General features: G+C 48.4%; 71 protein-coding genes and 1 pseudogene (1 of these 72 running past the window's edge). 24 read left to right on the plus strand and 48 right to left on the minus strand.

The annotated features are described in order from the left end of the window. Nucleotides 1-281: 281 nt before the first annotated feature. The 36 genes from J4F31_01090 to J4F31_01265 all read right to left on the minus strand — a co-directional run bounded on the left by J4F31_01090 (nucleotide 282) and on the right by J4F31_01265 (nucleotide 23,182). Complete coding sequence (locus tag J4F31_01090; protein ID MCE2495176.1) at nucleotides 282-1,589, minus strand: citrate (Si)-synthase, eukaryotic; 1,308 nt, start codon at nucleotides 1,587-1,589, stop codon at nucleotides 282-284. Between the two features lie 16 nt (nucleotides 1,590-1,605). Further along, nucleotides 1,606-2,892, minus strand: a complete 1,287-nt coding sequence (eno, locus tag J4F31_01095) for a phosphopyruvate hydratase (protein MCE2495177.1) — start codon at nucleotides 2,890-2,892, stop codon at nucleotides 1,606-1,608. Further along, complete coding sequence (gene carA / locus J4F31_01100) at nucleotides 2,892-4,007, minus strand: glutamine-hydrolyzing carbamoyl-phosphate synthase small subunit (protein ID MCE2495178.1); 1,116 nt, start codon at nucleotides 4,005-4,007, stop codon at nucleotides 2,892-2,894. Before carA ends, eno begins: the two co-directional genes overlap by 1 nt. A 76-nt stretch (nucleotides 4,008-4,083) precedes the next feature. Further along, on the minus strand, nucleotides 4,084-4,686 hold the full coding sequence (gene rplQ / locus J4F31_01105) for a 50S ribosomal protein L17 (GenBank protein ID MCE2495179.1): 603 nt from the start codon (nucleotides 4,684-4,686) through the stop codon (nucleotides 4,084-4,086). Between the two features lie 28 nt (nucleotides 4,687-4,714). Next, nucleotides 4,715-5,707 (minus strand): DNA-directed RNA polymerase subunit alpha, encoded by a 993-nt coding sequence (locus tag J4F31_01110; GenBank protein ID MCE2495180.1) that lies wholly within the window; start codon nucleotides 5,705-5,707, stop codon nucleotides 4,715-4,717. A gap of 25 nt (nucleotides 5,708-5,732) precedes the next feature. Next, nucleotides 5,733-6,341: a 30S ribosomal protein S4 gene (rpsD, locus tag J4F31_01115; GenBank protein ID MCE2495181.1), complete on the minus strand. Its 609-nt coding sequence runs from the start codon at nucleotides 6,339-6,341 to the stop codon at nucleotides 5,733-5,735. Between the two features lie 24 nt (nucleotides 6,342-6,365). Continuing rightward, nucleotides 6,366-6,755, minus strand: a complete 390-nt coding sequence (gene rpsK, locus J4F31_01120) for a 30S ribosomal protein S11 (GenBank protein MCE2495182.1) — start codon at nucleotides 6,753-6,755, stop codon at nucleotides 6,366-6,368. Nucleotides 6,756-6,767: 12 nt separating this feature from the next. Beyond that, a complete protein-coding gene (gene rpsM, locus J4F31_01125; GenBank protein MCE2495183.1) occupies nucleotides 6,768-7,145 on the minus strand; it encodes a 30S ribosomal protein S13 in 378 nt (125 codons plus the stop codon). Between the two features lie 25 nt (nucleotides 7,146-7,170). Continuing rightward, complete coding sequence (ykgO, locus tag J4F31_01130; protein ID MCE2495184.1) at nucleotides 7,171-7,287, minus strand: type B 50S ribosomal protein L36; 117 nt, start codon at nucleotides 7,285-7,287, stop codon at nucleotides 7,171-7,173. Nucleotides 7,288-7,305: 18 nt separating this feature from the next. Continuing rightward, complete coding sequence (infA, locus tag J4F31_01135) at nucleotides 7,306-7,521, minus strand: translation initiation factor IF-1 (GenBank protein MCE2495185.1); 216 nt, start codon at nucleotides 7,519-7,521, stop codon at nucleotides 7,306-7,308. 16 nt (nucleotides 7,522-7,537) lie between these two features. Further along, on the minus strand, nucleotides 7,538-8,878 hold the full coding sequence (secY, locus tag J4F31_01140) for a preprotein translocase subunit SecY (protein MCE2495186.1): 1,341 nt from the start codon (nucleotides 8,876-8,878) through the stop codon (nucleotides 7,538-7,540). A 9-nt stretch (nucleotides 8,879-8,887) separates the two neighbouring features. Then, nucleotides 8,888-9,337 (minus strand): 50S ribosomal protein L15, encoded by a 450-nt coding sequence (gene rplO, locus J4F31_01145; GenBank protein MCE2495187.1) that lies wholly within the window; start codon nucleotides 9,335-9,337, stop codon nucleotides 8,888-8,890. Nucleotides 9,338-9,365: 28 nt separating this feature from the next. Beyond that, nucleotides 9,366-9,542 carry a 50S ribosomal protein L30 gene (gene rpmD / locus J4F31_01150; GenBank protein MCE2495188.1) on the minus strand — a complete coding sequence of 59 codons (177 nt, stop codon included), beginning with the start codon at nucleotides 9,540-9,542 and terminating at the stop codon, nucleotides 9,366-9,368. A 14-nt stretch (nucleotides 9,543-9,556) separates the two neighbouring features. Beyond that, nucleotides 9,557-10,081 carry a 30S ribosomal protein S5 gene (gene rpsE / locus J4F31_01155; protein MCE2495189.1) on the minus strand — a complete coding sequence of 175 codons (525 nt, stop codon included), beginning with the start codon at nucleotides 10,079-10,081 and terminating at the stop codon, nucleotides 9,557-9,559. Nucleotides 10,082-10,088: 7 nt separating this feature from the next. Continuing rightward, a complete protein-coding gene (rplR, locus tag J4F31_01160) occupies nucleotides 10,089-10,442 on the minus strand; it encodes a 50S ribosomal protein L18 (GenBank protein ID MCE2495190.1) in 354 nt (117 codons plus the stop codon). Nucleotides 10,443-10,457: 15 nt separating this feature from the next. Then, nucleotides 10,458-11,006 (minus strand): 50S ribosomal protein L6, encoded by a 549-nt coding sequence (rplF, locus tag J4F31_01165; GenBank protein MCE2495191.1) that lies wholly within the window; start codon nucleotides 11,004-11,006, stop codon nucleotides 10,458-10,460. Nucleotides 11,007-11,026: 20 nt separating this feature from the next. Beyond that, complete coding sequence (rpsH, locus tag J4F31_01170) at nucleotides 11,027-11,425, minus strand: 30S ribosomal protein S8 (protein MCE2495192.1); 399 nt, start codon at nucleotides 11,423-11,425, stop codon at nucleotides 11,027-11,029. Between the two features lie 18 nt (nucleotides 11,426-11,443). Further along, a complete protein-coding gene (gene rpsN, locus J4F31_01175) occupies nucleotides 11,444-11,713 on the minus strand; it encodes a 30S ribosomal protein S14 (protein MCE2495193.1) in 270 nt (89 codons plus the stop codon). Between the two features lie 3 nt (nucleotides 11,714-11,716). After that, nucleotides 11,717-12,265 (minus strand): 50S ribosomal protein L5, encoded by a 549-nt coding sequence (rplE, locus tag J4F31_01180; protein MCE2495194.1) that lies wholly within the window; start codon nucleotides 12,263-12,265, stop codon nucleotides 11,717-11,719. Continuing rightward, complete coding sequence (rplX, locus tag J4F31_01185; protein MCE2495195.1) at nucleotides 12,262-12,582, minus strand: 50S ribosomal protein L24; 321 nt, start codon at nucleotides 12,580-12,582, stop codon at nucleotides 12,262-12,264. Before rplX ends, rplE begins: the two co-directional genes overlap by 4 nt. Before the next feature lie 11 nt (nucleotides 12,583-12,593). Then, the gene (rplN, locus tag J4F31_01190) at nucleotides 12,594-12,962 is read right to left on the minus strand and encodes a 50S ribosomal protein L14 (GenBank protein MCE2495196.1); all 369 of its coding nucleotides are present in this window, start codon (nucleotides 12,960-12,962) and stop codon (nucleotides 12,594-12,596) included. Continuing rightward, nucleotides 12,962-13,225 (minus strand): 30S ribosomal protein S17, encoded by a 264-nt coding sequence (gene rpsQ / locus J4F31_01195; protein MCE2495197.1) that lies wholly within the window; start codon nucleotides 13,223-13,225, stop codon nucleotides 12,962-12,964. Before rpsQ ends, rplN begins: the two co-directional genes overlap by 1 nt. 9 nt (nucleotides 13,226-13,234) lie before the next feature. Then, complete coding sequence (gene rpmC, locus J4F31_01200) at nucleotides 13,235-13,438, minus strand: 50S ribosomal protein L29 (GenBank protein MCE2495198.1); 204 nt, start codon at nucleotides 13,436-13,438, stop codon at nucleotides 13,235-13,237. Between the two features lie 10 nt (nucleotides 13,439-13,448). Further along, nucleotides 13,449-13,871: a 50S ribosomal protein L16 gene (gene rplP / locus J4F31_01205; GenBank protein MCE2495199.1), complete on the minus strand. Its 423-nt coding sequence runs from the start codon at nucleotides 13,869-13,871 to the stop codon at nucleotides 13,449-13,451. Nucleotides 13,872-13,896: 25 nt separating this feature from the next. Beyond that, a complete protein-coding gene (gene rpsC / locus J4F31_01210; protein MCE2495200.1) occupies nucleotides 13,897-14,625 on the minus strand; it encodes a 30S ribosomal protein S3 in 729 nt (242 codons plus the stop codon). A 6-nt stretch (nucleotides 14,626-14,631) separates the two neighbouring features. Next, nucleotides 14,632-15,039, minus strand: coding sequence for a 50S ribosomal protein L22 (gene rplV / locus J4F31_01215; protein ID MCE2495201.1), 408 nt, complete (start codon nucleotides 15,037-15,039; stop codon nucleotides 14,632-14,634). Between the two features lie 27 nt (nucleotides 15,040-15,066). Beyond that, entirely contained in the window at nucleotides 15,067-15,348 is a 282-nt protein-coding gene (gene rpsS, locus J4F31_01220; protein ID MCE2495202.1) for a 30S ribosomal protein S19, read from the minus strand. A gap of 3 nt (nucleotides 15,349-15,351) precedes the next feature. Beyond that, on the minus strand, nucleotides 15,352-16,176 hold the full coding sequence (rplB, locus tag J4F31_01225) for a 50S ribosomal protein L2 (GenBank protein MCE2495203.1): 825 nt from the start codon (nucleotides 16,174-16,176) through the stop codon (nucleotides 15,352-15,354). 5 nt (nucleotides 16,177-16,181) lie between these two features. Then, complete coding sequence (gene rplW, locus J4F31_01230) at nucleotides 16,182-16,472, minus strand: 50S ribosomal protein L23 (protein ID MCE2495204.1); 291 nt, start codon at nucleotides 16,470-16,472, stop codon at nucleotides 16,182-16,184. A gap of 5 nt (nucleotides 16,473-16,477) precedes the next feature. Next, nucleotides 16,478-17,107 carry a 50S ribosomal protein L4 gene (gene rplD / locus J4F31_01235; protein MCE2495205.1) on the minus strand — a complete coding sequence of 210 codons (630 nt, stop codon included), beginning with the start codon at nucleotides 17,105-17,107 and terminating at the stop codon, nucleotides 16,478-16,480. After that, nucleotides 17,107-17,727 carry a 50S ribosomal protein L3 gene (gene rplC, locus J4F31_01240; GenBank protein MCE2495206.1) on the minus strand — a complete coding sequence of 207 codons (621 nt, stop codon included), beginning with the start codon at nucleotides 17,725-17,727 and terminating at the stop codon, nucleotides 17,107-17,109. The genes rplD and rplC overlap by 1 nt, the downstream gene beginning before the upstream one ends. Before the next feature lie 20 nt (nucleotides 17,728-17,747). After that, nucleotides 17,748-18,053, minus strand: coding sequence for a 30S ribosomal protein S10 (gene rpsJ / locus J4F31_01245; protein MCE2495207.1), 306 nt, complete (start codon nucleotides 18,051-18,053; stop codon nucleotides 17,748-17,750). A 12-nt stretch (nucleotides 18,054-18,065) separates the two neighbouring features. Then, nucleotides 18,066-20,207 carry an elongation factor G gene (gene fusA / locus J4F31_01250; protein ID MCE2495208.1) on the minus strand — a complete coding sequence of 714 codons (2,142 nt, stop codon included), beginning with the start codon at nucleotides 20,205-20,207 and terminating at the stop codon, nucleotides 18,066-18,068. A gap of 26 nt (nucleotides 20,208-20,233) precedes the next feature. Continuing rightward, nucleotides 20,234-20,701, minus strand: a complete 468-nt coding sequence (gene rpsG, locus J4F31_01255) for a 30S ribosomal protein S7 (protein MCE2495209.1) — start codon at nucleotides 20,699-20,701, stop codon at nucleotides 20,234-20,236. Between the two features lie 22 nt (nucleotides 20,702-20,723). After that, nucleotides 20,724-21,098, minus strand: coding sequence for a 30S ribosomal protein S12 (rpsL, locus tag J4F31_01260; GenBank protein MCE2495210.1), 375 nt, complete (start codon nucleotides 21,096-21,098; stop codon nucleotides 20,724-20,726). Nucleotides 21,099-21,286: 188 nt separating this feature from the next. Next, the gene (locus J4F31_01265; protein MCE2495211.1) at nucleotides 21,287-23,182 is read right to left on the minus strand and encodes a gliding motility-associated C-terminal domain-containing protein; all 1,896 of its coding nucleotides are present in this window, start codon (nucleotides 23,180-23,182) and stop codon (nucleotides 21,287-21,289) included. Nucleotides 23,183-23,364: 182 nt separating this feature from the next. Between J4F31_01265 and J4F31_01270 the strand changes: the two genes are divergently transcribed. The 15 genes from J4F31_01270 to rplT all read left to right on the plus strand — a co-directional run bounded on the left by J4F31_01270 (nucleotide 23,365) and on the right by rplT (nucleotide 38,483). After that, complete coding sequence (locus J4F31_01270; GenBank protein ID MCE2495212.1) at nucleotides 23,365-25,719, plus strand: UvrD-helicase domain-containing protein; 2,355 nt, start codon at nucleotides 23,365-23,367, stop codon at nucleotides 25,717-25,719. Next, the gene (locus tag J4F31_01275) at nucleotides 25,720-26,382 is read left to right on the plus strand and encodes a DUF4290 domain-containing protein (GenBank protein MCE2495213.1); all 663 of its coding nucleotides are present in this window, start codon (nucleotides 25,720-25,722) and stop codon (nucleotides 26,380-26,382) included. A 12-nt stretch (nucleotides 26,383-26,394) separates the two neighbouring features. Further along, nucleotides 26,395-27,702, plus strand: coding sequence for a UDP-N-acetylglucosamine 1-carboxyvinyltransferase (murA, locus tag J4F31_01280; GenBank protein ID MCE2495214.1), 1,308 nt, complete (start codon nucleotides 26,395-26,397; stop codon nucleotides 27,700-27,702). 44 nt (nucleotides 27,703-27,746) lie between these two features. Next, nucleotides 27,747-28,262, plus strand: a complete 516-nt coding sequence (locus J4F31_01285) for a TlpA family protein disulfide reductase (GenBank protein ID MCE2495215.1) — start codon at nucleotides 27,747-27,749, stop codon at nucleotides 28,260-28,262. Nucleotides 28,263-28,325: 63 nt separating this feature from the next. Next, complete coding sequence (locus tag J4F31_01290; GenBank protein ID MCE2495216.1) at nucleotides 28,326-28,889, plus strand: nucleotide exchange factor GrpE; 564 nt, start codon at nucleotides 28,326-28,328, stop codon at nucleotides 28,887-28,889. A 6-nt stretch (nucleotides 28,890-28,895) separates the two neighbouring features. Beyond that, nucleotides 28,896-30,023, plus strand: a complete 1,128-nt coding sequence (gene dnaJ, locus J4F31_01295) for a molecular chaperone DnaJ (GenBank protein MCE2495217.1) — start codon at nucleotides 28,896-28,898, stop codon at nucleotides 30,021-30,023. 48 nt (nucleotides 30,024-30,071) lie between these two features. Next, nucleotides 30,072-30,974: an ATP-binding cassette domain-containing protein gene (locus J4F31_01300; GenBank protein MCE2495218.1), complete on the plus strand. Its 903-nt coding sequence runs from the start codon at nucleotides 30,072-30,074 to the stop codon at nucleotides 30,972-30,974. Beyond that, nucleotides 30,971-32,299 carry an ABC transporter permease gene (locus J4F31_01305; protein MCE2495219.1) on the plus strand — a complete coding sequence of 443 codons (1,329 nt, stop codon included), beginning with the start codon at nucleotides 30,971-30,973 and terminating at the stop codon, nucleotides 32,297-32,299. The genes J4F31_01300 and J4F31_01305 overlap by 4 nt, the downstream gene beginning before the upstream one ends. Beyond that, nucleotides 32,296-33,180, plus strand: coding sequence for a mechanosensitive ion channel (locus J4F31_01310; GenBank protein MCE2495220.1), 885 nt, complete (start codon nucleotides 32,296-32,298; stop codon nucleotides 33,178-33,180). Before J4F31_01305 ends, J4F31_01310 begins: the two co-directional genes overlap by 4 nt. Next, nucleotides 33,177-34,106: a hypothetical protein gene (locus J4F31_01315; protein MCE2495221.1), complete on the plus strand. Its 930-nt coding sequence runs from the start codon at nucleotides 33,177-33,179 to the stop codon at nucleotides 34,104-34,106. The genes J4F31_01310 and J4F31_01315 overlap by 4 nt, the downstream gene beginning before the upstream one ends. Continuing rightward, complete coding sequence (locus J4F31_01320; GenBank protein MCE2495222.1) at nucleotides 34,107-35,270, plus strand: sigma-54-dependent Fis family transcriptional regulator; 1,164 nt, start codon at nucleotides 34,107-34,109, stop codon at nucleotides 35,268-35,270. Between the two features lie 38 nt (nucleotides 35,271-35,308). Continuing rightward, complete coding sequence (gene thrS, locus J4F31_01325) at nucleotides 35,309-37,255, plus strand: threonine--tRNA ligase (protein ID MCE2495223.1); 1,947 nt, start codon at nucleotides 35,309-35,311, stop codon at nucleotides 37,253-37,255. 18 nt (nucleotides 37,256-37,273) lie between these two features. Next, nucleotides 37,274-37,828 carry a translation initiation factor IF-3 gene (gene infC / locus J4F31_01330; protein MCE2495224.1) on the plus strand — a complete coding sequence of 185 codons (555 nt, stop codon included), beginning with the start codon at nucleotides 37,274-37,276 and terminating at the stop codon, nucleotides 37,826-37,828. Nucleotides 37,829-37,854: 26 nt separating this feature from the next. After that, a complete protein-coding gene (rpmI, locus tag J4F31_01335) occupies nucleotides 37,855-38,052 on the plus strand; it encodes a 50S ribosomal protein L35 (protein ID MCE2495225.1) in 198 nt (65 codons plus the stop codon). 83 nt (nucleotides 38,053-38,135) lie between these two features. After that, nucleotides 38,136-38,483: a 50S ribosomal protein L20 gene (gene rplT, locus J4F31_01340; GenBank protein MCE2495226.1), complete on the plus strand. Its 348-nt coding sequence runs from the start codon at nucleotides 38,136-38,138 to the stop codon at nucleotides 38,481-38,483. A gap of 59 nt (nucleotides 38,484-38,542) precedes the next feature. Here rplT and J4F31_01345 read toward each other — a convergent pair whose 3' ends face one another. After that, nucleotides 38,543-39,040 (minus strand): hypothetical protein, encoded by a 498-nt coding sequence (locus tag J4F31_01345; GenBank protein ID MCE2495227.1) that lies wholly within the window; start codon nucleotides 39,038-39,040, stop codon nucleotides 38,543-38,545. A 148-nt stretch (nucleotides 39,041-39,188) separates the two neighbouring features. On the opposite strand from J4F31_01345, the gene J4F31_01350 reads away from it, so the two are divergent. Both J4F31_01350 and J4F31_01355 read left to right on the plus strand, forming a co-directional pair. Beyond that, the gene (locus J4F31_01350; GenBank protein MCE2495228.1) at nucleotides 39,189-39,566 is read left to right on the plus strand and encodes a helix-turn-helix transcriptional regulator; all 378 of its coding nucleotides are present in this window, start codon (nucleotides 39,189-39,191) and stop codon (nucleotides 39,564-39,566) included. An 88-nt stretch (nucleotides 39,567-39,654) separates the two neighbouring features. After that, complete coding sequence (locus tag J4F31_01355; protein MCE2495229.1) at nucleotides 39,655-42,072, plus strand: transketolase; 2,418 nt, start codon at nucleotides 39,655-39,657, stop codon at nucleotides 42,070-42,072. On the opposite strand, the gene J4F31_01360 is transcribed toward J4F31_01355, so the two are convergent. Further along, nucleotides 42,069-42,665, minus strand: a complete 597-nt coding sequence (locus J4F31_01360) for a hypothetical protein (protein ID MCE2495230.1) — start codon at nucleotides 42,663-42,665, stop codon at nucleotides 42,069-42,071. The two genes, J4F31_01355 and J4F31_01360, sit on opposite strands and share 4 nt — an antisense overlap. A 68-nt stretch (nucleotides 42,666-42,733) precedes the next feature. On the opposite strand from J4F31_01360, the gene murQ reads away from it, so the two are divergent. After that, a complete protein-coding gene (gene murQ, locus J4F31_01365; GenBank protein MCE2495231.1) occupies nucleotides 42,734-43,549 on the plus strand; it encodes an N-acetylmuramic acid 6-phosphate etherase in 816 nt (271 codons plus the stop codon). After that, the gene (locus J4F31_01370) at nucleotides 43,536-43,766 is read left to right on the plus strand and encodes a hypothetical protein (protein ID MCE2495232.1); all 231 of its coding nucleotides are present in this window, start codon (nucleotides 43,536-43,538) and stop codon (nucleotides 43,764-43,766) included. Before murQ ends, J4F31_01370 begins: the two co-directional genes overlap by 14 nt. On the opposite strand, the gene J4F31_01375 is transcribed toward J4F31_01370, so the two are convergent. Beyond that, nucleotides 43,735-43,890, minus strand: a complete 156-nt coding sequence (locus tag J4F31_01375) for an Arc family DNA-binding protein (GenBank protein MCE2495233.1) — start codon at nucleotides 43,888-43,890, stop codon at nucleotides 43,735-43,737. The two genes, J4F31_01370 and J4F31_01375, sit on opposite strands and share 32 nt — an antisense overlap. 3 nt (nucleotides 43,891-43,893) lie before the next feature. Next, on the minus strand, nucleotides 43,894-44,748 hold the full coding sequence (locus tag J4F31_01380) for an SPFH domain-containing protein (GenBank protein MCE2495234.1): 855 nt from the start codon (nucleotides 44,746-44,748) through the stop codon (nucleotides 43,894-43,896). A gap of 160 nt (nucleotides 44,749-44,908) precedes the next feature. Between J4F31_01380 and J4F31_01385 the strand changes: the two genes are divergently transcribed. Then, the gene (locus J4F31_01385) at nucleotides 44,909-45,595 is read left to right on the plus strand and encodes a YceI family protein (GenBank protein ID MCE2495235.1); all 687 of its coding nucleotides are present in this window, start codon (nucleotides 44,909-44,911) and stop codon (nucleotides 45,593-45,595) included. A gap of 54 nt (nucleotides 45,596-45,649) precedes the next feature. On the opposite strand, the gene J4F31_01390 is transcribed toward J4F31_01385, so the two are convergent. After that, nucleotides 45,650-46,585, minus strand: coding sequence for a TIGR01777 family oxidoreductase (locus tag J4F31_01390; GenBank protein MCE2495236.1), 936 nt, complete (start codon nucleotides 46,583-46,585; stop codon nucleotides 45,650-45,652). Between the two features lie 62 nt (nucleotides 46,586-46,647). Here J4F31_01390 and J4F31_01395 point away from each other — a divergent pair, with 62 nt between their 5' ends. Beyond that, on the plus strand, nucleotides 46,648-47,220 hold the full coding sequence (locus J4F31_01395; protein MCE2495237.1) for a hypothetical protein: 573 nt from the start codon (nucleotides 46,648-46,650) through the stop codon (nucleotides 47,218-47,220). Here the strand turns inward: J4F31_01395 and J4F31_01400 are convergent. From J4F31_01400 to J4F31_01415, 4 genes are read right to left on the minus strand one after another with little or no spacing between them, the layout of a single operon-like run. Then, a complete protein-coding gene (locus J4F31_01400) occupies nucleotides 47,217-47,666 on the minus strand; it encodes an NUDIX domain-containing protein (protein ID MCE2495238.1) in 450 nt (149 codons plus the stop codon). The genes J4F31_01395 and J4F31_01400 overlap by 4 nt on opposite strands. Continuing rightward, nucleotides 47,663-48,337, minus strand: coding sequence for a tRNA (5-methylaminomethyl-2-thiouridine)(34)-methyltransferase MnmD (mnmD, locus tag J4F31_01405; GenBank protein ID MCE2495239.1), 675 nt, complete (start codon nucleotides 48,335-48,337; stop codon nucleotides 47,663-47,665). The genes J4F31_01400 and mnmD overlap by 4 nt, the downstream gene beginning before the upstream one ends. Then, entirely contained in the window at nucleotides 48,334-48,795 is a 462-nt protein-coding gene (locus J4F31_01410; GenBank protein MCE2495240.1) for a hypothetical protein, read from the minus strand. The genes mnmD and J4F31_01410 overlap by 4 nt, the downstream gene beginning before the upstream one ends. Before the next feature lie 4 nt (nucleotides 48,796-48,799). After that, nucleotides 48,800-49,309, minus strand: coding sequence for a DUF4920 domain-containing protein (locus tag J4F31_01415; GenBank protein ID MCE2495241.1), 510 nt, complete (start codon nucleotides 49,307-49,309; stop codon nucleotides 48,800-48,802). A gap of 72 nt (nucleotides 49,310-49,381) precedes the next feature. Between J4F31_01415 and J4F31_01420 the strand changes: the two genes are divergently transcribed. Further along, nucleotides 49,382-50,446 carry a branched-chain amino acid aminotransferase gene (locus J4F31_01420; protein ID MCE2495242.1) on the plus strand — a complete coding sequence of 355 codons (1,065 nt, stop codon included), beginning with the start codon at nucleotides 49,382-49,384 and terminating at the stop codon, nucleotides 50,444-50,446. Here J4F31_01420 and J4F31_01425 read toward each other — a convergent pair. Both J4F31_01425 and J4F31_01430 read right to left on the minus strand, forming a co-directional pair. Then, nucleotides 50,415-50,855 (minus strand): GNAT family N-acetyltransferase, encoded by a 441-nt coding sequence (locus J4F31_01425; protein MCE2495243.1) that lies wholly within the window; start codon nucleotides 50,853-50,855, stop codon nucleotides 50,415-50,417. The two genes, J4F31_01420 and J4F31_01425, sit on opposite strands and share 32 nt — an antisense overlap. Beyond that, on the minus strand, nucleotides 50,852-51,238 hold the full coding sequence (locus J4F31_01430; GenBank protein MCE2495244.1) for a nucleoside triphosphate pyrophosphohydrolase family protein: 387 nt from the start codon (nucleotides 51,236-51,238) through the stop codon (nucleotides 50,852-50,854). The genes J4F31_01425 and J4F31_01430 overlap by 4 nt, the downstream gene beginning before the upstream one ends. Nucleotides 51,239-51,312: 74 nt before the next feature. Between J4F31_01430 and J4F31_01435 the strand changes: the two genes are divergently transcribed. Next, nucleotides 51,313-51,495 (plus strand): hypothetical protein, encoded by a 183-nt coding sequence (locus J4F31_01435; GenBank protein ID MCE2495245.1) that lies wholly within the window; start codon nucleotides 51,313-51,315, stop codon nucleotides 51,493-51,495. Continuing rightward, nucleotides 51,496-52,772, plus strand: a pseudogene (locus J4F31_01440) (acetyl-CoA hydrolase/transferase family protein). Nucleotides 52,773-52,941: 169 nt separating this feature from the next. On the opposite strand, the gene J4F31_01445 reads toward J4F31_01440, so the two are convergent. Beyond that, nucleotides 52,942-53,738: the 3' portion of a PDZ domain-containing protein gene (locus J4F31_01445; protein ID MCE2495246.1), read on the minus strand. The gene runs 367 nt beyond the window's last position; only the last 797 of its 1,164 coding nucleotides appear in the window; its start codon lies off the right edge, out of view; the stop codon is at nucleotides 52,942-52,944.

The following is a 53,738-nucleotide window of genomic DNA, read 5'->3' on the forward strand; positions in this document are numbered from 1 at the left end:
ATCGCCGCCAAAGCAACACGCGCTTTGAAATCGGCACTGAATTTTCTGCGTTTTCCACTCATAACTTGGCCTAATGTAAGTACTTTTAAATTTAACCTAGCAAGTGGTTTAAATGTCGGGGAGTGTTACACATCGCTTACCAAACCCCACATCAGCTCGTACACCAGCCATTAAAGTCTCGAATATCAACAACTCTAATGACCTCTTTCTAATCCTCAATAAATATAAAAGCCCCACCGAAGTGAGGCTTTGTGCATCGGGCCGTAGGCCCATATAAATAATTATTTGCCGAAGCGTTCGATGAGCAATTCTGTCGTTGTGGATCCCGGGCGTTCGATGGGCATTCCCATTGCGCGGTCCCAAATGAGGTTCGTGAGAACTCCGAGAGAACGCGATACGCCGAAGAGCACGGTATAGAAATCGTACTGTGTGAGGCCGTAATGCATGAGCAATTGTCCGCTGTGTGCATCGACGTTCGGCCAAGGGTTTTTCACCTTTCCGAGTGAGCTCAAGATATCGGGGACCACTTGGTAGATGCGGTCGACCACGAGGAAGAGTTCGTCGTGTGGCATGTATTCCTGAGCGAATTCGCGCTGAGCGATGTATCGTGGGTCGGTTTTACGAAGTACTGCGTGTCCGAATCCTGGGATTACTTTTCCGTCGTTCAGGGTTTTCTTCACGTAGTTTTCGATCTGCTCCTTACTTGGGAGTCCGCCACCGAGTTCATCGCGCATAGCGAGGATCCAGCGGATCACCTCTTGATTTGCGAGTCCGTGAAGTGGTCCGGCCAATCCGTTCATTCCGGCCGCAAAGCTCAAGTAAGCATCGCTGAGAGCGCTTCCGACGAGGTGAGTGGTATGTGCTGATACGTTACCGCCTTCGTGATCGCTGTGGATGGTCATATAGAGGCGCATCAGCTCTTTGAACTCGTCGTTGTCGAATCCGAGCATGTGGGCGAAGTTACCGGCCCAATCAAGTTTTGAATCCGGCTCGATATGATCGCCATTGTGGTACATGCGGCGGTAGATGTACGCAGCCAATCGAGGCAAGCGCGCGATCAGGTTCATCGCATCTTCATAAGTTGGATCCCAATAGTCCTTTTTATTGATCCCGTTGCGGTAGGCCTTGGCGAATTCGCTTTCGGTTCGCAGCGCCATGATTCCAGCAACGAATTGAGTCATTGGATGCGTGTGCATAGGCAGGGCATCAATGATCTTGAATACGTGTGGAGGCACGATACTGCGACGCGCCCAGTTATTACTTACGCGACGAACGATATCGTCGTCGGGCAGCTCACCTGTAAGCATGAGGAAGAAAACTCCTTCTGGAAGAGGCTGGCGCCCTTCGGGCGGATATGTAGGGAGTTTTTCTTTTAGTTCAGGGATGCTATAGCCGCGGAAGCGAATTCCTTCTTCGGGGTCGAGTTTGGAGGTTTCGCAAATGAGGGCGGGCATACCGCGCATACCGCTGTATAGTTGAGACACCTTGATCTCGCCCAAAACTTCATCTCCGTGGTCTTTGAGGAAATCCCTCGCGGTGATGACGGCGGGCTCGATGATGCCCTCGAACTTTTCTTTTATTCTGTCCATAGGATATATGCTGATATTATTTGTACTTGAATTGATTTCCTGGGTAGATAGCCGTGTCGCCCAACATCTCTTCGATGCGGATTAACTGGTTGTACTTGGCCATACGATCAGAGCGCGATGCAGATCCCGTTTTGATTTGTCCCGTATTGAGAGCTACTGCAAGGTCAGCGATCGTGGTGTCCTCCGTTTCTCCCGAGCGGTGGCTCATCACTGAGGTATAACCATTTTTGTGTGCCAATTGTACTGCGTCGATGGTTTCTGTCAAACTACCTATTTGGTTTACTTTGATCAAGATGGAATTTCCAACATTGTTCTCGATTCCCCTACCGAGGCGATCGACATTGGTAACGAACAAATCGTCTCCAACCAATTGAACTCGATCACCGATAGCAGTGGTGAGCTTTTTCCATCCTTCCCAGTCATCTTCAAAAAGACCATCTTCGATTGATGCGATCGGGTATTTATCGGTCCATTCTTTCCAATAGCTAACCATTTCATCGGCCGTAAGTTTATCACCGGTTGATTGATGGAAATGGTAGACCTTTTCGTCCTCGAGATAGAACTCACTCGCTGCGGCATCCATTGCTATGTACATGTCTTCACCTGGACGGTATCCGGCGGTTTCAATAGCTTGAAGTACCGTTTCGATAGCCTCTTGGTTCGATTCTAGGTTTGGAGCAAAGCCACCTTCGTCACCCACGTTCGTACTCATTCCCTTGTCGTGAAGGACTTTCTTGAGGTTGTGGAAGACTTCTGTACCCATGCGCAGTCCTTCGGAAAACGAGCTGGCTCCAATGGGCATTACCATGAATTCCTGGAAGTCGATGCTATTGTCGGCATGCGACCCGCCGTTCAGGATGTTCATCATTGGAATGGGCAGCGTTCGTGCGCTGATTCCGCCTACGTAGTTGAATAGTGGAAGTCGGGCACTTTGAGCAGCTGCTTTAGCCGCTGCCAAGGAAACCGCCAAAATGGCGTTTGCTCCCGATTTGGCTTTATTGGGGGTTCCGTCCAGATCGATCATTGCCTGATCGAGTTCGGCTTGCTCGAAAACCGAAAAGCCTACGATCTCCGGAGCAATGCTTTCATTGATATTGAGAACGGCTTTTGAGACGCCTTTCCCCATGTACCTCGTTTTATCACCGTCACGCAATTCTACGGCCTCGTGTTTACCTGTGGACGCCCCTGAAGGAACGGCAGCCCTCCCGAACGAATCATCGTCGGTGAGTAAGTCTACTTCCACGGTCGGGTTACCTCGGCTATCGAGGATTTGGCGTGCATGAATAGCGGTGATCAATGACATTAGGCTGGTGTTTTTGCGTTTGTTAGCAATTCGAGGAAGTTGTCAAACAAATATCGTGAATCGTGCGGACCGGGCGAAGCTTCGGGGTGATATTGAACCGAAAAACAACGGTTATTTTTCATCCTGATTCCAGCCACGGTATCGTCATTCAGATGGATGTGAGTCATCTCCAATTCGGGATGATTTTCGACATCTTCTTTACGTACAACAAAACCGTGATTTTGAGAGGTGATCTCCCCTTTCACCGTGAGTAGGTTCTTTACTGGGTGATTTATTCCGCGGTGGCCATTGTGCATTTTGAACGTCTGAACTCCGTTGGCACGGCAAATGAGCTGGTGGCCGAGGCAAATCCCGAAGACTGGTCTGCCGTCGTTAAGAACGGATTTCACTTGTTCAACCACGCCGTTCATAGCAGATGGGTCTCCTGGACCGTTCGAGAGGAAGAATCCGTCCGGATTCCAGGAACTCATTTCGTCATAGGACGTTGAACTTGGAAACACCTTCATATACACCCCTCTCTCAGCGAGACAGCGCAAAATGTTTTTCTTGACTCCAACATCTAGGACGGCAACTTTGAAATCGGCATTTTCATCTCCAATGAAATACGGTTCATCAGTAGTCACTTTACTCGAAAGCTCTAATCCGTCCATTGAGGGTACATCCGATAATTGCGACCTCAGAACATCTAGGTCATCAGTTTCAGATGATATAATCGCATTCATGGCTCCTTTATCTCGGATATGGCGCACGAGAGCACGAGTATCTACGTCGCTGATCGCAACGATTCCATCTTTGGCAAGAAACTCCTCGAGGCTCAGGTCGGATGCCACACGACTTGGGGTGTATGAGAAGTTCTTAACAACTAGTCCCGCGATCTTTACTCCTTCAGATTCAATTTCATCTCTATTTGTACCGTAATTACCAATGTGGACATTTGTAGTAACAATCATTTGCCCATAGTAACTGGGATCAGTAAAAATCTCTTGGTATCCCGTCATTCCGGTATTGAAGCATATTTCACCAGTGGCTGTGCCTCTTTTACCGACCGCCTTACCGTAAAAAACCGTACCATCTTCGAGTAATAGGGTCGCCTTGTCTTTCAGTTTGTATTTCATAGGAGGGTTGGATAAAAAAAAAGGATAAAGCCAAAGCTCTATCCTTTTTCATTATGATTCAAGAAGATGATCACGATTATTCACCGGCTTTATCTTCCTTCTTTTCGTTTTCCTCGACTGATTCTTCGGCTTTCGTTTCAGTTTCAGCATCTGCTTCAGCTACTTCTTCAACTTCCGGAGTTACTTCTTCAGCCGCTTCAACTACCTCTGGAGCTTCAACCTTAGCTTCTGGAGCAGTAGCTTGGTTTTCGCTTGATGATTTCTTGGAACCACCTCGGCGAGAGCGCTTCTTTTTGGTCTCTTTCCCGTTGGTGTACAACTCGTTGTAGTCTACCAACTCAATCAAGCACATTTCGGCGTTATCTCCCAATCGATTACCCGTACGGATGATACGAGTGTATCCTCCTGGACGGTTAGCAACTTTCACAGCAACATCGCGGAATAGCTCAGTTACTGCTTCCTTGTTCTTCAATTGAGCGAAGACCACACGACGTGAATGCGTCGTGTCGGTTTTCGATTTAGTGATGATCGGCTCAATGTATTTCTTAAGCGCCTTGGCCTTGGCCACGGTCGTATAGATTCTTTTGTGCTCGATCAACGAAGATGCCATATTCACCAACATAGCTTTACGGTGTTCAGCCGTGCGGCTCAAGTGGTTGATCTTTTTTCCGTGTCTCATCCTTTCTTAATCTTTCAAGACCGACAAATCAGTCCTTGTTCAATTTGTATTTCGCAACGTCCATTCCGAACTCCAATCCTTTAGATTGAACAAGTTCGTCCAATTCGGTCAAGCTCTTTTTACCGAAGTTTCGGAATTTCATCAAATCACTTTTAGTGTAGGTAACCAACTCTCCAAGTGTTTCCACTTCAGCCGCCTTCAAACAATTCAGCGCACGAACTGAAAGGTCTAAGTCGACCAATTTCGTTTTCAGCAGCTGACGCATGTGCAACGACTCCTCGTCGTATTCTTCTGCACCGGTTGACTCTTCATCTTCGAAAGTGAATTTGTCATCAGAGAAGAGCATAAAGTGCTGGATCAAGATCTTGGCCGCGTCGGTCAAAGCCTCTTTAGGATGCAACGAGCCATCTGTTTCAATCTCGATAAGCAACTTTTCGAAGTCGGTCTTCTGCTCTACACGATAGTTCTCGATGCTGTAGCGCACATTCTTGATCGGAGTGTAGATGCTGTCCATGAAGATCGTTCCTAAAGCCGCATTAGACTTCTTATTCTCTTCAGCAGGAACATAACCACGTCCTTTTTCAATGGTCAATTTCATATCGAGTTTTACGCTCTTGTTCATAGTACAAAGAACCAAGTCGGTATTCAAAACTTGAAAACCAGAGGTGAATTTCTGCAGGTCTCCAGCCGTGAGCGACTCTTGTCCTGAGATGCTTACGTGAACGGTTTCGTTCTCAACGCCATCGATTTGCTTTTTCAAGCGAACTTGCTTCAAGTTCAGGATGATCTCCGTTACGTCATCTACAACACCTTTAATCGTGGAGAACTCATGGTCGACACCTTCGATGCGCACGCTCGTAAAGGCATATCCCTCAAGACTGCTGAGCAATACTCTTCTAAGAGCATTACCGATGGTCAAACCATATCCTGGTTCGAGCGGACGAAATTCAAACTGTCCCTCCAAATCAGTAGAGGTGTTCATGATTACTTTATCTGGCTTCTGAAAGTTGAGGATTGCCATATTCTTGAGCGGATTAAGTCTGTTATTACTTAGAGTACAATTCGACGATCAACTGTTCCTTGATGTTCTCCGGGATTTGTTGACGATCTGGAATAGCAAGGAATTTTCCTTCCATGGTCTCCCCATTCCATTCGATCCATTCGTACTGACCAGCTCTGTTGTCGCGCAAAGAGTCCTCGATAACAACTAGTCCTTTACTCTTTTCACGAACTCCTACTACATCACCTGCACTCAGGGTCATTGAAGGAATGCTAGCGACCTCACCATTCACGAGAATGTGACGGTGCGATACCAACTGGCGTGCTTGACGACGTGAGTTCGCAATACCCATGCGGAAAACCACATTGTCTAAGCGAGCCTCACAAAGTTGGAGCAATACTTCACCAGTTACACCCTTACTACTCGAGGCCTTCTTGAACATGTTCGAGAATTGACGCTCCAATAGACCGTAAGTGTACTTAGCTTTTTGCTTCTCCATTAACTGGATAGCATATTCGCTCTTCTTTCCACGGCGCTTGTTAACACCGTGCTGTCCAGGAGGATAGTTTCTTTTCTCAAAAGAACGATCCGGTCCGAAAATAGCTTCTCCGAAGCGACGAGCGATTTTAGTTTTTGGTCCTCTATATCTTGCCATTACTGATAACTTTCTACGATATGATTATACACGACGACGCTTAGGTGGACGGCAGCCATTGTGTGGCAAAGGCGTAACGTCGATGATCTCGGTAACGTCAATACCGGAATTGTGAAGGGCACGAATAGCGCTCTCTCGTCCATTACCAAGGCCCTTTACGTACACTTTCACCTTTTTCACCCCGGCCTCGCTTGCGCGACCTGCGCAATCTTCTGCAGCAACCTGAGCTGCATACGGAGTATTCTTCTTAGAGCCTCGGAAGCTCATTTTCCCAGCAGACGACCAAGAAATTACTTGGCCAGTCTTATTAGTCAAAGAAATGATGATGTTATTGAAAGAAGCGCTAATATGCGCTTCTCCGATCGCATCGACCTTTACTTTGCTCTTTCTTACTTTTTTAGTCGTCTTCGCCATTAGACCTTATGTTTATTTAGTTGCTTTTTTCTTGTTAGCAACTGTTTTCCGTTTTCCTTTACGTGTTCGGGAGTTGTTTTTGGTACGCTGACCACGCAATGGCAATCCGGCTCGGTGACGGATTCCACGGTTGCATCCGATATCCATAAGGCGCTTGATGTTCGTTTGAACTTCTGAACGAAGTTCTCCTTCTACCTTGTACTCCTCGGAGATGATGTTACGAATACGTGCCAACTCGTCATCAGACCAGTCTTCAACTTTGGTATTGACGTCTACATCTGCTTTCGTCAAAATCTCTTCAGATCGACTCATTCCGATACCGAAAATGTAGGTCAAACCAATTACTCCTCTCTTGTTTCTGGGCAAATCCACCCCTGCAATACGTGCCATAAGCTTGTCTTGTTACAAAATCAGATTAACCCTGACGTTGCTTAAATTTTGGATTTTTCTTGTTGATGACGTACAAACGACCCTTGCGACGGACGATCTTGCAGTCAGCACTTCTCTTTTTCAATGACGCTCTTACTTTCATGCCTTTGCGTTTTTTCTTTTAGTAGCGATACGTAATTCTGGCCTTAGACAAATCATACGGAGACATCTCGAGCTTTACCTTATCTCCCGGAAGCAATTTGATGTAGTGCATTCTCATCTTTCCTGAAATGTGAGCTGTTACTACATGCCCGTTTTCAAGCTCCACGCGAAACATCGCGTTGGATAATGCTTCTACAATTGTTCCGTCTTGTTCGATTGCCGCTTGTTTGGCCATAAATCAGCGTTCAAATTTATATTGATGCTCCTGTTGTTGTTCTTCCTTTCAATCTTCCCGTTTTCATCAAACCATCATAGTGACGGTTCAATAGATACGATTCAATTTGCTGAAGTGTATCGAGTACAACTCCTACCATGATCAGCAGGGATGTTCCTCCGTAGAATTGAGAAAACTGTTGATTAACTCCTGCCTTCATTGCGAATGCCGGTAAAATGGCGATCAACGCCAAGAAAATAGAACCGGGCAACGTAATTCTAGACATCACCGTATCCAAGAAATCAGCTGTAAGTTTTCCCGGTTTCACGCCTGGAATAAATCCACCATTTCTCTTCATATCATCTGCCATCTGGTTCGTATTAACGGTAATGGCAGTATAGAAATAAGTGAAGATGATGATCATCAAGGCAAAGATGAAGTTGTACCAAAAACCTTGAAAATTCGAGAACTCGTTAATGAACCAATTGCTCTCACCACCGGTAAAGCCTGCTAAGGTAATAGGCACGAACATGATGGCTTGGGCGAAAATGATCGGCATTACCCCTGCGGCATTCACCTTCAAGGGCAAATACTGACGAACTCCACCACCGTATTGCTTGTTACCTACAACTTGTTTCGCGTACTGAACCGGAACCCTGCGTACACCTTGCACCAGAGCTACAGAGAACAGGATCACGACCAATAAAATCACGATCTCGACAAGGAGAACGACCAATCCACCACCTGTACTTTCAAGGCGAGATACGAACTCTTGCACAAATGACTTTGGAAGGCTAGCAATGATACCGATCATAATGATCAAGGAGATTCCGTTTCCGATTCCTCGGTCGGTGATCTTCTCTCCCAACCACATTGTAAAGATTGTTCCGGACACGAGGAGTACCATACTGCTGAACCAGAAAGTTCCAGGTCCCAACAAAAATGCCGTTTCAGGCAACTGCGATTGAAGGTTTGCAATGTACCCTGGGGCCTGTGCAGCGGTAATAAGTATGGTCAAGTATCGAGTGATCTGATTGACCTTCCGACGACCGCTCTCTCCTTCCTTTTGCAACTTCTGTAGATAAGGAACAGCCAATCCCATCAACTGTATCACAATGGACGCAGAGATGTAGGGCATGATTCCCAACGCAAGGATCGAAGCCTGCGCGAATGCACCACCAGTAAACAGGTTCAAGAGACCCAAAAGTCCCGATGACGCTTGTTCTTGTAAGGCCTCTAATTGCGCTGGATCGATACCCGGAAGAACTACGTACGATCCTAAACGATACACGAGCAGAAAACCCAATGTAGTTAGGATACGATTCCGGAGTTCCTCGATCTTCCAGATATTGTTGATTGTTTCTATAAACTTCTTCATCCTATAGGTTTAGAGCAAGTTTACAGATCCACCCTTTTCCTCGATCGCACTTTTGGCTGAGGCAGAGACTTTGTGTACGGTAATGTCCAATTTGGCTTCCAACTCACCACGACCTAAGATCTTGATCTTGTCGTTCTTGCTGGCAAATCCATTAGCGATGAAGGTGTCGATATTAATTTCTCCCTTCACTTTTTTGTCGTCAACCAAACGCTGGAGGGTATCCAGGTTAATGGCTACATACTCAACGCGATTAGGATTCTTGAAACCGAATTTTGGAACACGACGTTGAAGTGGCATTTGACCTCCTTCAAAACCGATCTTCTTCGAGTATCCAGAGCGAGATTTCGCTCCTTTGTGCCCACGCCCGGAAGTTCCGCCTTTCTTGCTTCCCTCTCCGCGGCCTACTCGGTTTCCCTTTTTGTTTGATCCTTTCGCAGGTTGCAGATTACTTAAATCCATTTCTATCAATTATTCAGGCAGAGCCTAATTATTCAACAATTTCGATCAAGTGGCTCACCTTTGCGATCATTCCTCGAATTTGAGGAGTATCGTTGTGCTCAACGACTTGATTCATCTTTTTGAAGCCCAATGCGATCATTGTGTCCTTCTGACGCTTGGGACGGTTGATCACGCTTCGTACTTGTTTTACTTTAATTGTAGCCATTTCGAAGATGGTAATTATCCGTTAAATACTTTTTGAACAGAGATTCCACGTTGTGCTGCTACTGCACCTGCATCGCGCAAGTTCAAAAGTGCGTCCATGGTTGCCTTTACAGCGTTGTGTGGATTCGAAGATCCCTTCGACTTCGCCAATACATCATGAACTCCAACGGCCTCAAGAACAGCGCGCATTGCACCTCCAGCGATTACTCCAGTACCATGGGCAGCAGGGCGAATAAAAACGCGAGCGCCACCGAATTTCCCTTCCTGAGCGTGAGGAATGGTTCCTTTAACCAATGGAATGCGAACCAAGTTCTTCTTAGCATCCTCGATTCCTTTGGTGATCGCTTCTGATACTTCTTTCGATTTACCCAAACCGATTCCTACTACTCCGTTTTCATCACCAACTACCACGATGGCAGAGAATCCGAAGGTACGACCCCCTTTGGTCACTTTAGTTACCCGTTGAATCCCAACCAAACGGTCTTTTAGTTCGATTCCGGTTGGCTTAACTCGTTGGACGTTTTTGTACTCTGTTAACATATCTTCCTTAAAATTTTAGACCTCCTTCGCGGGCGCCTTCTGCCAATTCTTTAACACGACCATGATACAGGTAACCATTGCGATCGAAGCTGCACTCCGAAATTCCTTTCTCGGCTGCTTTAAGCGCTACGGACTTACCTACTTCACGAGCTACTTCTTTCTTGGTTCCTTCGGATTTGATCTCCTTTTCCAAAGATGAAGCACTTACGATGGTCTCGCCAGTTAGATCATTGATCAATTGGGCGTAGATCTCTTTGTTGGAACGGAAAACTGACAGTCTAGGACGTTCGTTGTTTCCAGTAACTTTTTTACGGACACGCATTTTAATGCGTTGTCTTCTTTCGGATTTTGTCAATGCCATAATTCTATCCTCCTATTAACCTGCAGCCTTACCTGCTTTACGACGAATATATTCTCCAGTGAAGCGCACTCCTTTTCCTTTGTACGGTTCTGGCTTGCGGAATGAACGAATCTTTGCGGCCACCATTCCCAATAACTGGTTGTCATGAGAACTTAAAAGAACCGTAGGGTTTTGTCCCTTTTCAGACTTCGTTTCAACTTTTACCTCGCCTGGTATCTCAAAAATAATATTGTGACTGTACCCCAAAGAGAGATCCAATTTTTGACCTTGATTACTGGCGCGGTATCCAACTCCAACGAGCTCCAGTGATTTAGTGAAACCATCGGTCACACCTTTTATCATGTTGCTGATCAAAGCGCGATTAGTACCGTGGAGTGCCTTAAGCTGCTTTGATTCATTCTCACGAACCAATTCCAAGGTACCTTCTTCAAGCGTTGCCGTAATTCCGGTAGAGAGTTCAAGGCTCATCTCACCTTTCGGGCCCTTCACACCAACCATTTGGCCATCAATCTTGACCTCAGCTCCTTGTGGAATCTCAATCGGGTTTTTACCAATACGTGACATCCTCTAAGTCTTTTCTTTTATTAATAAACGTAGCAGAGCACTTCTCCACCAACATTCTCTTGACGAGCCATTTTGTTCGTCATAACACCATTCGAAGTTGAGACGATAGCAATTCCCAAGCCATTCAATACGCGTGGCATTTTTTCAGCGTTGCTGTATTGACGAAGACCCGGACGGCTTACGCGCTCAAGTTTCTTGATAGCAGGCATCTTGGTTTTCGCATTGTATTTCAAAGCTATACGCAAAACACCTTGTTTGTTGTCTTCTTCTACTTTGTAGTCGCGGATATAACCTTGTTCTTTAAGAATCTTGGCGATTTCTACCTTGATCTTTGAAGATGGCACATCAACTACTTTGTGTCCAGCCAACATCGCATTTCGCATGCGAGTCAATAAATCTGCAATTGGATCTGTTGTCATTTTTCTAAAGCTCTTTTATTACCAGCTGGCTTTCTTTACTCCAGGAATTAACCCTTGATTCGCCATTTCGCGGAAAGTCACCCTTGAGATTCCGAATTGACGCATATATCCTTTAGGGCGCCATGTTAATTTGCAACGGTTATGAAGACGTACGGGAGATGCGTTCTTTGGCAATTTCTGAAGTGCTTCGTAGTCACCTGCAGCCTTCAAAGCTGCACGCTTTTCCGCGTATTTGTCTACCAGTGCTTGACGTTTGCGCTCACGCGCTTTCATTGATTCCTTGGCCATTGCTTACTTTTTAAAAGGAATTCCAAATTGTTTCAAAAGTGCCTTTGCCTCTGCATCTGTTTCGGCACTCGTTACAAATGTGATATCCATACCGCTGATACGGTTCACTTTATCAATATCGATCTCTGGGAAGATGATCTGCTCGGTGATTCCCAGGTTGTAATTTCCACGACCATCGAAACCCTCATCTACCCCACGGAAGTCACGAATACGTGGCAATGCCGCTACGATAAGGCGCTCCAAGAATTCGTACATTCTCTCTCCACGTAGAGTAACTCGTGCACCGATAGGCATGCCTTTTCTCAACTTGAAGTTACTGATGTCCTTCTTTGACTTAGTCGAAACGGCCTTCTGACCTGCGATCATGGTCATTTCTTCCAATGCCGATTCGATCACTCGCTTATCAGCCACAGCTTCACCAACTCCTTGGCTCAGAACGATCTTCTTCAGTTTAGGTACGCGCATTACATTCGTGTAACCAAACTCTTCGGTCAAAGCAGGAACGATACGCTCCTTGTACTCGGTAGTTAATCTCGGTTTGTAGTCACTCATTTCAATACCTCCCCGGATGTTTTAGAATACCTTTCAATTTTACCTTCATCATTCACGCGACGTCCGATTCGGGTTGGCTCTCCTGATTTAGGATCTAGAACCATCAAATTTGAAATGTGAATGGGTACCTCTTCTTCGGTGATACCACCTTGTGGATTCGCTGCACTCGGCTTAACGTGTTTTGTAACCACGTTCACACCTTCTACGATAGCTCGTGATTTAGCTGGGAATACCTCAAGTACTTTTCCCTGCTCGCCTTTGTACTCTCCAGCGATCACTTGTACACTATCTCCTTTTTTCAAATGAAGCTTGGTCATTTTTTCTCTTTTTATAGTACCTCTGGAGCGAGTGATACGATTTTCATGTATTGCTTGTCTCGCAACTCACGAGCTACTGGTCCAAATACACGAGTACCGCGCATTTCACCTGCTGGGTTCAAAAGAACACAAGCGTTATCGTCAAAACGGATATAAGATCCATCTGGTCGACGTACTTCTTTTTTAGTGCGAACCACTACAGCACGAGAAACCTGACCTTTTTTCACACTTCCTGAAGGAAGCGCATCCTTGATCGTAACGACGACATTGTCACCGACCGATGCATAACGACGCTTCGTACCCCCCAGAACGCGGATCACCAACACTTCCCGTGCTCCTGTGTTATCCGCAACTTTCAGACGTGACTCCTGCTGTAACATTACTTCGCTCTTTCAATAATTTCTAACAAGTGCCAATTCTTGTTCTTGCTCATTGGACGCGTTTCCATAATACGAACCGTATCGCCGATGTTGCAGTCGTTCTGCTCATCGTGAATCATGAACTTAGAAGTCTTCTTCACGAATTTTCCGTACATCGGGTGCCTTACTTTGCGCTCGATCATAACCACAGCCGATTTATCCATCTTATTGCTGGTTACGATACCGATACGCTCTTTCCTTAAATTTCTTGCTGTTGTTTCCATAAAGCCAAATTAATTGGAGGCTTGTTCTGCGTTTCTCTTGGTCAATTCAGTGTTCAAGCGAGCAATGGTCTTTCTCATTTGACGCAATTCCATAGGATTTTCCAATTGAGAAACTGCGTGACTCATCTTAAGCTCTGCCAAACGGTTATTCTCCTCGCCGATACGCTCGATCAATTCGGCTGTCGACATTTCAATGATTACTGATTGTTTCATCTCGGCAATATTATTGTCCAGTATAGTCTCGGCGTACAACAAACTTGGTCGTGATCGGCAGCTTCTGAGCGGCCAAACGGAGTGCCTCTTTCGCCACATCCATTGGAACTCCATCAAGCTCGAACAACATACGGCCCGGCTTTACAACCGCTGCCCAGTATTCTGGCGCTCCTTTACCCTTACCCATTCGAACCTCTGCTGGTTTCTTAGTGATCGGCTTATCGGGAAATACGCGAATCCAAAGCTGTCCTTCACGTTTCATGTAACGTGTAGCTGCAATACGAGCAGCCTCGATCTGACGAGATGTCATCCACGTTTGTTCGAGTGCTTTGATACCAAAAGCTCCGAAGGCCAACTGGTTTCCGCGTTGAGCGTTCCCCTTCATGCGACCCTTCTGTACGCGACGAAATTTGGTTCTTTTCGGCTGTAACATCTTAGTTGCCTTTTATCTTTTCTTCTTACTTCTTTCTTCTTCTTCCTCCAGCTGGACGTCGGCCACCGCCGCCACCTTGAGCTGCTGCTTTACCAGCTTTCTGTCCAAGGACATTCGACAAGTCACGCTTACCGAATACCTCGCCTTTCATGATCCAAACTTTCACACCCAAACGTCCGTAAGTCGTGTGTGCTTCGATCAATGCATAGTCAATATCCGCACGGAATGTGTGCAATGGAGTACGACCATCCTTGAACATCTCAGTACGAGCCATCTCGGAACCATTCAATCGACCACTGATCTGGATTTTGATACCTTCTGCTCCCATTCGCATGGCAGCTGCAATAGCCATTTTAGTTGCACGACGGTAAGAGATACGTCCTTCGATTTGGCGGGCGATACTAGACGCTACCAAATGCGCGTCCAATTCGGGGCGCTTGATCTCGAAGATGTTAATTTGGACTTCCTTTCCGGTAAGTTTCTTCAACTCCTCTTTCAACTTATCAACCTCTTGACCGCCTTTTCCGATAATGATTCCTGGACGAGCAGTTGTGATGGTCACTGTGACCAATTTCAACGTACGCTCGATGATGATTCGAGATACACTAGCTTTAGACAAGCGAGCATACAGGTAGTTGCGAACTTTCTTGTCCTCGGCGAGTTTATCGCCGTAATCCTCTCCGCCGTACCAATTCGACTCCCATCCGCGAATGATACCAAGTCTATTACCTATTGGATTCGTCTTCTGTCCCATCGTATCTTATTCTTCAGTGTTTTTGCGCGTATCCAAAACCATAGTAACGTGGTTAGAACGCTTACGAATTCTATGAGCTCGTCCTTGAGGAGCAGTTTGCAAACGCTTCAACATGCGGGCGCTATCTACATACACTTCCTTGATATACAAACCTGAGTCGACATCAAAGGCCGCATCGAACTTCTGTTCCCAATTCGCGATCGCACTCTGCAAAAGCTTCTCCATACGTTGAGCAGCCTCCTTATTGGAGTACTTCAACATAAACAACGCTTTATCTGCGTTCATTCCGCGAACCATATCAGCGACCAAGCGCATTTTGCGAGGCGAGGTCGGACAATTGCGTAGTTTTGCAAAGGCTACTTCTTTGTTTGCCTCTTTGCGCGCTTCCGCTACGTTGTGTTTTCTTGAACCCATTTCTAATTCTTTTCTCTAATTAGACAATTATCGTTTGCCCTTGTCTTTCTTGTTACCTGCGTGTCCACGGAATGTGCTCGTCAATGCGAACTCACCCAATTTGTGACCAACCATGTTCTCCGTAACATATACTGGAACGAATTGACGTCCGTTGTGCACTGCAATCGTCATTCCGACGAAATCAGGAGTGATCATTGACGCACGAGACCAGGTCTTAATCACACCCTTTTTACCACTTTCTGCTTGTGCCAATACCTTGCGCTCAAGTTTGAAGTGTACGTATGGGCCTTTTTTTAATGATCTTGCCATGACTTATTTCTTTCTACGTTCAATGATATAACGGTTGCTAGCTTTTTTCTTAGCACGGGTTTTGAATCCTTTAGCAGGAACACCGTTGCGCGAGCGTGGGTGACCTCCTGACTGACGGCCTTCGCCACCGCCCATTGGGTGATCGACCGGGTTCATAGCAACACCACGAGTACGTGGACGACGACCTAGCCAGCGCTTACGACCAGCCTTACCCAGACGCTCCAAAGCGTGATCACTGTTCGAAACGACTCCGATAGTCGCCAAACATGTAACGAGGATCATACGGGTTTCGCCAGAAGGCGTTTTCAATACCGCGTAACGCCCTTCACGAGCTGCCAACTGAGCATATGTACCGGCACTACGCGCCATCATACCTCCCTGACCAGGACGCAACTCTATGTTGTGGATAATGGTACCCAATGGAATTTCACTCAAGTACAATGCATTACCTGCATTAACAGGTGCTCCCTTACCAGAGATGACCTCTTGACCAACATTCAAACCGTTAGGAGCTAGGATGTAACGCTTTCCTCCGTCAGCGTACTTAATCAACGCGATACGCGCACTTCGGTTTGGATCATACTCAATAGAAGCGACGACTCCAGGAACGTCAAATTTATCGCGCTTGAAGTCGATAGCTCTGTACCGACGCTTGTGACCACCACCAACGTAGCGCATGGTCATTTTACCCGAATTGTTACGACCACCTGACTTAGACTTTCCCTTGGTCAGTCCTTTTTCAGGTTTATCCGTAGTTACGTTCTCGTAATTGTTCGCGAAACGAAAACGCTGCCCTGGAGTTGTCGGTCTTAATCTCTTTACAGCCATCTCAATTATATATTGCTATAGAAGTCGATCATTTCGCCTTCCGCGACGGACACGATCGCCTTCTTATATGAGTTAGTTTTACCCTCGATCATACCCCCTTTGGTATAACGAGACTTACTCTTTCCATTATAGTTCACCGTGCGCACCTCTGTAACTGACACGCCGTATTTGCTCTCAATAGCTTTCTTGATCTCGACCTTATTAGCACCTCGGGCAACCAAGAAACCGTATTGATTCAGGTCCTCTGCCAGCCCCGTCATTTTTTCCGTAATAATCGGTTTGACCAATACACTCATGATTTCTATTCGCTTAATAAGGTTTCAATCTTTTCAATTGACCCTTCAGTCAAAATCAACTTATTTGCCTCTAAAGTTTTGTAAGTATTTAATTCTGAGGCAGTTACGATTTCAACACCCTGTAAATTTCGGGAGGACAAATGTACGTTTTTATTTGGCTCAGCCAGCACAACTAGTGATTTTTTCGAATCACCACTAACTGCTGAAAGGACTACTGCGAAATCTTTGGTCTTTGGAGAGTCAAAATTGAGATTCTCCAAAACAACGATATTCGAGTCTTTAGCCTTATAGCTCAAAGCCGAGACACGAGCCAAACGCTTCACTTTCTTGTTCAGTTTGAACCCGTAGTTTCGTGGCTGCGGTCCAAAAATTCGACCACCACCGCGGAAGATCGGAGACTTTATACTACCTGCACGGGCAGTACCTGTTCCTTTTTGCTTCTTAATCTTACGGGTACTTCCGGCGATCTCAGCGCGCTCTTTGGCTTTGTGAGTACCCTGACGCTGATTGGCCAAATACTGCTTAACATCCAAATAGATCGCGTGGTCGTTCGGTTCTACTCCGAAGATGGAATCGTTCAGGGTGACTTTGCGCCCTGTGTCTTTTCCGTTTTTATCTAATACTGCTAAATTCATCACTTACGAATGATTAAGTAGGAGTTCTTTGGTCCGGCAACCGAACCTTTAACCACCAACAAATTCTTTTCAGGTACCACTCTTAAAACCTCGAGGTTCTCAATAGTTACCCGTTGGTTTCCTGTTTGACCCGCCATGCGCATTCCTTTGAATACACGTGCCGGATAAGAAGCTGCTCCGATCGAACCGGGAGCACGCTCGCGGTTATGTTGACCGTGAGTACGTTGACCAACTCCACCAAAACCGTGACGCTTTACTACCCCTTGGAAACCCTGACCTTTAGCGTTGCTCGTAACGTGCACGTACTCTCCTGGTTCAAACAAATCCACGGTAACAGTATCTCCCAAGGTCAAATCACGTCCGAAGTCCTTACGGAATTCTACGACTTTGCGCTTTGGAGTGGACTTAGCTTTCTTGAAGTGTCCGGTCAAAGCCTGACCAGTGCTCTTTTCACTGCGCTCGTCAAATCCGAGCTGAACGGTGCTGTAGCCTTCTTTTTCTATGGTCTTCACCTGAGTGACCACGCATGGCCCAGCCTCAATGACCGTACAAGCATGGTTCTTACCCTGCTCGTCAAAAATACTGGTCATTCCGACCTTTTTTCCGATAATTCCTGACATCTGGAATCCCTTTTAAATTATCACACTTTGATCTCCACCTCGACCCCACTCGGCAATTCGAGTTTCATCAAAGCGTCAATCGTTTTAGATGATGAACTATAGATGTCCAACAAGCGCTTGAAAGAACTCAATTGGAACTGCTCACGAGACTTCTTATTCACGTGAGGTGAACGAAGCACAGTGAAAATGCGCTTCTTGGTTGGCAGCGGGATGGGACCATTAACGATCGCACCCGTACTCTTCACCGTCTTTACGATCTTCTCGGCAGACATGTCTACCAAGTTGTGATCGTAGGATTTTAATTTGATTCTAATTTTCTGGCTCATCTTTCGACTATATTAAGCAGTCTGTGCTTTACCTTTAACTTTTGCGATCACTTCTTCGGCCACGTTGTTTGGTGCCGGAGCATAGTGACTAAACTCCATGGTTGAAGTTCCGCGACCCGAAGTGATAGTGCGCAAATCAGTTACGTAACCGAACATTTCAGACAATGGCACATCGGCTTTGATCACCTGTGCACCCGCACGTGAATCCATTCCGGCTACCTGACCACGACGGCGGTTCAAATCACCCACTACATCACCCATGTTCTCTTCAGGGGTAACGACTTCAACCTTCATGATAGGCTCGAGCAGTACAGGAGAAGCTTTTCTGGCAGCCTCGCGGAAGGCCATCTTTGCGGCCAACTCGAACGACAACTGATCCGAATCCACAGGGTGGAACGATCCATCCTTCAAGGTTACTTTCATTGAGTCGATCTCGTACCCCGCCAAAGGACCGTTCTTCATCGAATCTTGGAAACCTTTCTGAACAGATGGGATGAATTCTTTAGGAATATTACCTCCTTTGATCTCATCCACAAACTCCAGTCCTTGCTCTTTCTCGTCCTCAACCGGTCCGAGTGAGATCACGATATCCGCAAATTTACCACGACCACCAGTTTGTTTCTTGTAAACCTCGCGGTGATCCACGGTTGTGGTGATGGTTTCTTTGTACTGTACTTGAGGAGCACCTTGGTTCAATTCAATTTTGAACTCGCGACGCATACGGTCTATAATAATGTCCAAGTGCAACTCACCCATTCCACTGATCACGGTCTGACCCGAATCTTCGTCAGTTGCTACACGGAACGTTGGATCTTCTTCGGCCAATTTAGCCAAGGCCTGACCTATTTTATCTACGTCGGCTTGAGTCTTAGGCTCAACCGCCACTCCGATTACCGGCTCCGGGAAGGTCATTGACTCAAGTACGATAGGTTTTTTCTCGTCGCAAAGGGTATCTCCAGTACGGATATCTTTAAATCCTACACCGGCACCAATATCACCAGCTCCGATCAATTCGATTGGATTCTGCTTATTTGAGTGCATCTGGAACAAACGAGAGATACGCTCTTTCTTGTTCGTGCGTGTGTTGTACACGTAAGATCCCGCTGGAAGCTCACCTGAATACACGCGGAAGAAGCATAGGCGACCAACGAATGGGTCAGTCGCAATCTTAAATGCCAACGCTGAGAATGGATCCTCGGTCGTAGGACGACGCTTCTCCTCTTCATCAGTGTCAGGGTTAGTTCCTGTGATAGCCTCGATCTCAACCGGTGAAGGCAAGTAACGCATTACAGCATCCAATACGGTCTGAACTCCTTTATTTTTAAAGGCAGAACCACAAAGCATTGGAGTGATGGTCATGTCGATGGTCGCCTTGCGGATCGCTTCGATCATTTCCTCTTCGGTAATGCTCTCGGGATCGTCGAAGAACTTCTCCATCAACGCATCGTCGTATTCAGCTACCGCCTCTACGAGTTTCTCGCGCCACTCGGCTAAAGTTTCTTTCAAGTCTTCTGGAATGTCAACTACTTTGTAGGTGCTTCCGAAATTCTCGTCGTCCCAAATAACAGCTTCGTTGCTGATCAAATCAACAACACCCCGGAAGTCAGCTTCTGTACCGATCGGCACCTGAAGTGGAACCGGATTTCCGTGCAAGTGCTCATTTACTTGAGAAATAACGCTAAAGAAATCTGCACCCGAACGGTCCATCTTGTTAACGAATCCGATACGAGGCACTTTGTACTTATCAGCCTGACGCCATACGGTCTCAGACTGTGGCTCAACTCCACCTACTGCGCAGAACAATGCTACGGCACCATCCAATACACGCAGTGAACGCTCTACCTCCACGGTAAAGTCAACGTGTCCCGGGGTGTCGATGATGTTGATCTTGTATTGTTGTGTTTCAGGAACTGGTTGACCTTGCACAGTCGGGAAGTTCCAGAAACAAGTCGTAGCAGCTGAGGTAATGGTGATTCCACGCTCCTGCTCCTGCTCCATCCAGTCCATGGTCGCGGCTCCATCGTGTACCTCACCGATCTTGTGACTAACACCGGTGTAGAACAGAATACGCTCGGTAGTAGTAGTCTTACCGGCGTCGATGTGAGCCATAATCCCAATGTTACGAACGAAACGGAGGTCTTGTTTTTTTGCCATGACGAGTTAAAAGTGTCTGTGTATTATTAGAATCGGAAATGAGAGAATGCCTTGTTGGCCTCGGCCATACGGTGCGTATCTTGACGCTTCTTAACCGCAGCACCTTCTTCCTTGGCCGCAGCCAAGATCTCATTTGCCAAACGCTGAGCCATTGTTTTTTCGTTACGAGCACGGCTGTAGCTGATGAGCCATTTCATAGCCATGCTGATCTTACGATCGGGACGAATCTGCATCGGAATCTGAAAAGTAGCACCACCAACACGACGACTACGCACCTCAACGTGAGGCATTACATTCGTCAACGCTTCTTTCCAAGTCTCTAATCCACTGTTCTCAGACTTAGCATCTAATAAATCCATTGCTTCGTAGAAAATGTCGAAAGCGGTACTTTTTTTACCGTCCAACATCATGTTGTTCACGAAACGCGTTACCATCGGATCCTGGAACTTAGGATCTGGCAGCAGCTCTCTTTTTTTCGATTTTGTTTTTCTCATCTCTATAGACTGTTATCGAAAATTATTTCTTAGGACGCTTAGCACCATATTTTGATCTACGTTGCAAACGACCTTCAACACCAGCTGTATCCAAAGCCCCACGAACGATGTGGTAACGCACACCGGGCAAATCCTTCACACGACCTCCACGCACCAACACAATACTGTGCTCCTGCAGGTTGTGCCCTTCACCCCCGATGTAGGCGTTGACCTCCTTACCATTCGTCAAACGAACACGCGCTACTTTACGCATCGCTGAGTTCGGTTTCTTGGGCGTCGTGGTGTACACACGAGTGCATACTCCTCGGCGTTGTGGACTAGCGTCCAAAGCGGCAGATTTACTTTTCTTTTCAATCTGTTTTCTGCCTTTTCTTACAAGCTGCTGTATCGTTGGCATATACTTACAATTGTGTTCCGATCAGATAAAATACAATACCCCAGTTTTTTAGGGACTGCAAAGGTATGACAAAAAATCTAACTTGCAATAGGTTAGAATGGGAAAATAACTGAGTGTTATGCGCGTATTTTCAAATGGAAAATTTGCGCCTAGCGGCGCGAAGTGCAACTTATTATATAAGGTGTAGTTTAGTCGTTGCGGATCAACGTCAGGTGCCCGCTTTGCTCTATGGCTTTTCCATTGGATCCGACCGCCTTGACCGCGTAGTAGTAAACACCCTCGCTGGCCTTTGAACCGTTCACGGTTCCATCCCATCCCGCTGTCTGATCTTCCCAGTTGGTCCATTCGTATACCGCGTTGCCCCAACGCGTGTAAATGACCCCCGTGAACTGATCGATGTTGGCCGTGCTGTCGTTTGAGGTTACGGCATTGTAATACGGAAAGTTTCCTCCAGGTGAAAATACGTTGGGCATCAACACCCTTGGGTCGCTCGTTACGTCGATCACCAGAGTTGCCGTATCCGTACAACCGGAAAGTGAATCATAGCCGACCATCACAATAGTAAATAGGCCGTTCTCCTCAAAAGTATATGTGGTATCGGGATCAAAGCCCGTATCACCGTTTCCAAAGTCCACGGTGTAGCCATCGGCGCCGGTAGTGAGGTCATTGAAGTTCACCGTCAAAGGAGCCAATCCGCTCATAGGTGTGGCCGTAAAGTCGGCATCGACCGGAAACTCATTTAATATGGTAAAGGTTGCCGTTGTATCACATCCAATACTATCCTGTACATATATGGTATAGTCTCCCGGCGTCAGGTTATCGCGGTCAAGCGATACCGTGCCATCGTCCCAACTGAAGGTCAAAGGTCCGTATCCGCCCGCGAGGGCGAGATCGATAATTCCATTATTCTGATCGCAAAATGCATTTTGAACCTGTTCGTTGAGCACGATGGGCGGTGGCTGGTTGATGTAAACGGTGTCGATCACGGCACAGTCATTCACCTGGTCGTACATTTCGACGTAGTAAGCCCCCGCTTCGAGTCCGTTAAGCGTTGCCGCGGTGGTGATGTTGTTATCGACCTGCAGGGTATTCCCAAAGACATCGAGCCAGGTGACATCCCACTGCCCTCCGTTATTAGGAAGGTTCACCGTTGCTATTCCATCATCGGCTGAATAGCAAGACTCGTCCTGTGTATTGAAGCTAGCACCGACGACTCCGATCTGCACGCGAACCGAGTCCTGAATACCACCGCATACCAAACCCAAGAAGTACGTGGTTGAAGACGTTGGGTTTACGGTAACGGTCAATCCCGTATCCAAGGCGTTCAAGTTCTCATCGTACCAAACGACATTCGCGGCACCGGTTCCATAAAAACGGCGGCCCTCGAATTGAACGGTGTATGGCGTGTTGTTGCGGCCAGCGACGGTGTAGGCCTGGGTTCCCGTTTCGTTGTGAAGCCCGTGAACGGAATTACCTCCGTTCCAGCTGGAGCAAAGGGGCAAGTTCTCGATGTGTGTTTCAATGAGGTTCGAGGTTTCGTAGATCACGATCTGACCTCTGTATATGATTTGTGAACACGAGAACATCGGGATATTATTATAGCTCGCTACGAACTTACGGTTCGGTGCCGTTCCGACCGTTCCATAAGTAATATTACCTCCCGTGGCCGGATTGATATCGACCCAAGGCCCCATGATCGCCGCAAGTGGCTCGTTCGGATTTGGGATGGCTTGGGTAGTCCAAGGCGAGAATCCGCCGCCATTCGTTAAATCGAAGGTGATATAGTTATTCGTTGAAACGACTACCTGGCTGTAGGTTTGTCCGTAGAAGCAAAAATCGAATCCAATATTCACCACCCCCGAATGCTGATCATCCGGTCCATTATATACACCGCTTAATTGAGCTGTCTCCCAAAAGAAGGGAATAATGGAATCGGCATAAGATGTCGATCCACCCCCACCGAGATAGGTCGCTGTTAGAGGAAGCGGGCCTCCTTGACAGAGGAAGGTATCGGCCGGCGCAATGACCTGAGCTTGAAGAGCAGTTGTAAGTACAACCAAGGAGAGGATCAGACGTTTTTTCATGACGAGGGGTTTGCAACGAAAGATAATGAATCCACTTTATTGAACTAGAAAGATAATGAATCCACTTTATTGAGCTAGAAAGATAATGAATCCACTTTATTGAGCTAAACGTTAATAAATGGCGACAGGTTGGCCTCGAGGCAGCTTCGTATTTATTTACTTTTGGCCCAGAAGCAGGATTTATGAGTACGGATTACCTAGCACAATTGAACGAGCCGCAGCGATTAGCGGTTGAACATACAGAAGGGCCGCTGATGATCATCGCCGGTGCAGGATCGGGAAAGACCACAGTTTTGACATACCGGATCGCGCACCTCATGGCCCTCGGAGTTGATCCATTCAACATATTGGCGCTGACATTTACGAACAAGGCCGCACGCGAAATGAAGGATCGTATTCAAAGGATCGTTGGCGGCACCGAGGCGCGAAACCTTTGGATGGGCACCTTTCACTCGGTATTTGCTCGCATACTTCGCGTAGAGGCCGATAAGCTCGGATATCCGAGTAACTTCACCATTTACGACACAGAAGATTCGCGGAAGCTCATCGGAAACATCATCAAAGAGCAGAACCTCGACACCGATCTGTACAAGCCGAAACAGATTCAAGGGCGCATCAGCAGTTTCAAGAACTCCCTCATCACGCCGCAGGCGTATTGGGACATTCCGGAATTGCAAGAGCAGGACAGCGCCTCAAAGCGGCCCGAGACCGGGAAGATCTACGAAATGTATGTCGATCGTTGTTTTAGGGCAGGGGCAATGGACTTCGACGATCTGTTGGTGAAGACCAATGAACTTTTGAACAAGTTCCCCGAGGTGTTGGCCAAGTATCAGCAGCGATTCAAGTACTTGCTGGTCGATGAGTACCAAGATACCAACCACGCTCAGTACCTGATCGTCAAAGCCTTGGCGAGCCGCTACGAGAATATCTGCGTTGTGGGTGACGATGCTCAGTCCATCTATGCTTTTCGAGGAGCGAACATCAAGAACATCTTGAACTTCAATCGCGATTACCCCGATGCCCCTGCGCTGAAGCTCGAACAGAATTATCGGAGTACCAAGATGATCGTTGGCGCAGCGAACTCGGTCATTAAACACAACCCGGACCAACTTCAAAAAGAGGTATGGACTTCGAATAAGGAAGGTAAAAAAATCCGAGTGTACCAAGCCATTTCCGATAATCAGGAAGGTCAATACGTCGCCGGGTCCATCTGGGAGCGGCAAGCTAGAGAAAACCGCAGTCTGGGCGATTTTGCCGTTCTGTACCGAACGAACGCCCAATCGAGGAGTATTGAAGATGCACTTCGGAAGCGGAATATCCCTTATCGCATTTACGGTGGCGTATCCTTTTATCAACGGCGCGAAGTCAAAGACCTGCTCGCCTATTTGCGTCTGACCCTCAATCACAACGACGAAGAGGCTTTTCGCCGAGTGATCAATTACCCCAAACGCGGGATCGGCGATACTACGATGCAACGACTGACCGTTGCAGCCAATAATTTCAAGTGCTCTCTTTGGGATCTATGCGAACGTATCGACGCCTACCCACAAGTAGGGTTGTCTTCGGGTGTGCAGCGAAAGCTGATCAACTTCGCTACCATGATCCAGAGTTTTCGCGCGATGACCGAATCCCACGATGCCTTTGCCCTTGCCCAACATATTGCACAGCAGGCGGGAATACTCAAGGAACCCAACGACGACCAAACCCCTGAAGGCATCAGCAGGGCCGAGAATATTCAGGAGCTTCTCAATAGTATCAAGGAGTTCATCGAAGAAGGCAAGGAGGGGCCCAACGAAACCCGACGCACTGATCTGCCTGCGTTTTTGGAGGAGGTTAGCCTCATCACCGACCAGGACAACGACGACCCGAACGACCACAACAAAGTGAGTCTGATGACCATCCACTTGGCGAAGGGACTCGAGTTTCCGCACGTTTTCATCGTAGGTCTCGAAGAAGATCTTTTTCCAAGTATGATGGCCGTAAACTCGCGCAGCGACCTCGAAGAAGAGCGCCGTCTCTTCTACGTAGCTCTGACACGAGCCGAAACAAGCGCAACCCTCACCTACTCCCTTCAACGCTATCGATGGGGTAAGGTGATCGATAACGAACCGAGTCGATTCCTCGAAGAGATCGAAGACCATTTCCTCGACTGGCTCATTCCCACCGAACGTCGGAATCAGGCCGTACCCGAGAAATACCGAGTGGATTTTGGAGGAGGAAGAGAACGGCGGCCTGCGGCCGGAAATGGAAGTGCGCGGAAAAAACCGGCGACTGAACATCCCAAACCCTTGGGACTAAAATCGAACATGAAACCCATCGGACAAAGTGAACGCAGGTCCGCTCCGTCGACGGGCGGCGGTGATTTCGAATTCGGATTGCAACTCACTCAAGGTATGCGCATTGCTCACGAGCGTTTTGGTGCCGGGGAAGTGGTCCGGTTAGAAGGGAGTGGTCCAAACCAGAAAGCGGTAGTCCATTTCGACCGACACGGCGAAAAGAAGCTCCTGCTCAAGTTCGCTAAGCTAAAGGAACTATAATTGGTTACCTTTGCGAAACAAGTAGATATTACGATGCAGTACAATACGGATAAGGAGATACTGAAGATACCTGAATATGGACGGCATGTTCAGCAAATGGTGGATTACGCGGTAACGATCGAAGACAAAGAAAAGCGACAGAAGGTGGCGCAGGCGATCATAGACGTTATTGGAAATCTGAACCCTCACCTCCGAGACGTACCTGATTTCAAACACAAACTGTGGGATCACTTATTCATTATGAGTGATTTTAAGCTAGATGTCGACTCTCCGTATCCAAAGCCAACGAGAGAATCGTTCGAGGAACGCCCTGATACCGTGGCCTATCCACAGGAGCGAATTCGCTATCGCTACTACGGCAAGTACATCATTAAAATGATTGAAGCCGCCAGCGAAATGAAGGATTTGGAGCATCGCCCTCAGATGGTGAAGCAGTTAGCGAATCATATGAAGAAGAGCTATCTGAACTGGAACAAGGATTCCGTTGAGGACAAAGTGATCCTGAATCACTTGAACGAATTCTCGAATGGTGAGCTCGAGTTGAACGAAGAGCAAGAGTTGGCCGAAACCAAAGATTTGGTAAGCTCAACAGGCAACATCAGCAAACCGCGTACTCAGCGTAAAAAAGGAGGAAAAAAACGAAACTACAAACACCGAAAATAAGATTGCTCATCCATGTCCACCTTCATCATTAATGGCGGTAAACCGCTATCGGGGTCGATTACGCCTCAAGGAGCAAAGAACGAAGCACTTCAGGTCATTTGCGCCGTGTTGCTTACTCCCGAAAAGGTAATCATCAGAAACATCCCGAACATTCGGGATGTGAACAAACTCATCGAATTGTTGGTCGACTTAGGAGTCAAAGTCGAGAAACTGGGGCCTAACGACTATTCGTTCAAGGCCAACGAAGTCAACTTGGCTTATCTCGACTCCCATGCATTCAAACAAAAAGGAGCTGCTCTTCGCGGGTCCATCATGATCGTGGGTCCGTTGCTCACGCGTTTCGGAAAGGGTTATATCCCACGCCCTGGAGGCGACAAGATCGGACTTCGCAGACTTGATACGCATTTCATTGGATTTCAAAACTTGGGAGCCGAGTTCAATTACGACGACACCGCATCGTTTTATCAGGTTACTACTGATCGCTTGAAAGGCACTTATATGTTGCTCGACGAAGCTTCGGTGACCGGTACGGCGAATATCGTTATGGCCGCTACGATGGCCGATGGAGTAACCACGATCTACAATGCGGCTTGCGAACCTTACTTACAGCAGTTGTGTCGCATGCTGGTTTCAATGGGAGCACAGATCGAAGGTATTGGATCCAATTTACTGAAGATCACAGGCGTCGAAGATCTTAAAGGATGTGAACACCGTTGTTTACCCGACATGATCGAAATTGGATCATATATCGGAATGGCGGCCATGACCGAATCGGATCTGACGATCAAGAACGTGGCCTATGAATATCTCGGGGTTATCCCCACGACGTTCCGTCGATTGGGGATCAATCTGGAACGCAAGGGCGACGACATCCACATCGCGCCGCAGGCGCATTACGAAATTGAATCGTTCATCGGCGGTTCTATCATGACGATCGCGGATGCACCGTGGCCGGGTCTTACTCCTGACCTATTGAGTGTGATCCTGGTAACAACTACTCAGGCACGTGGAAGTGTGTTGATCCATCAGAAGATGTTTGAGAGCCGCTTGTTCTTTGTCGATAAGCTGATCGATATGGGAGCGCAGATCATACTTTGCGATCCGCACCGGGCTACCGTGATCGGGCTCGATCGACAAACTCAACTCAAGGCGACCACCATGACCTCCCCCGATATTCGTGCGGGAATTTCCCTGTTGATCGCGGCCCTGAGTGCCGATGGCAGAAGTACTATCCACAATATTGAGCAGATCGACCGCGGTTACGAGAACATTGATGAGCGTTTGAACGCTATTGGTGCAGATATTATACGAATCGACTAATTCTCTTTGCAATCATGAAGACGTTATTGTTTTCAGCGCTGCTTATGGCAGGGCTTGTATTCGCTGTAAACCCGAACTGCAATGCGCAGGAAGTAGGACTGAATATTGGAGACATCGCTCCTGAGATCGAATTGAAGAACCAAGACGGAAAAGTGGTTAAGCTCAGCGATCTCCGGGGTCAATATGTCTTGATCGATTTTTGGGCGAGTTGGTGTGGTCCTTGTCGTCGCGAGAATCCGAACGTCGTGGCTACTTACCAGAAATATCAGAACTACGTATTGAACGGATTTGAAGGTTTTACCGTATACAGCGTGTCGTTGGACGGTACTCCGCGTCAGAGTAATGCGAAGGAATCGTGGCTCAAAGCCATTCAGCAGGATCAATTGGCCTGGCGCTATCATGTGAGTGAGCTTCAGGGGTGGCGTTCGGCCGTGGTATCGCTGTACCGCGTGAATAGTATACCGACCAACTATTTGATCGACGGTAACGGGGTAATCGTTGCCAAGAATCTCCGTGGAGCTGCGCTGATGAACAAGCTGGCACAGATCGCCGGAGAGTGACATTCTGACACAATTTCAAGACTGGTCTGCCTTTTGATTGAAGCGGGGTAAATAGACAGACCGATGGCGAAGAAAAAGAAACACGAAGAACCTGAGAATAACGAAGTACAAGCTCAAGTAGAAGAGCAAGAGGTTCAAGGGTCCGAGGAGGACACATCGGCCCGCGAGGGCCAGAACACCTCTGAGAACGAGGAAGATGAGCTTCAAAAAGCTAAGGATAAGTACCTGCGGTTATTCGCTGAATTCGAGAACTACAAGCGGCGTACAGCCCGTGAACGAATTGAACTGATCGGGCGTTCAACGGAAGAATTGATGACGGCCATACTGCCCGTTCTAGACGATTTCGATCGCGCATTGAAGTCGATGCAAGACGCCAAAGAAGTGAGCGGTTTGGTTGAAGGTGTGGAGCTCATTCACAACAAATTAAAAAAGACTCTGGAGCAAAAAGGGCTGCAGGAAATGGATTCGACCGTTGGTCAGCCGTTGGACACGGATTACCATGAGGCCATTACTCAAATACCGGCACCTGAAGATGATCTCAAAGGGAAGGTAGTCGATGAAGTTGAGAAAGGCTACCTATTGAACGATCGCGTAATTCGCTACGCAAAGGTGGTCGTAGGACAATAAGATAACATGGCGGAGAAGAGAGATTATTACGACGTACTGGGAGTATCGCGGGATGCGGAGGCTACAGAGATCAAGAAGGCCTATCGCAAGCTCGCGCTTAAGTATCACCCGGATAAGAACCCCGACGACAAGGATGCGGAATCGCGCTTTAAGGAAGCTGCCGAGGCCTATGAGGTCTTGAGCAACAGTGAAAAACGCGCGAAATACGACCGTTTTGGCCACGCCGGTATGGGCGGAGGTGGCTTTGGTGGGGGCAGCATGAACATGGACGACATCTTCAGCCAGTTCGGAGATATCTTCGGCGGAGGTGGTTCGCCGTTCGACAGCTTCTTTGGTGGCGGTGGTGGCGGACGCGGTGGCGCACGTGCTCGCCGAGGAAGTAACTTGAGAATTCGCGTAAAAATGACCCTTGAAGAGGTTGCCAACGGAACCACCAAGAAAGTGAAGGTGGCGCGAATGAAGAATACGGGGAAGGTGAGTTACTCGACTTGCCCCACTTGTAATGGAATAGGCCGTGTGAATCGTGTTACAGAGACCATTTTGGGTCGTATGCAAACGGCCTCAACGTGTCCACAATGTGGTGGTGACGGAAAGATCGTGAGCAGCAAAGAGCCCGGTGTCAATGCCGATGGGTTGGAGTGCTTTGAGGAAGTGGTAGAGATCAAAGTTCTGGCCGGAGTAAGCGACGGAATGCAATTGAACGTTCGTGGAAAGGGTAACGCAGGACCCAAAGGGGGACCCGCCGGAGATTTGATCGTGGTAATCGAAGAAATTGCTCACGAGTCGCTACATCGCGAAGGAAGCAACCTTCACTTCGACTTGTACATTAGCCTGTCGGATGCCGTATTGGGGACAAAAGTAGAAGTACCAACGGTTAGCGGTAAAGCTCGAATAAGTCTCCATGCAGGCGTCCAGAGCGGCAAGATCCTACGCCTCAAAGGTAAGGGTTTGCCTAGGGTTGAACACTACGGTAAAGGAGATCTGTTGGTTCATATTAACGTTTGGACCCCTCAGAGTCTCAGCAAAGAAGAACGAGAATTCTTTGAACGGTTCCGTGAAAGTGATCGCGGAAAGCCAAAGCCGAATCAAAACGACAAATCCTTCTTTGATCGAGTAAAGGAAATGTTCTCTTAATGGATATATTAGGGGGCACTTCGGTGACCCTTTTTTTATTTTATAACTATGAGTCTACTCTTAGCAGAGCAAATCGTAAAGGATTACTCAGGGCATCGCGCCCTCGACGACGTTTCCATAGAGGTTCCAAAGGAATCGATCTTTGGATTACTTGGGCCCAATGGAGCAGGTAAAACCAGTCTAATTCGAATCATCAATCAGATCACGGCTCCCGATTCGGGCCGAATCGTGCTCGATGGCACGCCCTTAAAGCCCGAACATATCGAGCAAATCGGTTATTTACCCGAGGAGCGCGGCTTGTACAAGAAAATGAAGGTCGGTGAGCAGGCTCTGTACCTCGCTCGCCTAAAAGGAATGAGCACGTCCGATGCCAAAGCTAAACTGAAAGATTGGTTCAAGCGGATGGACATGATCGATTGGTGGGATAAAAAGGTAGAGGAACTGAGTAAAGGAATGGCTCAAAAAGTACAGTTCATCACTACGGTACTTCACGAACCCAAACTCTTGATCTTCGACGAGCCGTTCAGCGGATTCGACCCCATCAATGCAAACCTGATCAAGGACGAAATTATGCGGTTGCGTGAGCGGGGTTCTACCGTTATATTCTCCACCCACCGGATGGAGAGCGTTGAAGAAATGTGCGATCATATCGCACTGATCAACAAGTCGAAAAAGATACTCGATGGAAAGCTCAGCAAGATCAAAGAAGACTATAAAAACGGGATCTTCAAGGTAGAGTTCCATCGCGGGACATTGCCCACTGAATTGTCTGCCGACATGGTAGTATTGGAGCAAGATTCGAGCAGCACTCGCATTCAACTTACCAATGGTGCGTCTTCGAACGATCTGCTGCAGAAGCTTTTACCAAGCATTCAGATCGACCACTTCTCGGAGGTGGTTCCGACCGTTAATGACATCTTTATCAGAACCGTTCAAAATGCCGCGTCATGAATAGAACCGGATTGATCATTCAGCGCGAATACCTATCACGCGTTCGCAAAAAGTCTTTCGTCGTAATGACTTTGCTCGGCCCTATTCTCATGGCCTCTTTGTTCATCGTTCCTGTTCTGATCGCTGAAAGCGGTTCGCCGCAGCAGGAAATGTTGGTCTTGGACGAGACGGACTTGTTCACGGGTTATTTGGCTGATAATGACGAGGTACGATACACCTACCTAGACGAAATGGACCTGGACCAGGCGAAAACACAGCTCAAGGAAAATGAAGCTTATGGCCTCCTTTATATTCCTTGCGGGCAGCATTGTGATCTCAACTACATCGAGAAGTCAATTCAGATCTACTCGGAAAAGACCATCGGTATCGATTTAAAGTACGGGATCAAGCGGCAACTAGAGCGTGAGATCGAAAACTTGAAATTGCGACGCGACAGCGTTGATTTGGCAAAGATCGAAGCGGCGAAAACCTCGATCACCATTAGCACTATCAGTTTAGAAGGTGAAAAAGAAGAAGAGAATTTCAGTGAGGCGACCACAGCGGTCGGCTTCATCATGGCGTTCTTGATCTATATGTTCATCTTCCTGTACGGAGCTCAGGTGATGCGCGGAGTGATCGAGGAGAAATCGAGCCGAATCGTCGAAGTGATCATCAGCTCGGTACGCCCCTTTCAGCTCATGCTTGGAAAGATCGTCGGGGTAGCCATGGTCGGTTTGACTCAATTCTTGCTGTGGGTCATCCTCACCTTCGCGATCGTAACCGTGGCACAGCTGGCATTCTTTGGCGACACCTATAGCAGTACGGAGATCGCCAGTCAAATGAGCGGTTCCGAAGTGGAAGCCGCTATGCAAGCGGCACAAAACGAAGCCATTCCTAAGATCATGAAGGTGATCGACAGCATTAATTTTCCTTTGATCATCGGTTGTTTCATATTCTATTTCCTGGGTGGATACCTTCTGTACGGTGCGCTTTTTGCGGCCATTGGTTCAGCAGTGGATAACGAAAGTGACACACAGCAATTCATGCTACCTGTTACGATACCGCTCATACTTGCCATCATAGTAGCTCAAACGACCATCACAAACCCGGAAAGTCCGATCGCCTTTTGGTTCTCGATCATACCCTTCACCTCGCCCATCATTATGATGGTACGCGTAGCAATGGGAGTGCCGACGATGGATCTCGTCATTTCAATGATCTTGTTGGTACTCGGCTTCTTGGGTACGGTATGGGTAGCAGCCAAGATCTACAGAACGGGAATATTGATGTACGGTAAAAAAGTTTCGTACGGCGAAATACTGAAGTGGATTAAATTCAAAGGATGACCTTGAACGAGTTCTTTACGAAGGTCAAAGAGACGTTGGAATTCCCGCTGATCGAGACCAAGCATTTCGAACTCACTCTGTGGGGCATACTCGCTATAGTTCTCATTATCGTAGCCGCCAGGGCCATACTCTGGTTGATCAAGAAGTTTCTGAACCGCCGGCTTACGAACAATGCGATCGACAAAGGCAGTAAGTACGCCTACTATCAGGTCGTCAAGTACATCGTTTATCTGGTAACCCTACTCTTGGTATTCGAGGCCAGTGGGGTTCAATTAACGGTGCTCCTCGCCTCCTCTACCGCTTTGCTCGTCGGTTTGGGGCTCGGACTTCAGGCCCTCTTCAAAGATCTGGTTTCGGGCTTCCTGATCCTCACCGAACGAACCGTAACGGCCGGTGATATCATTGAGGTGGATGGGCTCGTCGGGCGTGTTCACGAAGTCGATAACCGCACAACGAAAGTGATCACTAGGGACGATACGGTAGTGATCGTACCGAACCACAAATTCGTCGATGAAAATGTAAAGAACTGGACACAGAATAGTCGTGTAGCGCGTTTTCGAGTGACCGTGGGCGTTTCTTATGGGTCCGATGTGAGCCTGGTTCGCAAGCTTTTGGTCGATTGTGCCAAGGAACACGGCGACGTCGTTCAAACCCCTGCCCCTTTCGTTTTCTTCAGCGACTTCGGCGATAGCGCGCTGATCTTCGACCTGCTCTTTTTTAGCGAGAATTTATACCGCATTGAAAAGATCAAAAGCGACTTGCGATTCATGATAGACCAGAAATTCCGCAAAAACGGAGTGCAAATTCCTTTTCCTCAGCGCGATGTTTGGTTTCGCAATGAGATTACGGCCTCTCGGCCGGATGAACCTCTCGACGAATGAGTACCGCTATCATCGATTTGGGTACCAACACCTTCAATTTGTTGATCGGTACCGCATTCAATGGAACGGTTGTCACCGAGTTCAAGACCAAGATTCCGGTAAGATTAGGCAAGGGCGGATTCGCCAAGAAACACTTGGAGCCCGATGCCATCGAGCGCGGTATGCTTGCGATAGAGACACATGTGAATACCGCTCAGGAATTTGGTGTAGAGGATATACTAGCGTTCGCTACGTCCGCCGTGCGCGACGCAGATAACGGACGAGCATTCGTTCAGCGAATCCAAGAAACGTACGGTGTAGAGGTTCAGGTAATCTCGGGCGACCTCGAAGCGGAACTCATTTGTGAAGGAGTCAGAGCCTCGGCTGATTTTGGAGATGAGCGACTGCTCGTTATGGACATCGGTGGTGGCAGCACAGAATTCATTCTGGCTGCAGGCCAAAACATACTTTGGAAAAAGAGTTATCCCCTTGGAGTATCTCGATTATTGGAGCACATTGAGCCAGAGGATCCCATATCTGAGGGCGATCTCCATAGATTACACGGTATACTGGACGAAGAGTTGAGTGATCTTTTTGAAGCGGTTGCCATGTGCCCCACCCCTCATCTCATAGGTTCATCGGGAAGTTTTGACACCATGGCGGATTTGATCTTGGCGGGAATTTACGAGGAGGATATTACCGCTAAGGGAAATCGGTACGATTTTAGCTTGAATGACTTTGAAACGATCTACGGTCGCTTAAAGGTATCGAGGCAGGATGAACGATTGCAGATGCCGGGTATGATGGAAATGCGAGCCGAAATGATGGTATTGAGTAGTTCGATCATACGTTACGTAATTGACAGATTAAATATGAAGCAGGTAACGCTGAGCACCTATGCCTTGAAAGAGGGCGCGTTGGTGGAGCATTACCGCAAGAGAGAATAAATGGCAAGAATACTGATCATAGAAGATGAACAGAGCATACGCAACGTGCTCAAGAACATCCTGAAGGACGAGAATAAGGATTACCAGGTCGATGAGGCCGCCGACGGTAAAGAAGGTGTGGACATGCTCCGAAAGGAGTCTTACGACCTGATCATGAGCGATATCAAGATGCCCGGATTGGATGGCATCGAGGTTTTGGAACGCGCGCGGATCTTGAGTCCGGACAGTGCCGTAGTGATGATCTCGGGACACGGAGATATCGATACGGCCGTGGAGTGTATTAAAAAAGGGGCTTACGACTACATTTCGAAGCCTCCCGATCTGAACCGGTTGTTGAATACCGTGCGTTTGGCTTTGGATCGCACTTCTTTGGTGGAAGAAAACAAGCGCCTAAAGAAAAAGGTGAGCAAGCGCTACGAGATGATCGGAGACTCCGAGCCCATTCAGAAAATCAAGGAGATGATCGAAAAGGTAGCTCCGACCGATGCTCGGGTGATGATCACCGGCCCCAATGGAACGGGAAAAGAATTAGTGGTCCATCAAATTCACGAGAAGAGCGACCGCAGCAAGGGTCCGATGGTTGAGGTCAACTGCGCTGCTATTCCGGCCGAGCTGATCGAAAGTGAGCTCTTTGGACACGAGAAAGGGGCTTTTACTTCCGCTGTTAAGCAACGCAAGGGAAAGTTTGAGTTGGCCCAGGGCGGCACGCTTTTCATGGATGAGATCGGCGACATGAGTTTGAGTGCTCAAAGTAAGGTCTTGAGAGCTTTACAGGAAAGTAAGATCACCCGCGTTGGTGGAGACAAGGAGATCAAGGTCGATGTGCGCGTGATCGCGGCGACGAACAAAGATTTGACCGAAGAGATCAAAGAGGGGCGGTTTCGGGAGGACCTATATCACCGATTGAGTGTGATCTTGATCAAGGTTCCGAGTTTGAATGACCGAGCCGATGACATTCCACTACTTGCCGACCATTTTCTGGAGCAAATCGCAACTGAACAAGGTACCGCGAAGAAACGCTTCGCGCCGCAGGCGCTAGAGGTCTTGAAAAAGATCGACTGGACGGGAAATATCCGCGAGTTGCGCAATGTGGTGGAGCGCCTGACCATTCTTTGCGGTTCGGAAATCACCGAGCAGGATGTGAAGATTTACGCGAGCAAATAGTTGCTATCTTTGCACCCCAAAATCGAATAAAAGTTGACATGGTGAACATCACACTTCCTGATGGATCGGTCCGCAGTTTTGACGGACCAGTGAGTGCACACGACGTGGCGAAAGACATTAGTCACGGCTTGGCCCGTAATGTATTATCGGCTCAAGTAAATGGTGAAACGGTCGAAATTCACGACCCCATTACGGAGGACAGTACGTTGACGTTGTTTACCTGGGACGATGCTCAGGGTAAGAAGGCCTTTTGGCATTCATCGGCCCACGTGTTGGCGCAGGCCTTGGAGAAGATGTATCCGGGCGTGAAATTGACTATAGGTCCGGCCATAGACAACGGTTTTTACTACGACATAGACTTGGGGGATCAAGTGTTCTCTGAGAAGGACTTTCCGGCGATCGAGAAGAAGATGTTGGAATTGGCTCGTGAGAAGGCGGATTTCAAGATGCGGGCAGTATCAAAAGCAGATGCGCTTGATTTCTACAAGAAGCAAGGGAACGAGTTCAAGGTCGAGTTAATCGAAAACCTTGAGGACGGTACCATCACCTTTTGCGACCACAGCGATTTTACGGATCTGTGTCGCGGGGGGCATATCCCGAATACGGGATTGATCAAAGCAGTTAAAGTATTGAATGGAGCCGGAGCCTACTGGCGCGGAGATGAGCACAAGCCACAGTTAACGCGTATTTACGGGGTGAGTTTCCCGAAGCAAAGTATGCTCGCCGAGCATTTAGAGCTATTGGAAGAGGCGAAGAAGCGCGACCACCGAAAGCTCGGTAAGGAATTGGGCTTGTTTACCTTTAGTCAGAAAGTCGGACAAGGACTACCGCTTTGGTTGCCAAAGGGAGCCATGTTGCGCGAGCACCTGGAGCAGTTCTTGAAGAAGGCGCAGAAAGCAGCGGGTTACATGCCGGTGATCACGCCGCATATCGGAAATAAGGAGCTCTACGTGACCAGCGGTCACTATGCAAAATACGGGAAGAATAGTTTTCAGCCGATCGAGACTCCTCAAGAGGGTGAGGTTTATTTACTCAAGCCCATGAATTGCCCTCACCACTGTGAGATTTACAAATCAGAGCCGCGCAGTTACAAGGACCTTCCGATTCGCTACGCCGAGTTCGGAACAGTATATCGCTACGAGCAAAGTGGCGAGTTGCACGGGTTAACGCGTGTTCGCGGGTTTACCCAAGACGACGCTCACTTGTTCTGCACTCCGGATCAGTTGAAAGACGAATTCAAAAAAGTGATCGACTTGGTGCTTTACGTATTTACTGCGCTAGGTTTCGAGGACTTTACAACTCAAATCAGTCTGCGTGATCCGGAAACTCCGGAAAAATATATCGGTAAAACCGAAAACTGGGAAAAAGCAGAGCGCGCCATTATTGAAGCAACGGAAGAGAAAGGCTTAAAAACCGTAACCGAATTGGGCGAGGCTGCTTTTTACGGTCCAAAGCTCGACTTTATGGTAAAAGATGCCTTGGGTCGTTCATGGCAGCTAGGTACTATTCAGGTCGACTACAATTTACCTGAGCGCTTTGAGCTTGAGTATGTCGGTAGCGACAACCAACATCACCGACCCGTTATGATCCACAGGGCGCCATTTGGCTCTATGGAGCGTTTCGTGGCGGTTTTGACGGAGCACTGCGGCGGTAATTTCCCGTTGTGGCTGACTCCAGACCAGGTCATCATTCTCCCTATCAGCGAAAAGTATGTCGATTACGCATACAAAGTTGAGAATGAGCTAAAAAATTACGATATTCGCGCCCTCATTGACGAACGCAGTGAAAAAACGGGTCGGAAGATACGTGATGCGGAGGTCGGCAAGATCCCGTATATGATCGTAGTTGGTGAGAAAGAACAAGAGGCGGGTACCGTTTCCGTTCGAAAGCACGGTGAAGGAGACATGGAATCTATGGAGCTCGAGGCCTTTGCGAGGCACTTGACGGAAGAGGCAAACGCCATGATTAAAGATTTTATTAACTAAAAGGAGTTAGTCATAGCAATTCGTAGAAGAAGAGGGAGAGGGCCTCAACGTAGACGCGAAGAAGATCCACACAAAATCAACCGCAAAATCACCGCAACGGAAGTTCGTTTGGTAGGTGAAAATGTCGAACAAGGAGTCTACTCGATCGATAAAGCATTACAGATGGCTGAGGATCAAGGGTTGGATTTGGTTGAAATCTCTGGAAAAGCTGATCCTCCGGTAGTTAAGATCATCGACTACAAGAAGTTTCTGTACGACCAAAAAAAGAAACAGAAGCAGATCAAGTCGAACGCGCAGAAGGTCGTGGTCAAAGAAATTCGGTTCGGACCGAATACCGACGAGCACGATTATGAGTTCAAGCTCAAGCATGCGCGCAAGTTTTTGGAAGATGGTGCCAAGTTGAAGGCCTTCGTTTTCTTCAAGGGACGTACCATTCTTTTCAAGGACAAAGGTGAAATCTTACTGTTGCGTTTGGCGCAGGAGCTAGAGGACATCGGCAAAGTGGAGCAGCTTCCTAAGTTGGAAGGTAAGCGTATGATCATGCTTATGGCTCCGAAGGCCAACAAGAAGTAATTAAGTAAGCTCAAAAACAGGAAGCAATGCCTAAGATGAAGACCAAATCCAGCGCCAAGAAGCGATTCAAGCTGACGGGTACTGGTAAGATCAAGCGCAAGCACGCCTTTAAGAGTCACATTTTGACCAAAAAAGGTACCAAGCAAAAGCGCAACTTGACCAAGTCAGGGTTGGTACACAAGTCTGATGTGAACTCTGTGAAGGAACAATTGAACTTGAAGTAAGCAACAATTAACGGAGTAATGAACCATGCTCTTAGTTCAAAAGACCACTCAGGTGGCGCTAAGTGCAAAAAACAATTTGAGAAATGCCAAGATCGGTAAATGCGGTAGCTGCCCGCGCGAGACGTAAGAAGGTCTTAAAGCAAGCTAAAGGATACTTCGGGCGCGGAAAGAACGTCCATACAGTAGCCAAAAACAAAGTCGAAAAAGGTATGCAGTACGCATACCGCGATCGCAAAACCAAGAAACGGAACTTCCGCGCTCTTTGGATTCAACGAATAAATGCCGGTATTCGCGAACACGGAATGAGCTACTCTGAGTTCATGGGTAAAGTCAATGAGAAGGGAATCGAATTGAACCGTAAGGTTTTGGCCGATTTGGCCATGAATCATCCCGAGGCTTTCAAAGCCATCGTTGACGAGGTGAAAAAATAAAGATCAGTTACAATACTGTGATACAAAGGTGATCCAATGGGGTCCCTTTTTTATTGCTATTATTCAAAAAAGGCCCTTAAGATCGGCAGCAGACTCGCGTTCCCGTCAAAGCGGTACACCTCCTCTCCCCTTTCGTTAAACACTGCTGTGAAAGGTGCTCCTACAGCATTGAATCTCTTGTAAAAGTCTTCTTCGTTCGTTTGCCCCACGAGGTAGTTTGACTTATTGGTCAGTTGGTACTCCATCTCGAAGGACTTAATGGCCGGCCATTCTTCTGAACTGATAAGTACGATCGCAAACTCATCGAGCACTTTTTCTTCCCGGATCATCGCATTCATTTTATCACAACACATGTGACAATCGGAGTTGAATTTCACCACCAACAGCCCTTTCCAAACTCCAACAGGAAGGGCTTTGGGAAGTGTAACCGATCCTGTATCGCGTTCTATACTAAACGGCGCGAACTCATCGAACTGATTCTCGCTTTGGCCAGAACAGCCTATTTGAACCATGGCCAATAAGCCATAAACAAGGAGTCCGATAAAAGACTTTAACATATAAACCTTTGTTTGCTTCATAGCCGAAAAAAATGTGGTTCAGCATCGCGGGTCCTGGGCGCAATGTCCAAATGAAAAACCTCAACGTCTGCTGATTTCGGTTTCGAAAGTTAGTTTCGATTGAAAGAACTATCAAACCTAATTTGCTATGGAGAGCATTTGTAAAAACCTACGCGTTATCAGGGAGATCAAAGGTTTGTCTCAGGAATATATGAGTCTAAAGCTACACATATCTCAATCGGCTTACGCCAAACTCGAACGTGGCGAAACCAGAATGACCGTCCAACGACTGAAGGAGATTTGCTCCATTTTGGAGATCGATGTACCGCAGCTCTTCAGGGAGAGCCACTTACTTGAACGTCTTCAAGGTCGATCGGCTCCGAGTGTTTCCCCTGAGGTCAGACTCAAGGCCAACTACATGACCCATTTAGATTCGCTACAAGATGAATTATTGTTGCTCAAAGAAGAGCGAAAACGACTACTGAGAATTCTGGAGCAACTGAGCAGACCTCCGAAGTCGGCATAACTGCGAACGCTCTGGACTGGGGACATGTTCCGAGGGCGGGCAAAAAGGTCATTTTTCGTACCTTTGACCCTTACTAAAGTCTCTACGTATGAGCAGCGATTCCAATTCAAAAACCGATCAGAATATTTCTTTCGACGACTTTAAAGCAGAGGTGATCAAGGATTATCGAATCGGTGTGGAATCGAGAGAAGCAAGCTTGTTGGGTCGTCGCGAGGTTCTAACCGGGAAGGCCAAGTTCGGAATTTTCGGAGATGGTAAAGAAGTGGCCCAGTTGGCGATGGCGAAGGTCTTTCGCAATGGAGACTTTAGATCGGGTTACTATCGCGACCAAACCTTTATGATGGCCATCGACGCATTGTCTATCCAAGAGCACTTTGCCGCTCTCTACGCGCACCCGGACATCGACATCGAGCCTGCATCAGGTGGTCGCCAAATGGGTGGGCATTTCGCCACGCAATCGCTTACCGAAGACGGCACATGGAAAGAGCTGACAGCGCAAAAGAACTCGAGTGCCGATATTTCCCCGACGGCCGGTCAAATGGCGAGGTTAGTTGGTTTAGCTCAGGCTTCCAAAGTATATCGCAATAATGAAGCTCTGTCCGACCGAACCCAATTCTCGAAGAAGGGAAATGAGATCGCCTTTGGAACTATTGGTAATGCGTCGACTTCGGAAGGAGTATTTTTTGAAGCTATCAACGCTATTGGAGTACTTCAGGTACCCGTTGTCATGTCGGTCTGGGATGATGAATATGGAATTTCGGTACCGGCTAAGTACCAGACTACCAAAGAGAACATTTCTGAGATCTTAAAGGGCTTTCAGCTTGACGAAACAGGCTCGGGGTTCGAGATCCTAAAGGTTGAGGGTTGGAATTATCCCGCACTTGTTGAAACGTACCAAAAAGCTGAGCGCATTGCACGAGAAGAGCACGTACCCGTTTTAATCCACGTCGTTGAGGTTACTCAACCACAAGGGCACAGCACCTCGGGTAGTCACGAGCGTTATAAATCACCCGAGCGCTTACAGTGGGAAAAAGACAACGATTGCTTACTGAAAATGAAGCAATGGATGCTCGAATCGGCCATTGCTACTGAGGAAGAGCTCGAAACCATTGAAAAAGAGAGTGTAAAGGCGGTAAGAGTCGCCAAGTCGGAAGCGTGGAAAGCCTTTTTGGCTCCGATCAAAGACGAATGCAGCAAGGCCATAGAATTAATACGCCAGTGTGCAAATGAGAGCGGTCAAAAGGCCTTCATCAACAAAATCGCAGACGATCTCGATGCCATGATGGATCCTATTCGTCGGGGCATTCATCACTCCATTCGGAGAACTCTCTGGCTTTCACGTGGCGAGCATACAGAGGCAAGAGCGACACTTCAACAATTCCTCGATGTGGAGCGCCAAAAGAACAGCGACCGATATAATAGCCATTTGTACAGTGAATCGGCTTTTTCTGCTCGAAAGGTTGAACCAGTAAACGCCGAATACGAAGGCAATAAGGAGGCGGTTGACGGGCGTATGGTGCTTCGAAACAATTTTGACAGGATTTTAAGCGAACGTCCGGATGTACTCATATTCGGTGAAGACAGCGGTAAGATCGGCGATGTAAACCAAGGGCTTGAAGGTTTGCAAGATAAGCACGGCGAATCACGCGTTTTTGATACCGGTATTCGCGAAAGCACGATCGTTGGTCAGGGTATTGGTATGGCCATGAGAGGCTTGCGTCCGATAGCGGAAATCCAGTATCTCGACTACTTGCTTTACGCGCTTCAGACCATGAGCGATGATCTGGCAACTCTGCAGTACCGTACCAAAGGCCGTCAGAAAGCCCCCTTGATCATCCGCACACGCGGACACCGGCTAGAAGGAATATGGCACTCCGGTTCCCCCATGGGCATGATCGTTCATGCCTGTCGTGGAATCAACGTGTTGGTGCCTCGCGATATGACTCGAGCAGCCGGTTTCTACAACACCCTTCTCGATAGCGACGAGCCCGGGTTGATCGTAGAATGTTTGAATGGATATCGACTCAAGGAGAATATGCCATCGAACCTAGCTGAGATTCGAACTCCGGTGGGCGTACCTGAGGTAATCGCCGAAGGCACCGACGTAACCTTGGTGACTTACGGTTCAAACTGTAGGATCGCGCTTGAGGCGGCAAAGTATATCGGGGAATTGGGCATTTCAATAGAGATCATCGACGTGCAATCGCTCGTTCCTTTCGACCTGGATCACATGATCGTAGAACATTTGAAGAACACCAATAGAGTCGTTTTCCTCGACGAGGATGTTCCCGGAGGTGCTTCGGCCTATATGATGCAAAAAGTGCTTGAAGAGCAAGGAGGATACTATCACCTCGATAGTGAACCGGTTACCATTGCGAGTAAGGAACATCGTCCGGCCTACGGTAGCGACGGGGATTATTTCAGCAAGCCAAGCGTTGACGACGTGGTTGAAGCGGTTTATGGACTTATGCGTGAAGCTGACCCGGTAAAGTTCCCTGAGCTTTAAAACCAGCCGAATACGAATCCGAAGTTTCCGACGAAGCCACTGAGATCCTCTGAGTTGGCAAATTCGATATCGGAACCGCTGATCGATCTGTACCCGGCCATGAGCTGGACTCTAAAGACGCGTGTAATGTTAACCTCTACCCCAGCCGATGGAATAAACACAAATATGGAAGAACTCAGGTATTCGCGGCCGTTATTGGCGTCGTCCGCAGACACCCCGCCCCAACCTAACTTGAGATCGAGTTGAGGGTGAATTACTTCTCCGGGTTTGATCTTGAACCCAGTCCACAATCCACCGTAGCCCATATCGAGCTCTATGACGCGCTCGCCGTCGTTCGTCAAATACGTGTAGTTCTTATTTACGTCGAGACCTTCGCCAAATCCACCGATCCAGAACTTCCGATCGATCAGCATGGCTCCCCCTCCACCGAAACTCGGTGACAACGACCCGTCGATGGCGTGTATACCGAGGTTGAATCCACCAAATCCGCTGATCTCGGCACTATTTAGGTAGCTGAGCAGGGTCTTCGTCTCTTGTGAAATGCCAGTCAGCGGCATCAGGGCAACTAGTAAACAACAAAGAACCTTTTTCATGACTTTATTTTTGTGGAAGATACTTGCTTTTTGCAGAAACGGAAAAGTCGTTTATTAAGTTTGTTCTCATGGAAAAAGAAACCGAGAAGAACAGTCGGTACGACGATCTAGAGCAAATGGATCTACGCACCTTGCTCGACAACATTAACCGGGAAGACAAAACCGTTCCGGAAGCCGTAGTGCGCTCCATGGATCAGATCGAGACACTGGCCGATGCGATCTTTCACAAAATGGAAGCGGGCGGTCGACTTTTCTACCTCGGAGCAGGTACGAGTGGCCGCCTGGGCATCGTGGACGCAAGCGAGTGCCCACCCACGTTCGGCGTCCCTCACGACTGGGTCATCGGCCTCATCGCAGGTGGCGACACAGCCATTCGCAAAGCGGTTGAATTCGCCGAGGATGATCGCGAAGGCGGATGGCGAGACCTTCAAAAGCACGGGATCACAAGCGCCGACATCGTAGTGGGCATCGCCGCCTCGGGAACCACACCATACGTGGTTGGGGCATTAGCATCGTGCCGCAAGGCACAAATCACTACTGGTTGTATCACTTGTAATCGGAATACGCCCTTGCGGGCGGAATCAGACCATCCCGTTGAGGTCGTCGTTGGGCCGGAGTTCGTGACCGGGAGTACCCGCATGAAAGCAGGTACGGCGCAGAAGCTCGTTCTCAATATGTTGACCACGAGCACCATGATCCGACTTGGAAGGGTACAAGGAAATAGAATGGTGGATATGCAATTGAGTAACGATAAACTGGTGGCCCGGGGGACGTATATGGTAATGCACGCCACTGGTTTGAACGAGGAATCAGCCCAGGCGTTACTTCTGCGAGAAGGCAGCGTTCGAAGCGCAATTAAATCATACCAAGATGGGACAACCTAAGACCGACCGTGATAAACTAATGAAAGGCGTAAAGCTCGTCGCTTTCGCCTTTCCTTTCATTTTTGGGGCACCGATCGTGCTCACCCTGGCCTTTGATCCGGAACAGGGAACCTGGTGGCTCACCGTGCTGGCCGCGGTCATGATTCTCGCCGCTTTTTACTTGGGCGGACGAGGCCTCCTGACCATTATTTCGTCCTTTTTCGACCGGACTTCTTGAGGACCTCCGTTATAATGTATTCTAATTGACCATTCGTACTGCGAAACTCGTCAGCGGCCCATTTCTCGACCGCCTTCAAAGTTTCTTCATTCAATCGCAGTGCAAAGGCTTTCTTTTTAGACATTCTCTAGTGATTCAAAGTCCCGGCGTTTACGACCGGTGAAGCGTCTCGGTCTCCACAAAGGACCACCATCAGGTTCGAAACCATCGCGGCCTTCTTTTCTTCGTCGAGCTCGATGATCGATTTCTTCGACAATTGCTCGAGGGCTGTTTCGACCATGCCTACAGCGCCCTCAACGATTTTGAGTCGAGCGGCAACAACAGCAGAAGCCTGTTGGCGCTTGAGCATGGCTCCAGCGATCTCCTGGGCATACGCCAAGTAACCAATACGCGCCTCCATTACTTCGATCCCCGCAATGGCCAACCGCTCATCGAGCTCCTTCTCTAGGTTATCATTCACCTCTTCTTGCCCACTGCGCAGTGTGATCTCAGCCTCTTCGTCGTCGAAGTTGTCGTACGGATACTTGCCGGCGAGCTTACGAACCGCAGCATCGGTCTGTACCCGAACGAAGTTCTCATAATCATCGACCTCAAAAGCAGCGGCAAAAGTGTCTTTTACTTTCCAAACGAGGATCACACTAATGATGATCGGGTTACCCATTTTGTCGTTCACCTTAACGCGTTCACTATCGAAGTTTCGCGCACGGAGCGATATACTTTGCTTGGAGTAAAATGGATTCACCCAAAAGAATCCGTTGGCCTTTACGGTTCCTACATAATCTCCAAACAAGGTGAGCACTTTGGATCCATTGGGATTCAGAAAAAAGAATCCAGGTAAAAACAGGATCGTCGGAATGGCGAGCAGTAGAAAAACTGGATTTGCGGTAACCGCCGTCGATACAATGGTAGTTACCAATAAGACAAGCAAAATAACTAGGCCTACATAGCCTGAAAGCGGTTTGATCGTTTTTTCGTTTGTCATGTCAAGTGATATTATTTTGATATCAATTTAAATAATTATTTCGGATCGTACAAATCTTCTATGTCCCCCATCGATGAACAATCAATAATTTTTATATGTATATACATTGAATATTAGATATATGTACATATATTTGCGCAAACTAAAAAAGACTCAAACAATGAAAAAGGTAGTTTTATTCGGAGCCGTAGCCCTTTTATTCGCCTCTTGTGGAGGAAACGTAGAGGGTGATCGCGCAGAGGCCAACGATGCTCAAGATGTACAAGAGGTATCGGAAGCCGTAGTATACAAAGCCAACACAAAGCAATCGACCATCGCTTGGGAAGGTGCCGATGTGGCCGGAAAGGTACACGACGGAGCCATCAGCCTCAACGAAGGTATGTTGAAAGTGAAAGATGGCGCGTTGGTAGGTGGACAATTCGTCATAGATATGTCGTCGCTCGTTAATCACGACGTAGAAAACGAAGAGTACAATGCGAAGCTCGTTGGGCACTTGAAATCGCCCGACTTCTTCTCTGTTGACTCCTTCCCTACTGCCTCTTTCGAAATAACCTCAGTTGAAGACTATACCGGTACCGAAGGGTTTACTCACACCATCACCGGAAACTTGACCATGAAAGACATCACCAAAAGCATCAGCTTCCCGGCAAATGTTTCCATGGACAACGGAACCATCTCAGCAACTACCGGCTCGTTCGTTATCGATCGCTCCGACTGGAACGTGCGATTCCGCTCAGTGACTTTCTTCGACGCAGCCGAATTGAAAGACAAAGCCATCAAGAACGATATCGGATTAAAGATCAAGTTGGCGGCTCAGGAAGCAAACAACACTACAGCAAGCTTGTAATTGGCCCTCAAGTTTCTCAGAAGACCGTCGGCCCTCACTTGGGTCGACGGTTTTTTATAACAGGATATCGATCAATGCGACATCCAGGTCCGAATAGCGATAGGTGAATCCGGCCCTGATCATTTTCTCCGGACTACAGGCGGTAGACATCAGTACCAACCGGGACTGATCGCCCAGAACCGCCTTCAAAACAAAAGCGGGCACATTGATGGGCCAGACCGGACGTTTCAGTGCGCGTGCGACCCCCCGAGTCATTTCTGCATTGGTCGCCCCTTTGATTCCGACCGCATTATACGCCCCTTTCAGTCCGGAGTTCAAGGCGTGCGAATACATCCGACACAAATCGTCCAAGTGAATCCATGGCATTACCTGTTTACCCGATCCAAGCGGAGCACCCAGAAACCATTTTACGGTCCTCGCAATAACCGGCAACGCCCCGCCCGATTCAGCCAGCACGATCCCGGTCCGCAACAAAACTGCGCGCAATCCGAGGTCCTCAAACCTCTTCGCTTCGGCCTCCCACTCCTGGCAAACCTCCCCCAAGAAATCATGCGACGGCTCGTCGTCTTCACAATACACGTGCTCCAAACTCGAAGGGTAAAATCCAACGGCCGATGAGCTTATAAGGCTGCTTACCTGATGTTCTTGGAATGCCAAAGCCTCGTACAAAGTGCGCAGCGAATCGACCCGACTTGAACGAATGAGCTCGCGATGTTCCGCAGTCCAACGCTTTGCAATAGAAGCACCGGCCAAATTCACAATGTGGTCGACTCCCTCCAATGCATTGGGGTTTATACTGCCTGCGGCAGGATTCCACCCGTATACGGAAACCTCACCTTTAACGAGAGGTTGATCATCGGCCCGAGAGGGCCCAATACTCGTGCTTAAATGCCTCACGGTAAACCCTTGAGCAAGGAGCATTGCGGTCAAGCGCATGCCTACCAAGCCGTTGCCTCCTGTAATCAATATCGTACCTTTGCTATCCGACATAGGTGAATTTAGGCATTAAACGATTTTTTTACGTTAGGTGTTCTAAAACAAAGCGATTATCTGTGCACGAACTCGAGCCATTTTACAACTGGAGACATCTGTACATCGCCAGTCAGGACGAGCGATCGCCCTTTTACGGGCACCACAACTCGGAGGTGTATTTCACTAACCATATCTACGGGTATTACATTCACCCGCAGTGGGACCCCATCGGTTCAGAAACGCTGTACTTGAAGCAACTTTACACCGATTACGAAGTCGGGTTTACCATCATAGAGCTCATCGGCGAATGGAATGACTGCCTACACAACGACATCATGTTCCTGAAACGCGATATTATCGATAAAATGATCGCTCAGGGAATCGATAAGTTCGTATTGATCGGCGAAAACGTGCTTAATTTTCACGCTTCGGATGAGTTGTATTACGAAGAGTGGTTCGAGGATATAGAAGACGGCTGGGTAGCCCTGGTGAACTTCCGCGATTTCATTCAACGCGAAATGAACGAGGTCGGCATCGACCAGTATTTTGCATCGGGTGGCAAGCTAGAAAATCTGGCGTGGCGCACGGCCGACCCCAATGTTCTGTACCACAATATAGAGCCCTTGGTCCTTCGCCGGCCGGATCCTGCTTAAAACCCGCTGCGCATGATCAGGTCGACCACGCGTCGGTCCGTTGTGAACCGTACACTCTCCATGGAGAGCTCCTCGAGTTTTACCCAATAAAATGTTTGAGAGCGACCGGGTTCATCGCTGTTCTCGAGCCCATCGAGCCGTTCAAGCGAACTGGTGTTCAAGGGTGTTACCTTGTAATAGATGCTGATGACTTGATCGGTCTCTTTAAAGGCCGACTGCACAAAAAAATCGGTGGTATAAAAATGCTCGGCCGACGCCAATTCGAGCTCCAACTCTTCCATCAACTCCCGTTTGATCGCATCCATAGGACCTTCGCCCCACTCGAGTCCACCACCGGGAAACTTGGTAAAGTGATGTCCTTGGTAGCGCTCTTCGGAAATGAGCAATCCTTTTTCGGGATGCATAATAAGTCCGTAAACGCGAATGTTGAATCTTCTACTGTTCATGATCCGGGTTTGGTTGCTCTGAGCATTTCTCTTTTTCCCGGAGGGCCTTGAAGCCTCTCCACTTCGAATCCGACCCGCTGCATGGTCCGTCGCACTTCGCCTTTGGCGCAATAGGTCACCAAAATACCGCCCGGCTTGCACGCGTCGAACACGGTTTCGAACACCTCATCGGTCCACATATTGGGCTGATGACGCGGCCCGAAGGCATCGAAATATACGACATCGAACCGGCTAACCTCATTGAAATCCTGCACTTTTTGTGCTCTTTTGGTCATCTGAAATTCGGAACCTACTCGGAACGATTCGCCCCAGGGTCCGCGATGCAGCCTCGACCAAGAATCCAACGCACCGCTCCAATCGAGTTGATCCGGGTAATTGAGCCCACTCCACTCCTGCTCGCTCAAAGGGTATGCCTCTAACCCGGTATAATCGATCGCCACCAGCTCCTTTTCGGCCCATTCGAGCGTAAGCAGGGCGTTAAGCCCCGTACCAAAACCGATTTCGAGAATACTAAGCGCCTCAACGGCGCGATGCATATGTTCGAGACCCATTTCGACGAAAACGTGCCGCGATTCCTGTATAGCGCCATGAGTGCTGTGATAATGCTCGGCACCCTCATTGATCTCCAGCGTGTGGGAGCCGTCGGAGGTTTTTACGACCCGGCGTTTCAAGACTCTTTGATGCGGAGTTTCACAATCTTGACCATGGGGCCCGGACAATAGACCTTGTGGCAGGCCAAACACGATGCCACCATATTGTTGTGGGCGGCAATGCGATCTCCTTCAGGCGCGCTTTCCAGTTGCTCCACTTGACTTAAGAACAACTCGCTCAACGCCCTGAACTCTTCGGTTCGAACCGTGGAGTCCGTTTCTTCCGCGGTGTGGATGTTCACGAACTGATCGGAGAAATCGGGCGCGGGTTTACCCTCTTCGATGAGCTTTTTTGCCGCCATGGATTCATCGAACATTTGTCGCATGAGCAACGCCAGCTCGCTGTCTCCGTTCGGATTAACGATCTCCTTATTCGGCTCCTCGTTGACGGCCTTATCGACGGACTCCCCCTTCGGGCCGCAGGCCAAAAAAAAGGATGCCCCGAGGAGACATCCTATAAGTACCTTATATAAACGCATGGTTTTACTCGATAATGACCCCGGAGGCCATGAAACTCACGGACACCTCAGGCTCGGTGATCATGGCGATCTCCTCTTCGCCGGCGCCGGCATCAGATGCCTTGTGGCGCAGCCATTCGACCGATTGCTCCTCTACTTTGACCCAGCCTTCCATGGTGGCGGTACGGCCATCGGCGTCCATTGGAACAAAGAATCCGTAGTCCTTGAAGCGAACGAGCATTTCTTCGTCATTGCCCATATCCACGGCCATCCAGCAGCCTTTCTTTTGGCAAACTTCGTTGATGGTGCCTTGTACCTTTACCTGCAGGCTGTCCTGACCTTCGAGCATGGCCATCATTTCTTTTGCGTCTATAGCGCCTTCTGGGCCGATCTCCTCGCCAAAGATCCCGTAGGCCATTTCTTCCGTAGCCATTTCGTCAGCCGGGTTTTCCGTCTGCGCAGCCTCTTCGTTGGAGGCGTTGCCACAAGCGTAAAATGCCGCTGCGGCGATCATTGCGATAAACACTTTCTTCATGGTGTCGTTTTTATACCGAAAGAACCAAAGGTACAAAATTGCCTATCTTTGCCCTCCCAAAATTCACTCTACATGAAAGTTACTCCTATCAAACAATCGCGCCTCGATTCCGTCGATTTGAACAACTTGGTCTTTGGGACCGCGTTTACCGATCACATGGTAGCATGTCACTACCGAAACGGCGCGTGGGAGGAACCTGTGATCATGCCTTACGGACCATTTGAGATTATGCCGGGAGCTCCTGTGTTTCACTACGGACAAGCGATCTTCGAAGGAATGAAGGCCTACAAGGACGAGCATGGCGATTGCTTTTTGTTTCGCCCGTTGGAGAACTGGAAGCGCATGAACCAGAGCGCGGCTCGTTTGGCCATGCCGGAAATTCCGGAGCACGTTTTCATGGACGGGCTACACCGGCTGGTAAGCATGGATAGCGCTTGGATACAGTCGGGCATGGACAACTCGCTCTATCTACGCCCTTTTATGTTCGCCAATGGCGAATTCATTTCGGCCAAAGAAGCGTCGGACTTTACTTTCATGATCGTTGCCTCTCCGGCGAGTGCCTATTACAAGGGCGATATAAAAGTGAAGGTCGAAGAAGAATACTCTCGCGCGGCCAAAGGCGGAACGGGTGCAGCCAAAGCGGCCGGAAACTACGCCGGTTCGTTTTATCCGACCAAGCTCGCCCAAGAGCAAGGGTTTACCCAGTTGCTTTGGACCGATGCCGCTACGCACAGCTTTTTAGAAGAATCGGGCACCATGAACATCATGATGCGCGTAGGTGACAAACTCATTACTCCGAAACTTACCGGAACTATTTTGGAGGGAATTACACGTAATTCGGTGATCAAGATCGCCCGTGACCGCGATATCGAAGTGGACGTGCGCCCGATCAAAGTAAAGGAACTCATTGAGCGTCTCAAGGACGGTTCGTTGACCGAGTTATTCGGAGTTGGGACCGCGGTGACCGTGAGCCCCATCACCGAGGTGGCTTTCCGCGAGGAGCGCTTTTCTATTTCATATTCCGAGGAAAGTTGGGCTCCTCGACTCAAGAACCGGTTGCTCAAGTTACAGCACAACCTTAGCGAAGATCCTTACGGGTGGCGCGTTAAAGTGCAGCCTTCATATGAAAATGCCTGATATCGGCTTCGAAAAACGGCTCTCTGCAGACCTCAAACCCATTTTGTTCCCAAAATCTACGGGCACTTTCTTGTGCGTGTAGGTAAGTTTGCTCGCTCGACACATCGTGCATTACGCGGTTCACTAGGGCTTTGCCTACTCCGCCGTTCCTGAATTCGGGCAGGACGGCAAATCGCTCTAGCTTGTACCCCTGCGGGGTGATGCGATAGCGCGCGCAGCCGGCTGGCACTTCGCCGCGGCCATCGGATCTATCGACATAGGCCAGGTAAAACCGAGCCTCGGAATTGCCCGCGTGCTCCAGCGGAAAAGGTACGCGTTGTTCTTTCAAAAATACCTTGTCGCGAATCTCGCGACAGTAGCGGGTCATGTTTTGCTCACCCCACTTGAACGGAACCACCTTCACTTTCATTGATTCAGGATCTTGGCGATATCGGGTTTAAAGTATAACTCGCTCTTGAGCACTTTTCCATCCTCTCGGTAAATGGGTTTACCGTCGGCGTCTAGCTTGCTCATATTACTCCGTTGGATCTCCTCGAAAACCTCTTCGATCTTGTACTGCAGTCCGTGCTTGAGGATGGTACCGCATAATATGTACATCATATCGCCCAAAGCGTCCGCGATCTCGACCAAATCGCCCCGCTCGGCAGCCTCGAGGTACTCTTCGTTTTCTTCGCGCATGAGCTTGTAGCGCAGTAAATAGGTGTCCGACGACACTTCTCCGATGGGAGACTCTTCATTTCCAATACCGAATACATCGTGGAACTTCGCCACGTGGTCGAGTTGTCTTTTCATAACTTTTGTCAGTTTTAGGGAACTAAAATAGGACTAAATTTGTCGGACGATAAAAGGTAAAAGCTGTGGACAACATCACCCCCGGGCATTGGACCTTCGCCCTGATCTTCGCGCTCACTTTTATCGGCTACTTGATTTGGGCCTATCGCAAAGATATTCGCCTGCACCGCATCTACTACAAAAGAAGCTACATCGTGCTCCTCACAATACTTATAGGAGCTGCTTTACTCTATTTATTCAAAGACAAATTCCATTAAATGTCTATACCAAACACCACCGCCGCCAAAGAAGCCGTAAAGGTCATTAAATCAGGTGACCGAGTTTTTATTCACTCCGTAGCTGCCGCCCCTCGGGCATTGATTCAAGCCATGACCAATCGCGCCGATGAGCTGCGCAACGTTGAGATCGTGCAACTTCATACCGAGGGTGATGCACCGTATTCTGCACCCGAAGTAAAGGATTCATTCCACGTAAACGCCCTATTCATTGGAGCTAATGTCCGCAAGGCCTTGGATATCGGTAACGCCTCATACACTCCGGTTTTCCTGAGCGAAGTTCCCAATCTATTTCGCCGGGGTATTCTACCGATCAATGTAGCATTGATGACCGTTTCACCTCCTGATAGACACGGTTTCTGCTCCCCCGGTACCTCCGTAGACGCCTCGTTGGCGGCCATGGAAAAAGCCAAATACGTGGTCGCACAAATCAACCCGTTTATGCCGCGCACAGGCGGGGACGGAATTCGCCATATTTCGGAATTCGATGCCGTGACGGAGCAAAGCGAAGAGCTTATCGCACACGATCCGGTAGCTCCCACCGATGTTGAAATGGAGATCGGAAGACATATTGCCGGACTTATTGAGGATGGCTCAACTCTTCAGACGGGTATCGGTGCCATTCCAAATGCCGCTCTGGCCCAACTCGGAAATCACAAGGACCTCGGAATCCACACGGAGATGTTCAGCGACGGAGTTATTCCGCTTGTAGAAAGTGGAGTCATCACAGGTCGCAACAAACGTTTCCGCAAGGGTAAGATCGTAAGCGGATTCGTCATGGGATCTAAGAGACTGTACGATTTTATCGATGACAACCCAATGGTTGAAATGCGCGATATCGCTTGGGTCAACGACGTGGCCGTGATTCGTCGAAACCCCAAAGCCGTTTCGATCAACAGTGCCATAGAGGTGGATCTTACGGGGCAGGTATGTGCTGATTCCATCGGCACTCGATTGTATTCAGGGGTTGGAGGCAAATGGACTTCATTCGAGGCGCTAGCTTGAGTGAAGGTGGTAAGCCCATCATTGCGCTGCCGAGTACTACGCGAAGAGGAGATAGCCGCATCACCGGATTCTTGAAACAAGGAGCCGGGGTCGTCACTACTCGAGCCCATGTGCATTACGTGATCACCGAATACGGTGTGGCAGACTTATACGGCAAAACCATTAAGCAACGCACTAAAGCACTGCGCGATATTGCTCACCCCGATCACCGCGAGGCTATGGATAAAGCGGCCTTTGAGATCTGTCACTGCTGATGGAATTTAACCTGTTCAAGGTCCTATTGATTCTAGGTATAGACTTATTCGCCGCATACCTGATCGGGCGATATCAACAAGCACAAGGCTTGAGCTTTGGAAAAGCTTTTGCACAGGCCCTGATAGGCTTTATTGGCCTAAGTGCATTGATTTGGAAACTGGTTCTTTATTAATCGACGATCACCCGCTTGGTGATGCTCTTGTTGTTCTGTAGAACGATCAAGAAGTAAACGCCCTTCGCTCGGCCACTGATATCGAGTCGGCGTTCTATGCGTCCTTCAGCATTGGGGATCGACTCTACATACACCGTGCGCCCTTGGGCGTCCGCGATTCGCAAATCGGCATTGGCTCGCTGCTCAAGGTCGATGAAAAACGTGAACCGACCATCATTGGGGTTTGGGTAAAGATTCAAAGCTCGATAAGGCACCCCTTGGGGTGGCATGTCCATGCTATACTCTTCTTCCATCATATCGATCTCATCATCGTTCATATCGTACACGATGATGGAACTCACTTCATCTTCAAAGAGCTTGAGATAACCTTCTTCGGTTTGTATCTCACGCCCTTCGACCGGGGTCGGTATGCTTGGGCGTAAGAAGAAGGGTTCAGTGTTAGCGTTGACGTTGGCTAAAGGTAATTCTATTCCATTCTCGATGGGTTCTTCATCTCGAGTTACTGCAGTGCCGCAAGAAGTGTTTTCTGTGTCTTTTCTCAGGTAGGTCACACACAATTCAGAGCCGGGTTCTAAATTATCCATTACAATTCCCAGGTCGTGCCAGTCGTACAGCGAGTAACCATTGATCGCGGTTATTACATCTCCATCTATTAGACCGATCGATTGAGCTGTGGTTCCATTTATGACGTCCACCAATGCACCCTGCTCAGGTGCCTTTTGTCCATTGTGCGTGGTCTGAACCCCCAAAAAAGCACCACGATCGTAATCTTCACGGATCAACTCTGCCCTAC

It is taken from the genome of Flavobacteriales bacterium (assembly GCA_021296215.1).
Taxonomy (GTDB): domain Bacteria; phylum Bacteroidota; class Bacteroidia; order Flavobacteriales; family ECT2AJA-044; genus ECT2AJA-044.

Excerpts from the sequence above, each read along its gene's own strand:
- J4F31_01375 (MCE2495233.1), bottom strand. The coding sequence starts at position 43,890 with ATGTCTAAAAAGAAAGCCTTTGCACTGCGATTGAATGAAGAAACTTTG.
- ykgO (MCE2495184.1), bottom strand. The coding sequence starts at position 7,287 with ATGAAAGTAAGAGCGTCATTGAAAAAGAGAAGTGCTGACTGCAAGATC.
- rpmI (MCE2495225.1), top strand. The coding sequence starts at position 37,855 with ATGCCTAAGATGAAGACCAAATCCAGCGCCAAGAAGCGATTCAAGCTG.
- rpsS (MCE2495202.1), bottom strand. The coding sequence starts at position 15,348 with ATGGCAAGATCATTAAAAAAAGGCCCATACGTACACTTCAAACTTGAG.
- rplB (MCE2495203.1), bottom strand. The coding sequence starts at position 16,176 with ATGGCTGTAAAGAGATTAAGACCGACAACTCCAGGGCAGCGTTTTCGT.
- rpsG (MCE2495209.1), bottom strand. The coding sequence starts at position 20,701 with ATGAGAAAAACAAAATCGAAAAAAAGAGAGCTGCTGCCAGATCCTAAG.
- rpsJ (MCE2495207.1), bottom strand. The coding sequence starts at position 18,053 with ATGAGCCAGAAAATTAGAATCAAATTAAAATCCTACGATCACAACTTG.
- J4F31_01265 (MCE2495211.1), bottom strand. The coding sequence starts at position 23,182 with ATGAAAAAACGTCTGATCCTCTCCTTGGTTGTACTTACAACTGCTCTT.
- J4F31_01360 (MCE2495230.1), bottom strand. The coding sequence starts at position 42,665 with ATGAAAAAGGTTCTTTGTTGTTTACTAGTTGCCCTGATGCCGCTGACT.
- infA (MCE2495185.1), bottom strand. The coding sequence starts at position 7,521 with ATGGCCAAACAAGCGGCAATCGAACAAGACGGAACAATTGTAGAAGCA.
- J4F31_01425 (MCE2495243.1), bottom strand. The coding sequence starts at position 50,855 with ATGAAAGTGAAGGTGGTTCCGTTCAAGTGGGGTGAGCAAAACATGACC.
- rplQ (MCE2495179.1), bottom strand. The coding sequence starts at position 4,686 with ATGAGACACGGAAAAAAGATCAACCACTTGAGCCGCACGGCTGAACAC.
- rplD (MCE2495205.1), bottom strand. The coding sequence starts at position 17,107 with ATGAATTTAGCAGTATTAGATAAAAACGGAAAAGACACAGGGCGCAAA.
- J4F31_01110 (MCE2495180.1), bottom strand. The coding sequence starts at position 5,707 with ATGGCAATCCTCAACTTTCAGAAGCCAGATAAAGTAATCATGAACACC.
- murA (MCE2495214.1), top strand. The coding sequence starts at position 26,395 with ATGTCCACCTTCATCATTAATGGCGGTAAACCGCTATCGGGGTCGATT.
- J4F31_01355 (MCE2495229.1), top strand. The coding sequence starts at position 39,655 with ATGAGCAGCGATTCCAATTCAAAAACCGATCAGAATATTTCTTTCGAC.
- J4F31_01415 (MCE2495241.1), bottom strand. The coding sequence starts at position 49,309 with ATGAAGAAAGTGTTTATCGCAATGATCGCCGCAGCGGCATTTTACGCT.
- murQ (MCE2495231.1), top strand. The coding sequence starts at position 42,734 with ATGGAAAAAGAAACCGAGAAGAACAGTCGGTACGACGATCTAGAGCAA.
- J4F31_01400 (MCE2495238.1), bottom strand. The coding sequence starts at position 47,666 with ATGAACAGTAGAAGATTCAACATTCGCGTTTACGGACTTATTATGCAT.
- rplE (MCE2495194.1), bottom strand. The coding sequence starts at position 12,265 with ATGAGTGACTACAAACCGAGATTAACTACCGAGTACAAGGAGCGTATC.
- rpmC (MCE2495198.1), bottom strand. The coding sequence starts at position 13,438 with ATGAAACAATCAGTAATCATTGAAATGTCGACAGCCGAATTGATCGAG.
- rpsM (MCE2495183.1), bottom strand. The coding sequence starts at position 7,145 with ATGGCACGTATTGCAGGGGTGGATTTGCCCAGAAACAAGAGAGGAGTA.
- rpsQ (MCE2495197.1), bottom strand. The coding sequence starts at position 13,225 with ATGGAAACAACAGCAAGAAATTTAAGGAAAGAGCGTATCGGTATCGTA.
- J4F31_01300 (MCE2495218.1), top strand. The coding sequence starts at position 30,072 with ATGAGTCTACTCTTAGCAGAGCAAATCGTAAAGGATTACTCAGGGCAT.
- J4F31_01410 (MCE2495240.1), bottom strand. The coding sequence starts at position 48,795 with ATGCGTTTATATAAGGTACTTATAGGATGTCTCCTCGGGGCATCCTTT.
- dnaJ (MCE2495217.1), top strand. The coding sequence starts at position 28,896 with ATGGCGGAGAAGAGAGATTATTACGACGTACTGGGAGTATCGCGGGAT.
- J4F31_01285 (MCE2495215.1), top strand. The coding sequence starts at position 27,747 with ATGGCAGGGCTTGTATTCGCTGTAAACCCGAACTGCAATGCGCAGGAA.
- rplO (MCE2495187.1), bottom strand. The coding sequence starts at position 9,337 with ATGGATTTAAGTAATCTGCAACCTGCGAAAGGATCAAACAAAAAGGGA.
- J4F31_01350 (MCE2495228.1), top strand. The coding sequence starts at position 39,189 with ATGGAGAGCATTTGTAAAAACCTACGCGTTATCAGGGAGATCAAAGGT.
- eno (MCE2495177.1), bottom strand. The coding sequence starts at position 2,892 with ATGTCATTGATCACCGCTATTCATGCACGCCAAATCCTCGATAGCCGA.
- J4F31_01370 (MCE2495232.1), top strand. The coding sequence starts at position 43,536 with ATGGGACAACCTAAGACCGACCGTGATAAACTAATGAAAGGCGTAAAG.
- rplN (MCE2495196.1), bottom strand. The coding sequence starts at position 12,962 with ATGTTACAGCAGGAGTCACGTCTGAAAGTTGCGGATAACACAGGAGCA.
- J4F31_01315 (MCE2495221.1), top strand. The coding sequence starts at position 33,177 with ATGAGTACCGCTATCATCGATTTGGGTACCAACACCTTCAATTTGTTG.
- rpsH (MCE2495192.1), bottom strand. The coding sequence starts at position 11,425 with ATGACAACAGATCCAATTGCAGATTTATTGACTCGCATGCGAAATGCG.
- rpsE (MCE2495189.1), bottom strand. The coding sequence starts at position 10,081 with ATGTTAACAGAGTACAAAAACGTCCAACGAGTTAAGCCAACCGGAATC.
- secY (MCE2495186.1), bottom strand. The coding sequence starts at position 8,878 with ATGAAGAAGTTTATAGAAACAATCAACAATATCTGGAAGATCGAGGAA.
- rpsN (MCE2495193.1), bottom strand. The coding sequence starts at position 11,713 with ATGGCCAAGGAATCAATGAAAGCGCGTGAGCGCAAACGTCAAGCACTG.
- J4F31_01380 (MCE2495234.1), bottom strand. The coding sequence starts at position 44,748 with ATGACAAACGAAAAAACGATCAAACCGCTTTCAGGCTATGTAGGCCTA.
- rplR (MCE2495190.1), bottom strand. The coding sequence starts at position 10,442 with ATGGCATTGACAAAATCCGAAAGAAGACAACGCATTAAAATGCGTGTC.
- J4F31_01270 (MCE2495212.1), top strand. The coding sequence starts at position 23,365 with ATGAGTACGGATTACCTAGCACAATTGAACGAGCCGCAGCGATTAGCG.
- rpmD (MCE2495188.1), bottom strand. The coding sequence starts at position 9,542 with ATGGCTACAATTAAAGTAAAACAAGTACGAAGCGTGATCAACCGTCCC.
- J4F31_01090 (MCE2495176.1), bottom strand. The coding sequence starts at position 1,589 with ATGGACAGAATAAAAGAAAAGTTCGAGGGCATCATCGAGCCCGCCGTC.
- rpsC (MCE2495200.1), bottom strand. The coding sequence starts at position 14,625 with ATGGGACAGAAGACGAATCCAATAGGTAATAGACTTGGTATCATTCGC.
- J4F31_01345 (MCE2495227.1), bottom strand. The coding sequence starts at position 39,040 with ATGTTAAAGTCTTTTATCGGACTCCTTGTTTATGGCTTATTGGCCATG.
- rplV (MCE2495201.1), bottom strand. The coding sequence starts at position 15,039 with ATGGGTTCAAGAAAACACAACGTAGCGGAAGCGCGCAAAGAGGCAAAC.
- rpsD (MCE2495181.1), bottom strand. The coding sequence starts at position 6,341 with ATGGCAAGATATAGAGGACCAAAAACTAAAATCGCTCGTCGCTTCGGA.
- J4F31_01385 (MCE2495235.1), top strand. The coding sequence starts at position 44,909 with ATGAAAAAGGTAGTTTTATTCGGAGCCGTAGCCCTTTTATTCGCCTCT.
- rplT (MCE2495226.1), top strand. The coding sequence starts at position 38,136 with ATGCCAAGATCGGTAAATGCGGTAGCTGCCCGCGCGAGACGTAAGAAG.
- J4F31_01390 (MCE2495236.1), bottom strand. The coding sequence starts at position 46,585 with ATGTCGGATAGCAAAGGTACGATATTGATTACAGGAGGCAACGGCTTG.
- rplF (MCE2495191.1), bottom strand. The coding sequence starts at position 11,006 with ATGTCACGTATTGGTAAAAACCCGATTGAGATTCCACAAGGAGCTGAG.
- carA (MCE2495178.1), bottom strand. The coding sequence starts at position 4,007 with ATGAAATACAAACTGAAAGACAAGGCGACCCTATTACTCGAAGATGGT.
- J4F31_01420 (MCE2495242.1), top strand. The coding sequence starts at position 49,382 with ATGAAAGTTACTCCTATCAAACAATCGCGCCTCGATTCCGTCGATTTG.
- J4F31_01310 (MCE2495220.1), top strand. The coding sequence starts at position 32,296 with ATGACCTTGAACGAGTTCTTTACGAAGGTCAAAGAGACGTTGGAATTC.
- fusA (MCE2495208.1), bottom strand. The coding sequence starts at position 20,207 with ATGGCAAAAAAACAAGACCTCCGTTTCGTTCGTAACATTGGGATTATG.
- thrS (MCE2495223.1), top strand. The coding sequence starts at position 35,309 with ATGGTGAACATCACACTTCCTGATGGATCGGTCCGCAGTTTTGACGGA.
- rplP (MCE2495199.1), bottom strand. The coding sequence starts at position 13,871 with ATGTTACAGCCGAAAAGAACCAAATTTCGTCGCGTACAGAAGGGTCGC.
- J4F31_01430 (MCE2495244.1), bottom strand. The coding sequence starts at position 51,238 with ATGAAAAGACAACTCGACCACGTGGCGAAGTTCCACGATGTATTCGGT.
- J4F31_01305 (MCE2495219.1), top strand. The coding sequence starts at position 30,971 with ATGAATAGAACCGGATTGATCATTCAGCGCGAATACCTATCACGCGTT.
- J4F31_01290 (MCE2495216.1), top strand. The coding sequence starts at position 28,326 with ATGGCGAAGAAAAAGAAACACGAAGAACCTGAGAATAACGAAGTACAA.
- rplX (MCE2495195.1), bottom strand. The coding sequence starts at position 12,582 with ATGACCAAGCTTCATTTGAAAAAAGGAGATAGTGTACAAGTGATCGCT.
- rplC (MCE2495206.1), bottom strand. The coding sequence starts at position 17,727 with ATGTCAGGAATTATCGGAAAAAAGGTCGGAATGACCAGTATTTTTGAC.
- rplW (MCE2495204.1), bottom strand. The coding sequence starts at position 16,472 with ATGAGTGTATTGGTCAAACCGATTATTACGGAAAAAATGACGGGGCTG.
- rpsL (MCE2495210.1), bottom strand. The coding sequence starts at position 21,098 with ATGCCAACGATACAGCAGCTTGTAAGAAAAGGCAGAAAACAGATTGAA.
- rpsK (MCE2495182.1), bottom strand. The coding sequence starts at position 6,755 with ATGGCGAAGACGACTAAAAAAGTAAGAAAGAGCAAAGTAAAGGTCGAT.
- J4F31_01320 (MCE2495222.1), top strand. The coding sequence starts at position 34,107 with ATGGCAAGAATACTGATCATAGAAGATGAACAGAGCATACGCAACGTG.